Below are 57671 nucleotides of genomic sequence, written 5' to 3'. Positions count from 1 at the left end.
TTTCCCCCGTTACTGCAACGGGGAGTGTATTGAGTCGGTAGGAGGTCTTTAAATGGCGCGTATGGCTGCATTTATCGTTCTTGTCATTCCAGCTCTTTTAATGGCAGCTGGGATTAAATTTATGCGTGATACACTATTTGGCATATTAATTTCGCCGTTTCCATGGATTTGGTTACAGTTCGTTGTAGGAGCGCTTTTCTTTGCTTTTGCGTTTTTATTTTTTGCGGGATTTTTACTGCATCGGGATCGCAAGCGCGGCAAAGTTTCAGAGCGCTGGCAAAAATGATTTTCGTAAATGAAAAAGGGCTACTAGAAAATTTTCTAGTAACCCTTTTCATCTATTTCGAGCTTTACGCACTTTATGCGGAAAATCGGTAATCCAGCCGATGACAGCTGAATGCGGATTTTCCAAAAACGACTCATTTCCTTGGATCCCGTAAAAACGAATGCCGATATTGGCCGTTTCACAATATTTTAAATACCGGCTTTTATAGTATCTTTTATGTGCATGAATCGCATCATAATACGCATGGATGCCGAGTGATGACCAATCAAATTTCTTTGTAATAATAAATGCTGTTTCAATATTTGGCTGTATTTCTTTTACGGTTTCTAACAAAGTTCCGTGAAACGACGAGAAATGGCTGCCGGGAGGTAATTTCATACTTTTCAGTAAATTCTTAAGGGCATGCACATTCGTTAAAAGTGATTCTTTCAATTCAATGTTCAGTGCTATATTTTCTGAGTTTGCCCAGTTCAATACATCTTGAAAGGACATGATGCGCTCTCTGGAAAACATCCGTTTAAAGCGGGTTCCTAAATTGTAGCGAATAAGCTCCTCATAATCGCACTCAGCGACTAGTTTATTAACCCCGGCAAGCCTTTTTAAATCAATATCGTGAAACACCACTAAAACCCCATCCTTCGAAATTTGAAGGTCGAGTTCGATTCCATCTGCGCCTATTTCTTTTGCTTTTTTAAATGCGGAAAACGTATTTTCCAAATGAAAGCTTGATGCTCCGCGATGGGCAAAAATCGGAATATCATTCATTATACATTCAACTCTCCAAATTCCAATAAGAACCGGCCATTCGTCATAGTCGATAATATAGATGACTTTTTGCCAATTTGAATATATGTACCTGGATGCGCTTCTTTAGTCACATGGATTTCTTCCTTGCCGACACTGCGTAAATCATTCATCAATTGCTTAATTTCCCGATCTAGATTCATAACGGATTCCTTATTTGACGCCAGCTTTTGTTTTGTCTGCTCGAATGCTGCCAATTGCGGTTTTGTTAAATTCTGAGCGACAGGCAATATGCGGTTAATTTGCGACTCCAGCTGCAAAGTATCTTCCTGCATCGACTTTAACAATGCTGCTTTTGTCTGGATGAGCTCAAGACCGTCCGTTTTGTTCACGCTATTGATGATAAGCTCTGTACGCCGCTCTAATCGATTTCCGGTAATCGCGGAAACAATCGTGCTTTTGGCTATTGCTGTTCCGCCGATAATTTTCCCTTTTCGTTCATCAACTAAAATTGAATGTGCTGAAATGTTTGAGCCCAACGCGTAAAAACCGATGTTAATATCCTGGCCTGCAACTAAATGGGCTTCGTTCACATGCTTTACGAAAATATTTCCGCCTGCTTCTACACGTGTTTGACCGAGCCCAAAAATGCCTCCGCGAATGAATATATCGCCGTCAATGGACTTAATGAGTTTTGCGCCAGATACACCTTCAGGACCTTCAATCGAAATGTCGCCTTTGGCAATAACCGAAAAACCGGCCTGAACCGTGCCCCGTATCGAAATCGATCCATTAAAATCAATATTCCCTGTTTCAACGCCTACATCGCCGCTAATCGGCAAATGGTGATTGACGCTTACCATACCTTTATGGTCTTCGAATACACCGCTTATTTTAGAGCGAAGAACCGTCTTGCCGTCCTCTTCCTCTTCATACGCGGATTTGCGGTCATATTTCAGCGGTAAATCCCGTCCCCTTTGAGCAGCAATTGGCTCTCCGTGGACATTCGTTCCTGGAATACCTGACTGTGCATGGACTTTTTCGCCCAACCATGCACCTTCTTCAATTTCGAAAATAAAATTCATGTCATAGTAATCCGCTTTCCCATCTTCGCGGATAACGGGTTTTCGTTCGGGGATTTGCAGATATCTTATTTGTGCATCTTCCCCTTTAACGGGTGGCGTCCCCTGCGCAATCAATATCGCCTTTCCACTAACAATCGATTCCATTTTAATATCTAAAATTCCGTGCTTAATATCATTTTCTTCTAATAGCTTTTTTACATCTTGCTGAAAGGATTGTTGGTTTTCTCGTATAAAATCGACTGTTTCGAATACGAAAAGAGAAGCGGACATTTTATCGCGCGACACTTCCAATGTAACGGATGGCAGCCATGTGCCGATTTCCACCGGATTGTTTGTCACTTCATTTAGAACTTTCTTCAATACTGCAAAATTGGTTAGTTTGATGCGAGGATTTAGGCGCACAATCGTATCAAAATCTTTTAACATAAAGCCTGGCTGTATCGTTTTTATATATACTTTTCCGTTATTTTCTTCTACTTCAAAAAAACGATTTTCAAAAATAACCACGCATATCCTCCTCCTCATACATTACAGTATATACAAATTTCGGATATTTGTTTAGTTAAATATTGCCTATTAATAAGGTTTTTTATCATAGAAATCAAAATAAATCAAAAGTATTAATTCACCAAGGTAATATTACCTATAACCATCTTTTACAGCAAACGTTGATATTGTAATAAATTATAATACATTTCTGATACATCACTTAAATAGCTTTCATCTTTAGTCTCAATTGCTCGTAGAGTATTTTTTATCAACATAATATCTAGTTCAATAGAAGTGTACAAATTCCTATTGTTTATATTATTCGAAATTATGACATTTTTAATATCATTCAACTCATTTAAATATGCTTGAAGCTCAATTTTTCTCGCCTGGAGCTGCGGATTAGTTAATGTACCCAATAATAATATATCATTGTAGCATGCTTCACGTTGCGGGCGTAAATCCTCTGTATAGTTTTTCACAACATCACCCGTAAAATCGGCTGGTTTTGAGGAAGATGCATTTAAGTTGAGGGGAAATTTTATGAGCAGTGTGATGATTAGCAAGCTTAAAATGAGCAGCATTAGTTTCCATCGTTTCATCTTTCATCTCTCCTTTTCACCGTTTCCTATCATTTTACTTTCCCGAAACATTAATAATGTAAAATTAACGTTAAAAAAAGATGACAGTATAGAGAGCAAAAAAAAGAGTGCCCAGTATATGCTGGGCACGAAAGAGAATAATATGGACTTCAAGCATATCATTCTAAAAAGGAGGTAAAAACGAAGACTTTAAATGCCTTACTTAGCTGTCATTACCCCCTTCTTATAAAATTAAACTTAGTTCAATACATATCTATTAACTCGCCACCATCTCAATACGGATCTTGTCCGCAATCATCGCTATAAATTCCGAGTTCGTCGGTTTTGACTTCATATGGTGCACGGTATAGCCGAACAGCTCAGAAATGTTTTCATAGCTGCCGCGGTTCCATGCGACTTCAATGGCATGACGGATTGCTCGTTCCACACGAGAAGGCGTTGTGCCGAATTTTTTTGCGATTTCAGGGTACAGGATTTTCGTTACGGAGCTTAATAGTTCAATATCATTGTACACCATTTGAATCGCCTCACGTAAATAGGCGTATCCTTTAATATGTGCAGGGACCCCGATTTCTTTAATGATCCCTGTAATCGTCGTATCTAGTAGTCTGGAATCAATTTTTGTCGTGCTATTCGTCGCCAAAATAGGAACACGTTTTTCAAGTTCGAATTTCTTTCCGGCACAGTGAAGTATTTTTTGCACAAGCTGCTCAAATTCAAATGGCTTTAGCATAAAATAAGAAGCGCCAAAATTCACGGCTTGCTTCATGACATCTTCCTGTCCAAAAGCAGTCAGCATAATAACTTGTGTATGCATGTGTCGCTCATCATTATACATTTCTTCCAATACAGCCAAACCATCTAAATGCGGCATAATTATATCTAAAAGCAGCACGTCGATTTTATGCTCGTCCAACATTTTAATACACATTTTTCCATTTGATGCAGTTGCGACAACTTCAATTTGCGCATGGTTTGCAAAATACATCTCCATCATTTTCACTAATTCGCGATTATCATCAACAATCGCAATTTTAACCTTTGTCAAACAAAATCCCCCTTTAAATTTGGCCTGCTCCTTCTTTGTAAAATGCAATGGCAAATCGTTATGAACTTCCTAACAATTGTCGCAAAATTGCTTTGTCATATAATTGTAACAAAAATGATCGACAGTTGTCTTTCTATCCCTATTTTTTGCATTGTCATTTAGTGAAGTTTCGACAGGATTGTTAAAAATCCTTTCGAACACACAAAAATGAGTATGTGGTATTATATTTTCTATCCAAATCGACAAGGAAATATATGGTTCTACATTTGTCGAATTATCTATATGTACCATTTTAATTAAAAAAGGAAAAGATGACTACACTTTTGTGAAAAGTATAGTCAAAAAGTTCTTAATTAGGGCTTTTTTTTAGCATTTCGATAACGAGAATCCCAGCACCCTTCGTTGGTTCCTCGATAAACATGTGGGTTACGGCACCGACAAATTGATTGTCCTGAATAATTGGGCTGCCGCTCATCCCCTGGATAATGCCGCCCGTTTTATTTATAAGCCGTTCATCAGTGACATGAAACGTAAACGTATTATCAGTTTGTTTGTCAATTTTTATATCAAACAAATTGACCGCTTCTCCGTCGATTGCCGTTAATATTTGTGCTTTTCCTTTTTTCAATTGATTGGCATGTATAATTTCAAGCGGTTGATGCAAACTGTCATGTAAAGATTGTTCCCAATTTCCAAAAATACCGTAAACATCATTGCTGTTTACCGTACCGAGCGGGGATTGTGATTTATCTACAATTGAAATTTTGTATCCAGGCTGGCCAGGTGTACTTTTTTTCACTTGTGAGATGGACGCTTCATAAATAGCACCATTGCTGAAATTCGGAGGCTGCTTAATCGTTGAGTCTACGATTTGATGACCGAGTGCTCCATATTCCATCGTTTCAGGGTCGATATACGTCAGTGTGCCTACTCCATCTGTTTCACTTTTCAAAAATGGTTTTAAATGCATCAATTGGTGTGTTGATACGCCGATTTCTCGTTGTTGCTTTCCATTTTCAACTGTCAGTATAAACGTTTCGCCCTCACCGGACAACTCGTCTAACTGACTGATCTTTTCACCATTCAATTCAGAAATGCGTTCTCCTTTTTTCAACCACTCACTATTTTCCAGTAACACGTCTTGCGCAACGATGACATAGGGCATTTGCAATTGCACCCCAATTGAATGCCCCATCGGAATTAAAGATTTCCCTAAAACTTGCATTGGTGACATCACAAAAAGCATTACAACGAGTATCCACCATTTTTTAATGATCATTCACCTCCTCTATGCGCTTACTATGTGAAAAAAATTAAGGAGTTATGAACGGAAAAATTTTGTTGATATGAGGAAAAATTAGAATGTATTAATCAGTTTTACGCATCACTGTACTGTTACTGCTTATTTTTGCATTTTATGAATATAAAAATACCGTCCAAAATTTTAAATTTTTTGGACGGCTTTTATTTGTCAACTCATCGTTTCTTTGCGCTCATTAGCCATTTGAATAAGCTCTGATGCGTGCTGCAGCGTAAGTTCTGTAATCTCTGCCCCGCTCATCATTCTACTGATTTCCTCAATGCGCTCTTTCTCTTCCATTTCCGAAATCGTCGTAAAGGTGCGGTCATGCTCCACTTGCTTTTTAATATAATAATGGTGATCTGCCATTGCAGCAACTTGCGGCAGATGCGAAATGCATAACACTTGTGAATTAACTGAAATCGCCGCTATTTTTTCCGCGATAGCCTGGGCAACACGCCCGCTTACACCTGTGTCCACCTCATCGAAAATAATCGACGTAATGCCATTGGACGTGGAAAAAATCGTCTTTAAAGCAAGCATCATCCTAGAAAGTTCTCCGCCTGAAGCAACTTTCGGCAATGACTTTGGAGGCTCCCCGACATTTGTCGAAATATAAAATGCGACCCCATCTTTGCCATGTGCATCAAGCTGGTTTAATGACTCGAAACGAACGATAAACTGCGCTTTTTCCATATGCAGCATGCGCAATTCATTCATAATTGCTTCACTGAGCTTCAACGCATTTTCTTTTCGGATTTCCGTCAATTCATCGGCAATCCGGTGTAAATTCGATTCCATCTCCGCCAATAATTGCTCATTTCTTTGCATTGTTTCATCACGGTTCATCAGCTGGCTTAGCTCTTCTTCGATTTTTTCGTAATATACCAAAATTTCTTCCACCGTCGTGCCGTATTTACGCTTCATATTTTGATATAATGCTAGACGTTGTTCGACTTCATTTAAACGCTCGGCATCATATTCCAAGTCATCAAGCACATGTTTAATTTGGTATGCTGCATCCTGAAGTGCATAAAAGCTTGATGTGACCGCTTCCGAAGGCTCTTTAAAATGAGCATCAAGCATCACAATATCTTCAAGCGCATTCATCGCATTGCCGATAAAATCAAGCCCATTCGCATCCCCGGAAATTGCTTCATATGCCATATTCGCCCGCTCAAAAATTTTATGGAAGTTCATGAGGCGAAGACGCTCTTCATTTAACGCCTCCTCTTCATCGATCCGCAGCGCAGCTTGTTCCAGCTCCTGGATTTGGAATTGATATAAATCAATGCGCTGCGCCATCCGCTGCTCGTCCATGCTTAACTCGGCCACTTCTTTTTTTAATTGGCGATATGCTTCATATGCCACATCATATTCATCTTTAACAGCCTGTAACGCAATATGTGCATAATGATCCAATAAGTGAATATGGAATTTTTCATCCATGAGCTCCTGGTTTTCGTGCTGGCCATGAATATCAATCAAACTGCCGCCTATTTCCCGTAAAACAGACAGCGGAACGAGTTTGCCGTTTACCCGGCAAATACTTTTCCCGGAATCGTTTAAATCCCGACGCAAAATAATCGTTCCCTCTTCCGCCTCAATGCCATGTTCTTCTAATTTAGAAAATATCGGATGATAGTTATTGTTCACTTGGAATAATCCGCCCAATTCGGCCTTTTTTTCGCCGTGACGAATAAATTCAGTCGAGCCGCGCCCACCTGCCAAAATATTGACCGCATCAATAATGATGGATTTTCCGGCACCCGTCTCTCCCGTCAATACAGTCAAACCGCCAAAAAAACTAACGGTCAAATCATCAATAATAGCAAAATTTCGAATGCTTAATTCTCTTAACAAACCATTCCACCTCGGTTTACAGCATATCTAATAAGCGATTTTTTATTTCTTCACGATCATCTTCCGTACGGCACATAATTAAAATCGTGTCATCCCCGCAAATAGTCCCCAAAATTTCCGGCCAGTCCAAATGATCCAATAACGAACCGATCGCATTTGCGTTACCCGGCAATGTTTTCATTACTAAAAAATGTGAGGCGCCATCAATCGACACGAATGCATCTGCCAACGAGCGATGCAGCTTTTGAATCGGATTAAAGCGTTGATCGGCTGGTAAACTATATTTATAGCGTCCATCCTGCAACGGAACCTTTACTAAATGCAATTCTTTAATATCACGTGATACCGTTGCCTGTGTGACATTGTATCCTGCGTTTTTTAATTGATCTACTAAATCATCCTGTGTTTCAATTTCATTATTTGTAATAATATCTCGAATACGAATATGGCGTTGTCCCTTATTCACAAAAGTCACCTCATTAAAATAGATAGGAATATATGTATATTTACACTACCATTTGCATAAAAGAAAAACAAGAAAAAACCGTACATACGTTCAAAAATCCCTTTTTATCAACCACTTTCCACTTTTCGAATCAAAAAAAGGGACCGCTTTTCGTATAAATTGTGTGACCAACTATACGAAGCCGTTCCCTTTCAAACCTTTATTTCTTTTTCTTTTTTCGCCACACATAAATAATCATTGCGATGACGATGAAAAATAAGATGAAAAATAAATAGAAACTGTTGCTATCGAGCATATTCGACGTGAATGCCTGGGAAAAGTTTTTTTCCGTTACTTCTGCTTCATTCGTAAAAACTTTTCCTGCATTGCCGTTGACCGCAATTTTCGCATTTTCTCCTAATAGTTTTAAGCTCGTCATAAATTCTTTCGGAGCATATTGATCAGCGTCCCCGATCGCATCCAAAACGACTAAAGCGAAATCTTCATTCCAAGGATTATTTTGGATAAAAGCAAATTGTGATACATTGAAAAATCCATGCTCTGTCAAATCAGGTATATTGTCGTTATAATGGACGACCAACACCTCATCCTGTAATTGTTTATGCTGTTTTTTACCACCTATAAATAGCACATGACCATTTTTCAAATCAGCCTCTGTCACTTTCCCGGACTGTACGAGCGTAATAGTAGGCAATTTATTATTGATTGTAAGTGCTTCATAAACAGCTAAAAGATCGGACCAGCGATATTGCTCCGGCACTACAACCATCACAGATTCATCGCTGTTCGGAAAAGGAAAGAAGCGAAAATTAAATTCTGCCACTGTTTGCTTGTCAACATTGAAATTTATGGCACTTGCTTCATCAATATACACCCATTTTGCCTGATCGGATTGTATACATTGCGTTTTTTCATGCAGACCATTTGCGGCAAGCTGAATGCGCATTAAAGTAGATTGTGTGAAAACCGAACTGCTTAGCGGAACTTCGACAAAAATATCGCCATTTTTATCACGTTTCACTTCACGCAAATCAATGCTGTGCGGCACCTCATTTACGAGGAGCACTAATTCCTCCGATGGATTGTTTTTTTCTGATTGACTCGATTGAATCGTTTCAGAAATTTTCAAATGCAATTGAATACTGGCTTTCATATCGCTGAATGGGTAGTACGGCATATAATAATAATATGTATCCGAACTTGTTTTCCCATAGCCTAATGTCATGCTCGGAATACCCATCGTTTTAAACGCTATTTTATTTCTATCCGTGTTTTCTTGCGATACTGGCATGTTTGTAACCGTTAATCGGCTGCCTTGCAATTGCTTAACAAAGGAATCTTCCGTTAATACACCAATTTTTTCGAATTCCGCATCGTCTTTTCCTGTAATGACAAGCACATTTTTCGAAGCCGATTGCTTTACAGTGATTGGCTGTATAGAAAGAGACAACCCGTCGTCCGCTTTTCCTTTATCGATGAGCTCGTTCAGCCATGCATTTTTGAACTGATTTTCCTGTCCGATTATAACCGTTGCATGGGTAATCATTTTTACTTGCGATTCTTTTAATAGTTTGACTTTGTTGTATGCCGAGCTGCTGGACAAGTAATTTGTCAACTGCAATGCTGCATTAAGCGTTTTTAATGTCGGCTCGTCCGGGACGATAATTTGCGTATTTCTCGTATCAGTCCCGACAAAATAAGCTGGGTATTGGTTTAAGTCCCGCAGCTGTCCATGCACCGTCGCATGAATATCTATAAAGGAGGCGATTTCCAATGTGAGCCAATTCCCGCTTGTATTTTGCTCAACGCAAATCCCCTCTTTCAAAATGCCTGCATATTTAATTGAAATCGTATGGGAACCTTCCTTCAATGCATTGCTTGGCAAAATGACGGCTAATTCCGTTTGCTTTCGGTCAAGTCCTATTGATTGGACCGCCACCCCATCAATTGCTACAGTCAATGAAGAAGGAGCGATCAATAATTGTGAATGATTGAAATACAGTTGCAATTTTTGTCCTTCTGCTTGCTGCGTTTCCAACAGTTCATAGACAAACTCAACTTCCCCTGACTCACCTTCCAATGTCACTTCTTCCGTGAATAAAGGACTTCTTGTCGTTTCGCTTACACCTTCAATCGGCAATTTAACTTCCACTGCCAAGACAGTCGTTTGAAATACAAGAAAAGCGATGAAGCCAAACAACACGCTTAATAAATGCTTCATATTACTTATCCCCCTTTACCGAAAACCGCTCTGTTTTATACCATTTGTGGTCTTCCTTTTTTATGACGCGCTTTATTTCCAAAAACAGTGAGTGCACAACTAAAACAATCCACATTTGCGAATATGTAAAATACATTGCTAATACATACAAAATATTGCGCCACGTAAGCTGGTTACGTTCGATGCTCAATGTAATCATCACTTCAGTCAAAAACAGCAAAAACGCAATAATCCAAAGTACGATCGCTATATTGCCGACCGATAAATTTAAATCAATAAACATATTGACGACAAATATTAAGTTTGACATGATCACACCGAAGAAAAATAAAAAGTATGTGAAGAAAAAATAGAAAATATCAAACATAATGCGCTTTTGCCGCAAGCTAAAAATTTTACGGATAAATTTCAGCACAACATATTGGTTGCCACGAGCCCACCGTGTTCGCTGCTTCCACCAAACACGAAACACTTCCGGCTCCTGCTCCCATGTTATAGCTGCCGGGAAAAATCGTATATGGTAGCCTAAATCATATACCCGAATCGTCAATTCCGTATCCTCTGCCATCGCATTTGCATCCCAGCCGCCTAATTGCTCGATTACACTCCGTCTTATAGCGAAGTTTGTGCCTGGAATTGTCGCAACACCAAACCAAAACCACCGTCCTGCTTGCGCCATCCATTGAAAGCAGATTGTCTCAATGTTAATGAAGTGTGTGAGCCATGTTTTTTTTGCATTTATGACACGGAACTTCCCGACCATTGCTGCCGCTTTATCATCATTGACAAGCCCCATCACTAAATACCATAACGCATCCTTTTCCGGTGTATTGTCCGCATCATATACAACGACAATATCCCCTGAAGAATTTTGCAGCGCATAGTTTAAGGCAGTCGCCTTCCCGCGGCCTTTTAAAGGGTCCTCTGTTTCGATTACACGCAAAAACGGAAAATCTTTTACAAACGATTCGCCTATTTCCTTCGTCCGGTCGCTGCAATTATCGCAAATCAGTATAATTTCCAGCCGGTCTTTCGGATAATTAAGACGGACCATCGCCTTTAATGTTTGCGCAATAACCATTTCTTCGTTATGTGCGGGAATAAAAACAGAAACTTTCGGCACTTGCGGCAGCGCGCGCAGTTTTTTATCCCATGTCGGTATTTCCTGCCGGTATCGTTTGTAGTGCAGATAGCCGCCTTGTGCAAGAAACATATGATAGAGCAACATAATCCAAATTAGAAATAGCGACGTATAAAATAGGATATTTGCCATTATGTTCTCTCCTCAAATAAATTTTTTCGATAGCGCAATCTTAAAAAGAAAATATTGCCTGTAAACAAGATGACAAAGGCGATTGGCAAAAAGACAAGCACCCATAAAATAATTTCCAGTGGACGGTCACGGAATCTCCATTTCAGTTCGTCAATTGTTGTCCAGCTTGATTGCACTTTATAAATACCTTCTTCATTTTCGATTTGAAATTTATCGGTTTGTATATGGAAGGGTTCTTGCTGAAAATCATACCACTGCATATTGGGGACATTTTCAAAAGTCGAAAGAATCGCCGATAAAGTGGACAGTTCGTCATACATTGAAAACGTAGTGCTTAAAACGGCATTGTCCACTTGCATAATACGGCCGATTTCATTTTTCATCGCCAACAATGGATCATCATAATTATACTGCGGAGCGCTTAATGTAATAGGAAATAACTTTTGACGATTCAGTAAGATTGGCTCGCTAATGAAAAAGGGACCCTGTTTTTCAATCGAGGCGTCGTCGGATAATGAAAGCTTCCCGAAAAATGTAGACGTATAATCGGCCATTTCCAAATAATCCGCTTGCAATAAGCGATCATTTTGACTGTAAAAAGCAGCCGGAAATAAATCTTTCTGCACCAATATTTGAATCGCGGTCGAAAAATTGCTTTTTCCTATTGAACTGGCATGCTGCCCATTTGATTGTGACACCGTTAGCCCTGAAACGTGGTCAAAATCAGCAAAAGCTTGCTCCGTATCGACCGCTATTCCTTCATCATTATTCGCATTTATACCATAATCGATATAATCATTGACGACAATGATAGCCCCTTGCCGCTGGAGTTCAGCCAATAACCGCACAAGCGGCTCCGAATCGGACAATGCGGCACTCTTATTCGATTCATCATTCATATAAATCGATGAAACACTTAAAACGAGTGGAATATTTCTATCGATGAATTCATTCGCTACTTCTGTTAGTTTTTCAGTATCGGTCAATGGATTTATATGTTCAACTACAATATATGAAGGATGCGAGAGGTCCTCATACTTTTCACTATATAAATTGAATAAACCATTCATTAAAATTTGGGCTTCCAGCTCAGTGTAATGCTCCAAAAAAAGTGCCCGGTGCTCATTATGCTGCACGATTAACGGCACTTCTTCATTGTAGCCTTTCGCATATTGCAATACTTGTGAACTTGAATCGATTTGCACATGACGCAGCATGTACAGCTTATGTAAAGTCATATTTGCGATTGTATGAACTGGAATATAGCTTTTGCTCTCCCAATCCGGAAATTGTGGCGCAACTTTAAAAAACTGCCCTAGCGCAATCACTGGCCCATTATAGTTCGCCAAATTTTGCTGTAAAACAGCATGTTCTGAAGTGGCCGCATTTCGGGTATAGCCAACAACTACATCTGATTGAATCGGACCCTCTTCCGCCTCTTCAAATGATTGCATGATGACTTCATCAAAAAGCCCGCTTAAATTCGCTTCAATCAATCGAACGGTTGCGTATTCCTGCTCGGTGTTCGCTTCATATATAAAAGTGACGGCTCCCGTTTCATGTGAGCCTTTTGCATCTATGCTATGCGGGAATATACTGATGAACATGCAAAGTGACAATATAGTAATAACGGCTTTACATCGCATAAAAAACAATCTCGCTTTCCAAGTCGGCCATTAATGTATCGTAATCGATATTTTCCATATCGCTATTGCATTCTTCAAAGCTCATATGGAAAGTGAGCGTCACTTTTTTGCCGTTCAATAGTTCATGTTCTTGTAAACCGTTTGATAGATTATCAATAATGATTTCGATTGATGTTTTTTTCGTCTCGATTAGTAAAAGCGCAAAACGATTATTATCAAGCCTAAACTTTCTGTCGGTCGTTCTTACAAGACTGTTCACTCTATTTCCGATGCATTTTAAAAGATGCTGTACTTCCTTGTGACCATACACTTGCTGAAATTCCTCAAAATAATCGATTTGAAACAGCAATATTGTGAATCTGCCGCCATGGCGATTAATCCTGCTCAATTCCCTTTTCACTTCAACTTCCATCCTTTGCGCCGAATCGAACGATGTATCCACATCAATCGAAACAAATTGCTGCAGATCATTTTGCAATTTGGCATTTTGCTTCATTAATCCTGTTATTTTTTCCTGAATGGAGCCTGTCAGCAATATGGAGACAATCAAGATGACTCCGAACTGAAGAAATTGATCGACCGTAATCGTTTGCCAGCTGCCGATTAAAGCTGTTCCCGATTGCAGGAGCAAAATCGTTCCCGCGCAAAAAATGATGAACAAACTAAAAATCAGTCCGCCAAGTGTACCTGTAAAGAGTGTGACAGCAATAACAATTATTAATAATACGACGAGTAATAATTGCTCTATTTTATCCGTATCAATAATATATAAAAATATCGACTGAATACAAACTAAACAGAGCATCTGGATTAATAAAATGGTTTTATTATTATTTTTCATTGCCAGTACCTGCCTCTGCCAGTAATGGGAGTATATTATCAAAAAAATGCGTTTGTCGGGTTGACATATCTATATAGCCTCCGAAATATTCGCTTTTACTATCATTTACTTTCAATTGCTCCATATTCAAAAGCAGCTGCTGTGCAAGTTTTTGTTCACCTGCACGTTCCATCGCCATATAGGCTAATGCGTAAACAGCAGGTGATTCATAGTCGACTGTGAATTGTTTGCTTTCGGCATCGATGCGGCCATATAGCTTGCCATGCTCTGTCAGCATTTGCTTCGTAAAGCTGATTATTTCCTCTATCGGTATACCGGCAAGAATGCGGTGGTACGCTATGTAATATTGATCGATGAGATTGACTTCCCGATCATATTCAAACCGGTGCTCCAACGGATAAAAACGCTGTGCATATAACCCGCTTTGCATCGGTATTTCCTTCAGCAAATTCAAATTTACAGTTGCTTGCTCAGCGGTCAATAACTTTTCCTGCTGCAAAAACAAAATGGCTCCCGGATCTAAATACGATAATGTAAGAACATCATTTGAGGATGTCCCATCATAAAAATCAATAAAAGTTCCATCCTTTAATTGAAAAGCGACGATGCTTTTCCCAATCGCTTTCGCCAGATTTTTGTATTTTTTCTTATCCCACATTTCGCCCGCTTTATTCAATGCTGCCATTATGCGAAAATCATCAATTAACGCATTCGTTCGCGACGCTTGGCCATCGGAATAACGCCAGGAAATTAAGGAATCGTCTGTAATAAAGTGATTCGTTAATATTTTTACTTGCTCTTCAAAACGTTGCTGATCGCCAATCTTAAGTAAATACTGCATCCAAAGACCAATCGATTCTGATAAATAAACATTTTTATTTTCGCTTAAATCTGTTTGAAGCCATCCTTGTTCAATCAAATATGTATCGATAAATCGAGCGTTTGATGGTAATGGTTGGAAATTAGGCTCTTCCTTTTGGCAGGAAGCGAGGAATAGTATGAGCAGGAGAAATAGAGATAATTCGGAAAGTTTATATATCACACTTAAGTCATCCTCTAAGTTTCATATTGTCTATAAATTATACTATATAATTAATTAGAATAGTTCAATGGAAATTATATTTATTTCAGGAATATAAAAAAAGAACCGTTTTTAGTATTTTATACCCAAAAACTCAATAACTAGTTTCATATAGCTTTTGCGAAAATAATCATGACAAAAAAGCTATGTTAAAAGTTGCTTTGGCTTTTAACACAGCTTTTCCATCATTTTAAATTTCGATGTGCTTCTTCGACAATTCGGCCAAAATCCGTAAAGGCATCCACTTGCTCTCCGTCATGCGGATTGTACAGATGGAATAAAAATTCAATATTGCCTTCTCCGCCTGTTATTGGGGAATAGGACGCATCTTTTACAATAAAACCAAGCTCTGTCGCCATTTTTGCGGTTTCTTCCAAAACAGCCAGATGAACTTTCGGCTCACGGACAATACCTTTTTTCCCTACGTTTTCCCGACCTGCCTCAAATTGCGGCTTTACAAGGGCCATTACATCTCCGCCCTGCAGCAAAACCGTTTTCAAAACCGGCAGAATAAGAGATAAGGAAATAAACGAAACATCTATTGTCGCGAAATTCGGCAAGCCCTCCACTAAATCTTCTGGCTTTGTATAGCGGAAATTCGTTTTTTCCATAACGGTTACACGCTCATCCGAACGAATTTTCCATGCAAGCTGATTGGAGCCGACATCTAATGCATAGCAATGCAGCGCCCCATTTTGCAGCGCACAATCCGTAAAGCCGCCTGTTGATGAACCAATATTCCAGCATAAGCTTGCCTTCCACGGCCATATCAAAAATTTCAAGCGCCTTTTCGAGCTTTAGTCCGCCGCGTGATACATATTTTAATTGCGAGCCTTTTACCTGGAGCGGGGCATCAATCGAAATTTTCTCGCCTGCTTTGTCAATGCGGACCTCATTTGAAAAAACTAAACCCGCCATGATGGACCGTTTAGCCTTTTCGCGTGTTTCGCATAAACTGCGCTCAACAAGCAATACATCCACTCGTTCTTTTTTTTGCTTAGTCATTCTCCATTAAACCCTATCCGACTGTTTTTTCGGTACGAGCTGTGTAATGCGTCTCACCGCTTCTTCAGCCGTCACGTTTATTTCTTCCAATAATAAATCTACTTCCCCATGCTCTATAAACTCATCAGGAATACCAATTCGATCGATTTGTATATTGCGGTATTGCTTATCAAACGCAAATTCTAATACCGAACTGCCGAAACCGCCTTGCAGCATTGTTTCTTCAATCGTTAAAATCGGTAAATTCGCCTGCATAATTTCATGCAGCATCTCCTCATCCATTGGCTTGATGAAGCGCGCATTCACAACACGAACGGAAATGCCTTGTGCAGCCAATTGCTCAGCAGCATGCAATGCCATTGGGATCGTCGTGCCGAATGTTAAAATCACCGCATCTGTTCCTTCACGCAATACTTCCCATGATCCGATTGGAAGAGCTTTCATTTCCGCATCCATCTCTATCCCTAAACCGTTGCCGCGCGGGTAGCGAAGTGCGATCGGACCATCATTGTACTCAAGCGCTGTTTTTACCATATGCTGTCCTTCATTTTCATCTTTTGGCATCATTAATACGATGTTTGGTATGTGACGCAAAAATGAAATATCAAATACCCCTTGATGTGTTTCTCCATCCGCTCCAACCAATCCTGCACGGTCAATGCCGATAAATACATTCAGATTCGGGCGTGCGATATCATGCAGCACTTGGTCATAAGCGCGCTGTAAAAATGTTGAATAAATCGATAAAAACGGTTTCATATGCTGTGTTGCAAGACCTGCTGCCATCGTTGTCGCATGCTGTTCTGCAATCCCGACATCAAAGAAACGATTCGGGAAGTCCTTCTGAATCCCTTCAAGCTTCGATCCTACTGGCATTGCCGGGGTGATCGTTACAATGCGATTATCTTCCTTCATGCATTTACGCACAGATTCCGCTATTAAGCTGCTCCATGCAGGACCTTTTGTGGAAGATTTCACGAAGGCACCCGTTTCCATTTTATATGGACCTGTGCCATGCCAAGTACCGATTGTATCGTCTTCCGCAGGTTTGTAGCCTTTACCTTTTTTCGTAATGACATGAACTAAAACAGGACCTTGCACTTTTTTCGCATAGTCCAATGTTTTCTCCAATGACTCAAAATCGTGGCCGTCAATCGGACCTAAATATTTGAATCCTAATTCCTCAAAGAACACACCTGAAACAACTAAATACTTCAAGCTGTCTTTCACACGTTCTGCAGTAGCAGCCAGCTTATCGCCAACCATCGGAATTTTGTGTATTAATGATTCCAAATCTTCCTTCGCACGCGAATATTCCTTAGCCGTACGCAGTCGTCCTAAAACATCATGCAATGCCCCAACGTTCGGTGCAATCGACATTTCGTTATCGTTTAAGATGACGATCATATTCGTTTTTTCATGGCCGATATGATTGAGTGCTTCAAGTGCCATCCCGCCAGTCAGTGCACCATCACCGATTATCGGAACAACAAAGTTTTTGTCCCCTTTAATATCTCTCGCTGCAGCCATACCCATCGCTGCAGATAAAGATGTGGAACTATGCCCTGTTTCCCACATATCATGCTCGCTTTCAACAAGCTTCGGGAAACCGCATAGCCCCTTGAACTGGCGTAATGTATCAAATTGACTTGCACGGCCTGTTAAAATTTTGTGGACATATGCTTGGTGTCCGACATCCCATAAAAATTTATCCTTTGGACTGTTAAAAGCTTTATGCAATGCAATCGTCAGCTCAACAACACCTAAGTTCGGGCCGATATGACCACCTGTTATCGAGCATTTTTCGATCAGAAAAGCGCGAATATCTCCGGCTAGCGCTTCAAGTTGCTTTTTATTCAAGTCTTTCAAAAAGGATGGACTAGAAATTTTCGTTAAATCCATCTCATCCACACACCTTTTCATCAGTTTATTCACCATTGTGATTTTTCTATTATATCAATGTACAACCCAAGACAAAAGTTTAACACATTTTAGTTACTACGTCTCACAATATACTGTGCAAATTGTTGAAGTAATGACGTATCCGTGTCAATTTTCCGCAATGCTTCAATCGCCAAATGATAATGTTCATCCAGCTTACGTTTTGCACCATCCAATGTAAGTAATGCAGGGTATGTACTTTTTTCGCTTGCAACATCTTTTCCAGCTGTTTTCCCTAGCTGTTCCGAAGTTCCTTCAATATCTAAAATGTCATCCTGGATTTGAAATGCTAAACCGATATGATGCGCATACTCTACTAACGCTTTGCGATCCGCCCCGCTTGCGCCTGCCAAAACGGCGCCCGATTCGATGCTAAAACGCAGTAATGCCCCTGTTTTATTTACATGAACCGTTTCAAGCTCCTGTAAATTCAATAAACGTTTTTCCCCGTCCATATCCAGAATTTGCCCGCCGACCATTCCTTCAGCACCCGCGGCAATGCTTAATAAGTTCACAAGTTCAATTCGCTTTTCTGCAGAAATCGTATCCATTCTTGCGATGACCCCGAATGCGATTGTATTTAATGCGTCTCCTGCCAATGTCGCCAATGCTTCACCGTATACGACATGGTTTGTAGGCTTTCCTCGGCGTAATTCATCATCATCCATGCAAGGTAAGTCGTCATGGATCAACGAATATGTATGAATCATTTCAACAGCCGAGCCAACCGTGTAGCTTGCTTCAAGAGATTGTTTATACATTTCGCAAACCGCTGAGACAAATAACGGGCGAATTCGCTTTCCTCCCGCTTTCAAAGAATAGAGCATTGATTCTTTCAAATGGTCAGGTGCCTGAATTTTTTCAACAAGTCCGTACATTGTTGCTTCCACTTGCGGAATATTACGGGCAATAAATTGCTTTAATGCGTTTTCCATTAGTTAGTCTTCCCCATTTCCTTGTTGGAAAGCTTTCTTTTCACCATCTTCTCCAACGATTGAAATTAATTGCTGTTCTGCATTTTGCAGTGTATCATGACAAAGCTTTGAAAGTTCCATGCCTTTTTTATAAAGATCGATCGCTTCTTCCAACGGGACATCTCCTTGTTCAAGCTTTCGCACAACTTCTTCTAATTCCGTCATTGCAGTCGCAAATGTTGGTTTTGTCATTTCGGTTCTCCTTCCTTTTGCTCCTGTTTTTTCGTAACTTCCGCCTCAACGAATCCATCATGGAATGTTACATGAATAACGTCTCCCTTATTCAGCTCACGGATTGATTTTACTACTTTTTCTTCTTTATATGCCACGCTAAAGCCTTTGCTCATCAGACTAAGAGGGTTGAGGGCTTCCAACATGCGCAGTTGATTCGTGAACATTACTTTACTTTTCGCGAGCTCCTGCTGCATCACATTCGTTAATTGTTCTGTGCGATGCGCCAATTGCTGTTTCGCCGCTGTCAATTGGTGCAGAGGCGAATATAATTTCATTTTGCTATCGATTGTTTGCAGCTTTGATTTTTCGTTCATCATATAAAGCTTTGCTGCATTTTGCAGCGCGGAATCCATCTGCACAAGCCTTTCAATAAAAGGACGATATAATCGCTCAGGTGTTGCAAGCGGATACGAATTTCGCAATTTCGTTAAGCGGTTGCGCTCAAAATTCAGACGTGACGTCATCATTTGATGCATTATTGACTGGTGGTGCAAAATTTGCTGATAAAGCTGCTGCTGGTTTGGTACTGCCAATTCCGCCGCCGCTGTTGGCGTAGGCGCGCGCAAATCCGCGACAAAATCGGCAATCGTCGTATCTGTTTCATGACCGACTGCACTAATAATCGGAATGCGGCTCTCAAAAATGGCGCGTGCAACAATCTCTTCATTGAACGCCCATAAATCCTCGATCGACCCGCCGCCGCGTCCGACGATCAGCACATCGCATAGAGCATGCCGATTCGCCAAATAAATATTTTCTGTTATGTTTGGAGCCGCGCCAGCACCTTGCACAAGTGTCGGATAAATTAATATTTCCGCCTGTGGATAGCGACGTTTAATCGTCGTGCATATGTCCCGGATTGCAGCACCGGTTGTAGCTGTTAATATACCAATCGTTTCCGGGAATTGCGGAATGGGCTGCTTAAAATCGTCGTTGAATAAACCTTCCTTCTGCAAACGTTCCTTTAGTTGATTAAAGGCGACGAACAGCCCGCCAATACCATCCGGCTCCATCGTTTGAGCATATAATTGATACACGCCACTCGCTTCATATACATTAACATCCCCGCGAATAAATACTTTCATCCCTTCTTCAGGCTTAAATGAAAGTTTCGAAGCCTGTGTACGAAACATTGTTGCGGTAATACGTGCACTGTCGTCTTTCAATGTAAAGTAAATATGTCCCGAGCTATGCAGTTTCACGTTCGAAAGCTCCCCCGTTACATATACATCACGTAAATGCGGATCGGCATCGAATTTTCGCTTAATATATTTTGTTAATGCTTTCACGGATAAATAGGAAGTCGATGTCATAAACGTATTTGCTCCTTCACGGTGGTTTTTATGTTTTACTGCTGTTTAGGAAAAACAGCTTTTGCGCCAAATAGTGTAAATATATATTTTTTCTTATGTATGGTTCGTTGAAATCCTATACTTTCTTATCCATCAAGCTAAAAATCACGATTTTGATCTACATCAAAATCGTGATTTTTGAAGTTAGATTATTTCGCTTGACGTTCTAACTCTTTTTCAGCTGCCTGTACGGTATTTTCAAGCAGCATCGTAATCGTCATTGGACCGACGCCGCCTGGTACTGGGGTGATATGTGAAGCGATCCCTTGCACATCATCAAAATTCACGTCACCACATAAACGATTGTTCTCATCTCGGTTTATTCCTACATCGATGACAACAGCGCCTTCTTTAATATGTTCACTCGTAATGAAGTTTGCTCGTCCAACAGCAGCAATTAAAATATCCGCCTGCTTTGTATATGACGGCAAATCAGGTGTCTTGGAATGTGTATATGTAACGGTTGCATCTTTTTGCAATAATAATTGCCCCATTGGTTTACCGACAATATGGCTGCGGCCAACAATGACTGCGTGTTTTCCTGCAACATCAATTCCTGAATGTTCCAGCAGTTTCATCACTCCATAAGGCGTACATGGCAAGTATGTATCTTGTCCCAACATCATTTTCCCGACACTTACCGGTGAAAAGCCATCTACATCTTTCGCCGGGGAAATGGTCTGAATCACTTTATGTTCATCGATATGCTGCGGTAATGGGAGTTGAACAAGAATACCGTGAATATCTGGACGATCATTCAATTCACGAATTTGTTGTAGTAAAGCTTGTTCTGAAATATCTTCCGGAAGTTTAACAAGTTCTGAAAACATTCCAATTTGCTCGCAAGACTTTTGCTTGTTTGCAACATAAGTTTTAGAAGCTGGATTGTCCCCTACTAATATGACCGCCAAACCAGGTGTTACCCCTTTTGCTTTAAGTGTTTGCACACGGGCAGCGACTCCTGTTCGAATTTCTTGACCGATTTCTTTACCATTAATAATTGCACTTGACATGTTGTTGCTCCTTCCAGTGATTACGACAATTTGGAAGGTTGCCATATATGCTGCAAATCCACGATAATCAACGCATCAAATTGCGGCAACCTGCCAATTTAAATCTTCATATATTAATCTTCATAGACTTGAATACATTTATTGATTTGATTGCTCAGTAAATTTCGAAAGTACGCCATTGACGAATTTGCTTGATTTTTCATCACCAAATGTTTTGGAAAGCTCGATTGCTTCGTTCATTACCACTTTGTTTGGTGTTTCCGTATCATACAGCAATTCGTATACGGCTAAACGTAATATAGTTCTCTCAATTTTTGGTAGACGATTTAAAGTCCATTTTTCTAGTTTTTGCTCTAGCGCTGCGTCAATTGCTTCCAAGTTATCAGTTGTCCCGTGAACTAATTGCTCTAAAAAGGCATTCGATTTTTGTTCTTCTTCAAGAACGTGACCAATCGCCTCTTCTGCCGATAGTTCTGTGCTGTCTAACTGAAACAAAGCTTGTAACGCTTTTTGGCGCGCCTCAGTTCGTTTCATAAATTAAAGCTCTCCTTCATAAGTAGCATTACTTGTTATCATAGCATATTTTCGTTGTCATAGCACAGTTTGAATGAAAATTTTCGGTCGTTAAAAGAGAATTGCATATTCTGCGGAAAAATGGTGGAATTTGCAATAAAAAGCGACATGTTCGAGTTTTGCAACATGTCGTTCTTCTAATTAACCGCATAAAAGTTTCGGCTACGGCTTAATTGTTTTGAAGCGGAATCATGAGAGTCCCTGTTTCCCGCTTGCTATTTTCCGTTCCGGGGAATTCGAATAAATACGTTATTTGTTCTGACGATTCTTTTAATACGAAAAATTGGAAATGCTCCATGTTTTGCAGAAAATATTTAATGTCCTGCATCGCCATGAGCTCGCCTACCGCTTCATAATGACCTAGTGCTTGCTTGAAATAGGCGGTAATTAATGTTAAATCTTCTTCATTTGCTAAGCGAATATAATCTTTACTCATATATTAAAAAACTCCTCAACTAGACTGTGTAATATTATAGCATATTTTCATATATGTGAGGAAAATACCCAATACTAGAGGAAATCGCCTATTTGAATGCTTGTGCGGCTTTTACCGCTTTATGCCACCCCGCAAATAATGTTTCCCGTTTTTGCTCTTCCATTTTCGGCTCAAACTGATTATCCAGCTGCCAATGCTGCTGCACTTCGTCAAGGTTTTCCCAAAATCCGACTGCAAGACCAGCTAAATATGCCGCTCCGAGTGCTGTCGTCTCATTTACGGATGGGCGCTCTACAGGCACATTTAAAATATCGGCTTGGAACTGCATTAAAAAATCGTTCATTACCGCTCCGCCATCGACACGCAATTTTTTTAAATCAATCCCTGAATCGGATTCCATCGCTGAAAGCACATCTCTCGTTTGATAAGCCAGCGATTCTAATGTCGCGCGGATAAAATGCTCCTTCGATGACCCACGCGTTAATCCGAATACAGCCCCACGCACTTCACTGTCCCAATACGGTGTACCTAGACCAACGAAAGCGGGAACGACATATACACCATCCGTATCTTTTACTCTAGCTGCATATGCTTCACTTTCAGCAGATTTTCTGAACATCCGGAGCCCATCACGCAGCCATTGTATCGCCGAGCCTGCGACAAAAATACTTCCTTCCAGCGCATAAGTTACTTTCCCGTCATAGCCCCATGCAATCGTCGTAAGCAGTCCATGCTCTGATTTCACCGCTTCTTCTCCTGTATTCATGAGCATGAAGCAACCCGTACCGTACGTATTTTTCACCATTCCCTTTTCATAGCAAGCTTGACCGAATAAAGCTGCCTGCTGATCTCCGGCAATGCCCGCAATCGGCACTCGATGCCCGAAGAAATGATTTCCCGCAATTTCCCCGTAAATCTCGGAGGATGGCTTCACTTCCGGGAGCATCGATTGAGGGACCCCTAAAATCTCCAATAGCTGTTCGTCCCATTTCAATTCATAAATATTATACATCAATGTACGGGATGCATTTGAGTAATCAGTTACATGCACAGCCCCTTCTGTTAACTTCCAAATAATCCATGTGTCAATGGTGCCGAATAGAAGATTTCCCGCTTCCGCCTTTTCGCGTGCACCTTTCACATTGTCCAATATCCACTTTACTTTCGTACCCGAAAAATAGGCATCAATGAGCAAGCCGGTTTTTTTGCGAAATAATTCATCATAGCCCTCTTCTTTTAAATTATCGCAAATTTCGGCTGTTTGGCGTGATTGCCAAACGATTGCATTATAAACGGGTTCACCTGTGTTTTTATCCCATACAACGGTCGTCTCCCTTTGATTTGTAATGCCTATCCCTTCAATTTGCGTCGCTTTGATATTTCTTTCGGATAACACTTTTGCGATGACCGATAAAATGGAACTCCATATTTCCTTCGCATTATGCTCGACCCAGCCCGAATTAGGGAAATATTGCTTAAACTCTTGCTGGGCAGTATAGACAATATCCCCTTTTTTATTGAATAAAATGGCACGCGAGCTTGTCGTACCTTGATCTAACGCCATTATATATTTTTCCATTATGTGATCTCCTTTGCAACGGATTTTGGGTTTGCAACAAACGCTGCTATACAAATTATGATGAATAGTGCAGCAAAAATCCAAAACATCATTGTACTTTCCCCTAAAAAGAATTGTTTATAAAATAACGCGCCTGTTGTCCCTCCGATAATCGGTCCAATGACAGGCACAAACGCATACGACCAGTCAGAATCCCGCTTATTCGGAATCGGCAATAAAAAATGGGCGATGCGCGGGCCTAAATCACGCGCTGGATTAATCGCATAGCCAGTCGGGCCACCTAAACTCATGCCGATTGCGATGACAAGTATGCCGACAAGCAATGGATTGATGCCGTCTGCTAACGTATTGCCGCCTAAAGCTAGTATCCCAAGCAGTAATATGAATGTTCCTATCATCTCAGTGACAATATTCGATAATGGATGGCGAATCGCTGGAATCGTCGCAAAAACGGCTAATTTCGCATCCGCATCTTCTGTTTTTGGCCAGTGCGGCAAATATGCAAAATACACGACTATAGCTCCGACTACTGCCCCGATCATTTGGGCAAGAATATACATCGGAACATCGGCCCATGCAAATTGCCCGATTGTGGCAAACGCAATCGTTAAAGCCGGGTTTAAATGGGCGCCGCTTATTCCCCCCACTGTATAAGCGGCGATTGCAACGGCGAAGCCCCAGGCAATCGTAATGACGACCCAGCCTCCATTTTCGCCTTTGGAAAATTTCAGCAAAGAGCTTGCGACAACACCACCGCCCAAAATAATTAAAATCATCGTTCCTACTAGTTCCGCCAAAAAAGTCGACATTCATTTCGCCTCTTTTCTCTAGGATATTGTTACGTCTTTTAGTGCATGTTCCAATTGCTGCATATGCTGCTGTTTTTGTTGTTCGTCCCATTTTAAATATTTAGCCATTTCTTCCAATACGAGGACTTTATACTGTCTTACATAATGAATATTAAATAGCAGCGCACCTGTACGGCGGATAAAAAAATCAGCCGGTGTACATGCACATTCGTCATTCATCGCATAGTAGAGCTGGCCATAAACAATCGGAGGCAAATCTCCTTTAGCATGTGAAATATAATCAAACACTTTATCTACATTTGTGCCGTAGAATTTCGCTAAATATCGGCTCTCCTCCTCCGTTAAGCCGAGCTGCTGCCCAGTAATCGTCCGTTTAGCGACAAAGCGATCGAAAAATTTAGAGCCGCTCATTTCCCCTCCGGAAATCGGGAGGTGCTTTGTGATCGATTTGCCGTATGTTTGCTGAAATTGGTCGTTCAATTGTTTCACGACAAGATCCACTATTTTTTCCGCCATTTTCCGGTAGCCTGTCAGTTTTCCGCCTGCAATCGTAATAAGTCCGCTTTCCGATTGCCAAATTTCGTCTTTCCTTGAAATTTCAGAGGGGCCTTTTCCTTCTTCATGGATAAGCGGCCTTACCCCTGCCCATACCGATTCAATTTTTTCTTCCGTAAGCTGCAACTGCGGGAACATATAATGGATTGCATCTAAAATATATTGGCGATCCTCCTGTGTCACCTTTAACTCTTTTGGATCCCCCTCATAAAAAGTATCTGTCGTCCCTACATATGCTTTTCCGTCACGGGGAATCGCAAAAATCATCCGGCCATCTTTTTCTGTATCGAAATAAATGGCCTGCTGCAACGGAAAATCATCCTCATCAAAAACGAGATGCACGCCTTTTGATAAAATAAGATGCTTATTATCCAGCTCCCCGTCCAGTTTTCGAACTTCATCCACCCATGGCCCTGCTGCATTGACTACTCTCTTTGCGCGAACAGCATATTGTTCCCCTGTCAGCTGATCTTCCACCGTCACTTTTGAAAACGCTAAATTATCCGCTTCAAACCCGACTACCTTCAAATAATTCATCGCAACCGCCCCATTGGCAACAGCTGCTTTCATGACTTCAATTGTAAGTCGCGCATCATCTGTACGGTATTCAACATAAACACCGCCGCCGAGCAAACCGTCCTTTTTAATAAGCGGCTCACGGGCAATCGTTTCGTCAGCGGACAGCATAAAGCGTCTTTCGCCTTTTTTTACATTTGCTAAAATATCGTATACTTTCAATCCGAGCGCTGTCGTAAACGAACCAAATGTCCCCCCTTTATGAAAAGGAAGCAGCATCCATACAGGTGTTGTCACATGCGGTCCATTTTCATAAACTATAGCCCTTTCACGACCCAGCTCTGCCACCTCTTTTATTTCGAACTGCTTCAAATAACGCAAGCCGCCATGCACAAGCTTTGTCGAACGACTGCTCGTTCCTTCGGCAAAGTCCTGCATTTCCGCCAAACCTACCTTTAAACCGCGTGTTGCTGCATCAAGCGCAATACCAGCACCTGTAATCCCGCCACCAATAACAAAAAGATCAAACGTTTCTTCCTGTAATATTTTTTTCACACGATCTCGTCCAGCTGCAGAAAAATTTCCCACACCGTTCCCTCCTTACCTAATAGCACTGTTAGTCTATACCCTATTTTCCCCATGTTCGTAAACGTAAATTCATAAAAGTTTGGAAAATTAAGAAGATATTCGTTTTTTAACGATATAATGTGTAATCAAATGCTTTACTTCGTCAAAACACTTATTCATGCCTAAAAATAAAAATAAAAAAACCGAGCTTTATCGGAAAATAAGCTCGGTTGCATATTCATATTATTCTGCGTCTTTTGCCGTTTCGAACTGAATACCTGTAATGTGGATGTTCACTTCACTCGTTTCGATTGCTGTCATATTCAAAATCGCTTGTCGAATCGTCGTTTGCACTTCTTTTGCCACTTTCGGGATCGCAAAGCCATATTTTACTGTGCAAAAAACATCAATGACAATATTGCCCTCTTCGGACATTGCCGATTTGATGCCTTTTGAATGCACTTTCTTACCGAAACGCTCTGCTACTCCAGATGCAAAATTCCCGCGAGTCGCGGCAATTCCTTCCACCTCTGTCGCCGCAATACCTGCGATCACTTCAATTACTTCCGGCGCAACTTCAATTTTCCCCAACTCTTCTTTGCCAACGGGTGTTGGTTGTACGAATGCTACTTGTTGTTTCTCAGCCATTTGCGATACATCCTCTCTTATGTAAACTCATGGATTTCTAACACTTGTTACTTTAAATCCTTATGTTCAGTATACTACAATTATGCGCTTCATGTAGGATGGAAGCGCCTTTTTTTACTATTTAAGCCGTTCCCTTTAATCGCTCCAACCAAATTGCCCTAAGTTTGGATCGACCAATTTTATATCATATTCTTCGCAATAATGCTTTGCAACAAACAAAATATCTTGTCGCACTTGCAGCATGAGTTCTGTGTCATTTGTATCAACAAAATAACGGATGAGGATGCGGCAACTATTTGGTCTTAATTCATCCATCGCAACATGAATGACTTTTTTCATAGTTTTCGGATGAAGTGCGATTTGTTCCCGCAAAGTTTCCACGAATTTTACGATCATTTCCTCGCTGTTTTCATTGGACACATACAGGAAATGCTCAACTTTCCGCTGTGTGCGCTTTGATAAATTGTAAATTGGGCGATTTACTAAATAAGAGTTCGGCACATATACCGTCCCTTGATCAGATGTTTGGATAAGCGTGCTTCGTAAATTTATATCCTCTATCGTGCCATCGATTTTCTCATCGCCGGTCATAACCCAATCACCAATTTGAAACGGCTTATCAAGTGCAACACTCATCCCGCCGAAAATATGGGCGAGCGTATCGCGAATCCCGAAAGCCAATGCCACCCCTGTCAATCCTATAGCCGTTAAAAAGCCGTTTAAATTAAAATTCCACAATGACGCAATCGTAAACATTGCGATAATCATCACTGCCACTTTACTGATCCGCAGGAAAAACGGCGTTAAAATGTCCTGGTCTTTCCCTGTTTCAAACCGATTGGGATTTTTCAAATAGAAGCCGAGCACATCATAAAGCGCTTTAAATGCAAAAAACACATACACTGAATCAATGTATACAGCTAGCTTTGCATTATCGAATAGCCAAACCTCCACCAATAACGATGCCGCCACGACAATCAAACTGAAAATAAGCGCGTTGCGAACGGAGGGATAAACATTCTTCGTTATATCGCTCATGACCGGATGATTTTTCTTATCCAATAAATCCGCTAACTTAAATATCAATGGTCGGACAACGAATCGAATGATAAGCAAGCCGACGACTATGATTCCAATGGCGGTAAATCCATCTGCCAATGTCGGTACAGTAACGGATGGGATGAGCCATTTAATCGATTCCCACATAACTTCACCTTCTTTACTACTTTGCGAAAAAAATCATACCATGTGTTTATATAAATTGACTATATCCCTCATGCTTTTTGTATTTTATACTTTTCGCATTGCGTAATAAGACGATGAAGATGCTCTGCGGTTTCAAGTCAATAATATTACAGAAGAATGTATAAAAAATCGTTTATTTACCACGAGAAATTTTGAAGCGTTCCTGCTTGCGGACAATATTGTCCAAACAAAATTTGTTACAACTCTTATTACGCATGGCAAACAGCAAAACCGAAGCTCATTATTGCGCAATGAAAAAGGGGCATGGCGTATGTTTTTCCATCAAGGAATATAAAAAACTAAAAGCTGCCCCGATTAAGAGCAGCACTTGATCAGCCATTTCCGATTTGCTGGCTGCCGACGCATCACCTTTCCAATGATTCCATGTAATGTTGTGAAGTAGTGATTGCGATTGTCAGCTTATTATCTTTAAAAATTGATTTGATTAAAAATGGTGCCCCGCTCGTGTTTTGGAATTTAAAATCGAGCGAGCCGTATGCAACGGTTGCATCCCTGCCTGTAGGTACATAGCCGATATTCAAGGAATGATGATGCCTTTCCGTTATGCGGATACGCAGTTGATCAACCGCATTGAACAACGTAGAAGATGTTTGGCAAATTCCCCCGCCAATCCCCATCACCAGCTCCTTATTAATAATTTCCGGTGCAGGTTGATAGCCTTTCTCCACCGTTCTTTCCCCGACCATTATATTAAAGGAAAAATAATCGCCATCGCCAACCAATGTATTATGAAGGGCATTTGCGGAAAGCCTGATGTTTTCGCTTCTTCCACTTTCCGATGAATTGAAATAAGTCGTGAATGAAGCGACAGTTACTTCATTTAACGAAGAAACTTCCTCTGCTTGATAATTGCTTTCCAATAAATATAACGGCAAAAAAACATGATCCCCTTTTTGCGAAGCCGCCAATATTTTTTCGACCAATTCACTTTCCTTTAAAAGGCTGCCTGAATTGCCGTTAATAATCTCCCCGTCTTCCCCTATTTTATCGAGCACCATTGATTGGTCATAGCCTGCTCTTGCCTGGGTCCCTCTTGCTAATTCCTTCGCGATTTTTCTAATATTGGCTTCATACAAATCACTGTCCGTCCCATACCCTAATAGCTGTGGTGAGATGGATTTTACGATCTCTAATGTTCGGGGATCAATCAATGTTACGACTACAGGATATACGGATGGTTCGTTTTGTATCCTTTCTTCATTGTCCGGTAACTTATTGCCCGTAGAAACTTCCACTGCTTCTTCGTTTTCCAAAGCCCCTTCGCTCGCATTTGATGTGTAAAAAGATTTTCCTTGGCATCCTGATAAAATGCAAAAACTTATCATAACAAAATAAATTATCCATGTTTTCAATTCTTTTTCCCCTATCTATAAAAGCAATGTTCAAAATATGTTATTCAGAAAAGTTTAATTAGTACCGTCACTTTTATAGACAAGGGAAAGGATTGGTGATTTATGCATACCGCGATCTAACTGCGGAAAACAGAAATGATGACGGGGTCGTTTCCCCATTATCCACCATTCTTTTTCTTTGCGTTTTCCGCTTCTTTTTCCCATTTAGAAAGAACTGGATAAGGGTCGAATGCCCATTCTGTACGTCCATTAAATTTGTATATTCCATAATGGAGATGCGGCGGAAATTTTCCGGCTGTCCCTTCTTTTCCATAACCGGTGCTACCAACATAGCCGATAATCTGCCCTGCTTTAACAACATCGCCTTCCTGCAATCCTTTTTCAAAATAAGCTAGGTGCGCATAATAATGATACGAATTATGGTTATCACGAATACCGATGCGCCAACCGCCAAATTGATTCCAGCCCATCACTTCAATTACACCATAGGAAGTAGAAAAAACAGGCGTATTGTAAGGGGCGAATATATCTGTCCCTTCATGAATCCTTCTTCCGCCCCAGCCCCGGTTTGCGCCCCATGTCCCACTGTAGCTGTAATCTGCTCGAAGCGGCAAAGGAAATGTATGCTCGTCTATATCGATTGTTCCAAACTTTTCATATAATTTTGCAATGACAACAATTTGATTGACCGTTAGCTCATTTTTGTAATAATCCCATAACGCCAATTTAAAATTATCCTCGCCATAACCGTACCTTCTCAAATAGCTTGCCATCGAATGCAGCACATCTTCATCATCCGATATATCCGCGGCGCCGTCCCCATTTCCGTCCATGCCATTTCCGTTAAAATAGGCGATCGAAATCGGGGATGTGTCGTATTCCATCGGATTTAATGCACCTGACCAAAATTCATCCGAAAACTGAATTGCAATCACACTGTCGCGTTTCGGGATATCCTTTCGCACATCTTGAATATTACGTTCAAATTGATCAATGGCCGCTAAATAATGCCACGGCAATAATACATTCTCATGCTGCATATAGGAACCCATCCTCTTTTGCAGTAATTGCTCCTCCGTAAGAGTTTTTTCGCCTTCTGTTGAAGCATCAGCAGCTGGCGCAAAACCCCAAATGAATAAAGCCGTCATAATGGCTGCATAGCGGGGCATCATCCATTTCCCTCCTCTACGACATGATTTTTCCCGTCATTTTGCAGATGAATCATTTGAGAAACCGTAATAAACTGATACCCTTGCTTTTTAAGCTCAGGCAAGATTTTGGCTAATGCATGTACAGTTTGCTCCCGGTTTCCCCCGCCATCATGAAACAGCACGACATTCCCATTATTCAGACCATCAAGTACAGTATTGGCAATTTTACTTACACCCGGATCTTTCCAGTCTTCTGTATCTTGATGCCATGACCACATAACGATTTTGTAGTCATTTTTGACGACTTCATTAACAATTTCATCTGTATAGTATCCTTCGACAGGCCGAAATAAATTCGGTTTGACCCCTGTTATGCTATAAATCATATCCGACGTTTGATTAATTTCCTCGATAATGCGGGAAACTGATTTTGTATGGGGATGTGTGAACGTATGATTGGCAATTTCATGGCCGTTCTCATGCATACGCAAAACGACTTCAGGGCTTTTTTCAGCCAGCTGCCCGACGATGAAAAACGTTCCCTTTGCGTCATATTGTGCAAGCAAATCCAAAACTTGCTGTGTATATTTCGGATGTGGTCCATCATCAAAGGTAAGTGCAACAACCTTTTCATCTGTTTGAATATCCCAAATAATATGGCCTGTATCCTCATAATATTGGCGCCCTTTTTCCGCTTTAATGCTAGTGAAAACGTAAAAAGCCGAAAACAGAAATAAAAGGATAACAAATAAAATAAAAGCGATTCTTTTCACTCTTTTTCTTGTCATATGATCACTTCCTTAATTAATTTACTCTACCTTAGTATTCAGTAAATCGTTTAAAAAATGTACTCGATTTATAGTGAAATAAATCCAATGAATTTATGGAATAACGTGGTATTTTTCAAAATAAAAAAGTGTTGCTTCAATTAAGAAACAACACTTTTCACTAATGCGGCAAGTAAACTAATTGTAAGATGAATAAAACTGCGAAAATATAGACAAGCGGATGCACTTCGCGTCCTCGCCCTTTTACTAGCATAATAAGAGGATAGCTTATAAAGCCTAGCGCAATCCCCGTTGAAATGCTTGATGTAAGCGGCATTGACAATATTACTAAAAATGCTGGGAACGCAACTTCAATTTCATCCCAATTTATATTTTTTACAACACCGATCATTAAGCTACCGACAATAATTAATGCTGGCGATGTAATTGCTTTCACATCTGATAATGAGCTGACAAGCGGTCCGAAAAACGAAGCAATGATGAACAAAATTGCGACCGTCAGCGCCGTTAAGCCTGTGCGTCCTCCGACTGCCACGCCAGAGCCCGACTCTAAATAGGCTGTTGATGGACTTGTGCCAAACATCGAGCCGACAGTTGTTGCTAGCGAATCCGAAATGAGCGCTTTACGTGCACGCGGCAATTTCCCGTCCTTTAATAAACCCGCTTGCTTTGATACACCGATCAATGTGCCTGTCGTATCAAACAATGTAACTAAAATGAATGAAAAAATTACCCCATATAAGCCATATTCAATAACTTCCGAAATTGCTGTAACCGGATTGAATACAATCATGCCTTCAGGTAGATGCGGAAGTGCCACTACTTTTTCGATTGAAAGCTGACCTGTGAACATCGCAATCACTGCAGTGAAAATCATACCGATAAAAATCGCCCCGTTCACTTTACGTGCCATTAATGCGACTGTAATGAACAGCCCGATAAACGTCAATAACGGTGCCGGCTCTGCTATATCACCAAACTTAACTAAATTGGATTCATCAGCTACGACAATACCGGACATACGCAGCCCGATGAACGCGATAAATAATCCAATCCCAGCAGTGATCGCCAATTTAAGGTTTTCCGGAATGGCTGTAATCAGCTTTTCACGGAATGGCGTTAAACTAATAATTATAAATAAAATACCTGCAACAAATACTGCTGAAAATGCAGTAGTATACGTAATCTCTCCATTTGAAGCCAATACAACAGTATAAGTAAAATATGCGTTTAATCCCATACCCGGGGCAACGGCAATCGGATAATTCGCACAAAGCGCCATCCACCCTGTCCCGATTACCGCTGCGATAATCGTCGCCATAAACACTTGATCAACCGGAACTCCAGCACCTGACAAAATAATCGGGTTAACAATGATGACATATGCCATCGTTAAAAACGTCGTCAATCCCGCAAATAATTCCCGCTTTACTGTAGTACCGTTTTCTTTTAATTGAAACATCTGCATACCTCTTTCCAAAACACGAACATTATTTAACAACTTATATATAATATTCGCTTATAAAGCAAAATGCAATGATTTTTTATTATTGATTCTCTTAAAAATCACTTTACCTCTTTAGCAGAGCTTTGAATCATGTTTTTATAAAATAAAAAGTATGTTGGCAAGGGGTTGATTCGCTGCATCTGCACCGCTGAAAAATTGTCCAACAATATAGCAATTCCGCTTAGACAAGCTTGCTTTCTAAGTTCCGCCAAATCGAGCGAACGATCGCAAAATAATAATACTTGATGCAATAAGTTTGCGCATCATACGGCAAATCATGCCCTCGGCGATAATTTTAGAAATATGATGCACTTTGTGAATCTTCCCATCAAGACATCGGAAGTTATGAAAAAGGCCGCCATTCTTTATATGGCAGCCAAAACTTTATATTTTCTTCCATCCTATCAATTCGCTTTTTTACATGCAGAAATTTCAATTAGCTTGTTAAACAATCCGCATTTATTCTCTTGAAAAATTTATGAAAAGGCTCTCGCTTTTTCCCCTTTTGCGAATAGACATCAATAATCTTTTCAACTGTTTCATACAATTCTTCCGGTGTCAAATCCTCCTTTAGCAAAGAACCGACCTCTGCGTCCTTCCCCTTTGCTTTTCCCCCAACATATAAGCTGTAGTGGTTTCTGATTTTCATAACACCTATATCGCTTAGCATAGGCTCCCCGCAGCCAACCGGACAGCCCGTATACGCAACCTTTAGCGTAAATGGCACTGCTTTTCCGGCTATACGACGATTCAGCTCTTTTGCGATCGGCATTCCTTCCTCTTCCTCTCCTTTGCAGAAATTGCAGGTCCTTAAACTTTTCACGAAGTTTCCGACCGGATAGCATGCTAATCCGACACTTTGAAATTCCTCGATAATCGCTTCTTTTTCATTTTCGGGGATTTCTATATAAAGCTGTTGAAATGCAGTTAATTCCAGCTCTTCATCTTCATCCATATATTTTGTTATTGCCAAAAGCTGTTTTGAATTAAGTTTTGCTCCAAAACCGATTCCGCCATTGATGGCAATCTTCACCTTTTTGCCACTGTCTTCCATGCTATGATTCCCCCTGATCCAACCAGTTACTATACTGCGGTAAAACAAAAACTTTCAAAGAAATACCTGCCACTTATTTAATGACATGTATCTTTAGCCATTCTATTTGTTCAATTTCACTCTCTGCAAACGCAGGGCATTCAATACAACCGACACGGAACTGAATGCCATCGCTGCACCGGCTACCCATGGTGCAAGCAATCCTATTGCGGCAATTGGAATTCCTAACGTATTGTAGGCAAATGCCCAGAATAAGTTTTGTTTAATGTTGCGCATCGTTTTACGGCTCATCAAAATCGCATCGGCTATACTATTTAAATCGCCGCGAATCAGCGTAATATCTGCAGCTTCCATTGCGACATCTGTACCTGTGCCGATCGCCATCCCGATATTAGCTGTCGCCAGTGCGGGTGCGTCATTAATTCCGTCACCGACCATTGCCACTTTTTTGCCCTGCTCCTGCAGTTTCTTCACTTCGGCTGCTTTCCCTTCAGGAAGCACTTCGGCAATTACTTCATCAACGCCTACCTCTTTGCCGATTGCTTCAGCTGTTCGTTCGTTATCGCCTGTCATCATAATGACTTTTATGCCCATATTCTGTAAACGGCTTATAGCTTCTTTGGAAGTTTCCTTAATTGTATCGGCTACGGCAACAATCCCTGCATATTGCCCGTTAATCCCGGCCAGCATCGCTGTTTTGCCATTCTGTTCCAGTTCCTCCATTACCGAAAGCACTGATGTAATATCAATCCCATATTGGTGCATAAGTTTACGGGTACCGATCACAACGCCTTGACCCGAAACCGTTGCTTGCACCCCAAAACCGGGTATTGCTTCGAAATATTGAATATCGCCTAGTTCAATGCCTCGATCTTGAATACCTTGAACGATTGCTTGTGCAAGCGGGTGCTCCGATTGTTTTTCTGCCGCACCGATTAGTGATAAGAATTTCGCTTCGTCTTGGCCAGCTGCCACATGCACATCTGTCAGCACAGGTTTGCCGTGTGTAACAGTCCCAGTTTTATCAACGACTACCGTGTCAATGCCTTGAGTTTGCTCCAAATGCTCGCCGCCTTTGAACAGAATGCCAAACTCCGCTGCGCGTCCTGACCCTGCCATAATCGAAGTCGGTGTCGCTAAACCAAGAGCACATGGACAAGCAATGACAAGTACTGCAATTAATACTTCCAGTGCTTGTGTAAAATTACCTGGGTCAACAAAAACAATCCAAACGAGGAATGTAACAATTGCTATCCCGATTACGATCGGCACAAAAATACTTGATATTGTATCTGCCAAACGCTGGATCGGCGCTTTCGAACCTTGCGCATCTTCCACAACTTTAATGATTTGGGCCAAAGCCGTATCACGACCGACTTTTGTCGCTTTCATTTTAATGAAACCATTTTTGTTAATAGTTGAACCGTATAAAACGTCCCCAGCCTGTTTATCCACTGGCAGGCTTTCCCCTGTCAACATCGATTCATCAACCGCTGTTGTACCTTCTAATACTTCACCATCAACCGGAACTTTCCCGCCCGGTTTAACTGAAACCGTGTCACCGATCATCACTTCTTCAAGCGGCACTTCTTTTTCGATCCCGTCCCGAAGAACAATTGCTGTTTTTGCCTGGAGACCCATTAATTTTTTAATCGCTTCAGATGAACGTCCTTTAGCTTTTGCTTCGAATAATTTCCCTAAAAGAATGAGTGTAATGAGTACCGCACTTGTTTCAAAATACAGGTGTGGCATATGATGTGTTCCGTTCGTAACGATTGCTTGATAAACACTGTAAAAATACGCAGCTGAAGTACCCATGACAACAAGCACATCCATATTGGCACTGCCATTGCGGAGTGATTTGTAGGCACCTGTATAAAACTGTTTCCCGATAACAAATTGTACTGGTGTCGCCAAAATCATCTGTATCCACGGATTCATTAAGAAATCCGGTACATATAGAAACGATGTAAATGAAAAATGTCCTACCATCGTCCACAATAAAGGCAAGGAAAGAATTGCCGAGATAATGAATTTCCATTGCTGATCCTTAATATGCTTTTCACGGTGATCTATTTGTTCTTTATCATTTATTTTTTGATGTGCCCCATATCCAAGTTTTTCGACTTTAGCCAGAATATCTGCAATCGTTACTTCTGAAGGGTTGAATTCGATAGTTGCCCTTTCAAGTGCTAAATTGACATTAGCCTCTGTAACACCTTCCATTTTATTCAAACCTTTTTCGATACGTGTAGAACATGCAGCACAAGTCATTCCGGTAATTTCAAATTCCGCTTTTTGCTTCACAACACCGTAGCCAAGCGCTTCGATTTTCTTCTCAAAATCTGTTTCACTCAGTATTGACGCATCATATTTTATCGATGATTTTTCAAGTGCCAAGTTAACGGATGCCTGCTCGACACCTTCCATTTTATTTAATCCTTTTTCAATACGTGTCGCACATGCAGCACATGTCATTCCGGTAATACCAATACTAGCTTCTTTTAGCTTGCGAGCTTCAGTACTCATTAGCTTCTCCACCTCTCCGTTATATACCTATACGGGGTATATTTTACTGAAAATGAGAGAGTGCCGCAACAGCACTCTTACTCTACATCATATCCTTGTTCTTCGATTGTTTCTTTAATCGCAGCTGGTGTTACTTGTGTTTCATCAAATGATACATTGACCAAAGCCTCGTCTAATTTGACGTTCACCTGGTTAACGCCTTCTAATTCCCCGACGCTGCCTTCTATCGCTTTTACACAATGCCCGCATGACATTCCTTGTACGTTTAATGTTATATTTTGCATATTTTTTCTCTCCTTAAATTGAATTATGTTTTAATTAGTATACACTATAGGGGTATATAGATGCTAAAAAAATTACTTTTTCATCAGCTTTTGAATCGTTATCACTAATTCGTCAAGTACCGCTTCATCACCTTCTGAAAGGCGATCAACGACACACCCTTTTAGGTGGCCCTCTAAAAGAATTTTGGCTACACTGTTTAATGCTGATTGTGTAGCGGATAGCTGTGTGATGATATCATCACAATAAACATCCTTATCTATCATGCCCTTGATGCCGCGTATTTGTCCTTCGACACGGTTTAATCGGGTTGTCAAATCTTTTTTCACACGTTCCGGATGGTGGCTTTTACGGCAAGATGCATCATCTTCTTCATGACAAGCCATATCTTTTACTTGCTCTTCCATGATATTCCTCCCCCTAACTTGTTCATATAGTACCATACCACCGGAGGGTATGTAAAGAGATTAGTTTAATTTCCTTCAAAAACTTTTTGCCGGTAGTTTTAGCTTGTACATCGAAGTAATTTTGCCTGGATTCGGCTTTGTGTTAGTGCAAAGCCGAATCTTATGTTATTTCTTCATTAAATACTATAATACCCTATCTATTTTTAGGAATAACGATTTTGATTTTATCTTCGTATTAATTGTCTTGTAAATTATACATATTATAAATGTGATCCAGCTTTTCCTTTAGTAGTTCAAAGCGTACAAATCGATCCGCCCTCAAATATTCCTTTTGTTCAATCATTAAAATCATAATGGGCGCCGATAATATTAAGAACCTTTCAGCTATCTCTTTAACGTGACTCACATCAATATGAGCAAGATGGATTGATGGGTATCCATTCAATAGTTCCTGTAACTTAGGCAATATAGCGTGGCACGTACTGCATTCAGGCGTGGAAAAATACAAAAAGCCCAGCTCATGATTTTCAAGAAACTCCTCCACCGCTCTCAAACTCGTCAGCTCATTTAATTTTTTCAAATTATCTTCTCCTATAATATATCGATCCATATTTTGATCGCTGTCGCTAAAATTAAAACAGCTAAAACCCTTTGCAAAATTTTCGTATTTATTTTTTTGCTTATTTTTGCACCAATCGGAGCTGCAATCAATCCCGCAATGATCACAACAATCGCTGGCAAATATTCCACTTGCCCTGTTGATAGTTTGCCGATCGACCCTGCAATGGACGAAATAAAAGTAATTGCCAAGCTGGAAGCAATCGTCATTCGTGTAGGTATCCGAAGAATTAATAACATAATGGGAATTAGTAAAAAACCTCCTCCGGCACCTACAATACCGGAGCCAATCCCTACAATGAATGCTAAACAAGCAGCAAGCGGTTTATTGTAAGTGACTTGATCTAAAGGGATATCATCAATCTTCTTTTTTGGAATGAACATCATAATCGCTGCTATTAACGCTAAAATCCCATACACAATATTTACTTGTTGTTCCGTTAAAAATTGCGAATTAAAGCTACCTATAAATGTACCGAGCAACACCGATATACCCATTACGGTAATGAGCGATTTATTTAAATACCCGCCGTTTCGAAATCCGATGACCCCTGCAATCGATACAAATAAGACGTCAAGTGCGCTAATGCCGGAAACTTCATGTGCCGTTAAAGCTTGGAACCCGAATATTGGCGGAATCATTAAAAGCATCGGATATTTGACAATCGCTCCACCAATACCGAGCATCCCGGAAAGAAATGAACCGATAAAACCAATTACAAAAAGGAGGAACATATAATTTATATCCACATTGTTCCCTTCTTTCCATATAATAATTCTGTATACCCGTTAGTTGAAACAGTTTCCCAAAAAATCAAGTCTCATAACAATCCCCTTTCAGCTTAATTCAGCAAACGCTTTTTATACTGAAGGCTAAACGGCTAATACAGAAACCCCCACCTCTATGAAGGGGATTGAATAATAGCACAGCATTAATAATACATCGTAATCCAAAACTCTGCTGAATTAAGTTAAAGCTTTTAAAATGCCATGTATTTTAAGCTTTTTTAATATAAAATGTCAATACATCCTCTTCTTCTTTATGCTCTAAAAGGGTATGACCCGCTGCAGCCGACCAGGCAGTCAAATCGGCCAAGGCCCCTTTATCTGTCGCTTGCACTTCTATAATTTGTCCTGATTCCATTGTATCCATTGCTTTTTTTGTTCGCACAATCGGCATTGGACAAGATAAACCTTTTGCATCCAAAACTTTTGCTGTTTCCATTTAAATCGCCTCCTTTTCTACAGTAATTTTTTCTTATGAAAAAATGGAGCAGCACTGTTTTTTTCGGTTTTTTTTGCATAACAGACATGATTCGCTAAAAATTCTTTTATCGTACCGCACATCGGTTTGGACCGATTTCCATCTCCGTTTGTTCGTCATTGTCCGGCGTTATTTTACCCATATTGACTTGACGAATTTGCTCATACGCATTTGGTTGCGGTGGCAGGTTATCTGATACTGTACGGCGGAATTCTTCTTCACTTCCAATGTTTAAACCATGGTTTTCCGCCAATAAATCGCCTAAACGCTTGGCCACGGTCCCGTTTTCGTTTAACTCACCGATAATCATGAAGTGTGCTGGAAGGACAATTAAATCCTCTGGCAGCTTACGGTAACGATAATATAATGTTTCATGAAGGTCTCCCACCCAGTCTTCTGCAAGACCCGCCAAGTCAGGACGGCCAATGGAATCGATGAATAATATATCTCCTGTCAATAAATAGTTACTATCTATGATGAATGATGTAGAACCAATAGTGTGACCCGGTGTGTAAAGTGCACCTACTTCAATTTGTGTTGCACCGATTTTCACTGTTAAACCATCTTCTAAAGACGAATAATCAAATAGTACTTCTTCTGCATCTTTAGGTGGCAAATAATAGGTAGCCCCTGTTGCTTCTGCGATATGGCGACCACCTGAGATATGATCTGCATGAAGGTGTGTATCGAATACATATTTGATTTGCACGTTTTTCTCTTGAGCAAAGTTTGTAAATACATCCGTGAAACGAACAGCATCAATAATTGCGGCTTCCCCTTCAGAAACGACCATATAAGAAAGACAACCTTTGCCTAGACGGACGAATTGATAGAGTTCGCCACCGCCTGTTAAATCGCCAATTTTTATTGGTTCAAGATACGAACTCCATGATTTCATGCCACCTTCAAGATAATGCACATTACGTCCAGCTTCTGAAATCATTTCAGCAACCATTAATGATGAACCTTCTTTTGCGCACACAACTAAAATATCTTTGTCGGTAGGAAGCTTGGGGATGATTTCATCTACACCATCCAATAAATCGAAATAAGGAATATTTAAATAATCGAAGCAATGCCCTTCAATTCTCCAATCTTCATAAGCATCCGTATTGCGGACATCTAAAATGAACAATGGTTGATTTTCAATTACTTTCCGAGCAATTTCCGCTGCTGTCATTTTAATGATTGTCATACTCAACTACCCCCACAGGTATTATTTTAAACATTTTAAATGGAAGGGAATCCCCTTCCATCATTTTTTGCGTTTCCATTGTTGCTGCAAACTATAAATCTTATCTATAAAGGTGCTAGAACGTCAGTGTTGGTGCTGCATCTTTCGCGAATTCAAGGAATGTTACAGCTCCCCCAACTTCAATGCCATCAATAAAGTCTTCTTTTGTTAAGCCCATAACATCCATCGTCATTTGACAGCCGATAAATTTCACACCCATTTCTTGGGCCATTTCAATTAATTGTGGAATGCTTGGTACATTTGCTTTTGCAAATCCTTCTGTAAAATGCTCACGGCCTTCTGGCATAGGCAATTGTTGCATTGCTTGCTTATGGATTAAATTCAGCCCTTCAAACGTAAAGAAGATGGCTGCCTCTTTCTCTGTTGCGGCTGCAGCCGTTGCAATATTAAATACTTTATAAGCATCAAATAAACCTCCGTTGCTGGCGATAATAGCTACTTTGTTAGACATAATAAAATTCCTCCAATAAATTTAGTTTTTTATATTTTTTTTGATAAATCCCCGTTCCAGGCACTCAGTCCCGGTAAGGTGTTATAAACTTTAGTAAATCCTTTTTCCGAAAGTTTGCGTGCAGCTAGATCACTGCGTATTCCCGTGCGACAAATCACATAAATTTCCTGACCTTGATCCAGCTCATTTAAGCGATCTTCCAACTCCCCTATTGGAATTGATATAGATCCTTCAATATGACCAAATGCATATTCCGCTTCTTCGCGTACATCTAAAATAATACCGCCATTAGCTGCACGATCAATTATTTCTTCATTGGTAACCGTTTGTTCGAATTTCTTTTCTTCACCATTGCAATCTCCGCTTTTACGGATATAGTGCAGCAATACACCATCCTCCTCTAATGTGCCAATATAATGGTGGCCAACATTTTCAGACCATGCTTTTAAGTCAGCAATGGATCCTTTGTCAGTAGCTTGCACTTCTAAAATCTGTCCATCATTTACATCAATCATTGCTTTTCTCGTTTTGACGATCGGCATTGGGCATGCCAGGCCTTTTGCATCCAACTGCACATCTGCTTTTAATGACATTTAACGAACCTCCCTATACCCCAACAGGTATTGTTTTTCACAAAAAAAATTATTCAACTTCCCCTTCCCAGGCAAGCATACCACCTGTCATATTTGCTGCATCATAACCTTGGCTTTCCAAATATTGTGTTGCTTGACCACTTCTCGCACCAGATCGGCAAACGATAATATAAGGTTTATTGTTATCAAGTTCATGTATATGGAACTTAATCAGCCCAAGTGGAATATGGACAATGCCTGAAATATGTCCAGCCTGTACTTCATCCACTTCACGTACATCGATGAGATTCAGCTTCTCGCCATTTTCAATGCGTTGTTGAACTTCTTTTGCACTAATCTCCTTCATTTCTGTTCCTCCCAAATCAGATTTAGCCTTTCCAGGCACTCATGCCGCCACGTACATTTGTGACATTCTCATATCCTAATTTCTTTAATTGTCTGCATGCTTGTGAGCTTCGCATTCCACTTTGACAGATGACAACAATTTCTTTATCCCTCGGGAGCTTTGAAAAATCCGAGCCTAATGGAATATTTTTAAACTGACGAATATTGCGGGATTTATATTCGGCTGGTGTTCTCACATCCACAAATAATTTTTCCTTATCATGAAGCATCCTTTGTAATGCATCTGCGGAAATATTTTTAGTACCTTTAGCCGGCCGCATACGCCATATGATAAAAGCGATCACAGCCACTATAATTAACCAAGTTTCCATTCACAACCTCCAAGTACCCCTATAGGTATAATTTTTCCGAAAAATAAATGCCGATAATCGGCTTTAATTTATTTCGTTTACTTACACAAATATAATATACCCCTACAGGTATGTTGTCAACAAATAAAATCAACTAACTAGTAATGTTGCATACTGGTTTATTTGCAATGCACGTATATATTTTAGATTTGAATATAAAGCGATGTACCAAATATCGTTTTTTACAAATAGATTCACCGCTTGTAAGTCTGTTACACATAATCCCGTAATATTTGACAACAATGATGGATATAAAGGAAATACAAAGGATGAAAGAAATGTTATCCATCTGCATTAAGAACAAGGAAAATAGATACATACACATCTATTGCGAATCCCCCTCGTCCCGCCTCAGCACATTATTTAAAAAATCGTATATGGCCTCTAACTATCCGATCATTCCTTAATATACGATATTATTTTATAACTTGATAAACGTATGTACCCATGTGACATTATAAGATTTTTATACCTTTCAATGTTACATATTATGAGTTGACCTATTCCCGCAACAAAAAACCTCTTAACAATTGCTTACAGTTAAGAGGTTAAAACTTTAATTGATTATATACTGCTATTCACTCATGTTAGCCAAAGCCGCTTACGACTTCACATTCACGCCTAAAATATCATTCTCTTCCAGGAACTTCGTGTTGAATTTCGCAGATTTGAATACGTCGTTGTTCATTAAAGCTTGGTGGAATGGAATTGTAGTGTTAATTCCCGGTCCTGCTACTTCGAACTCAGACAATGCGCGATTCATTTTCGCGATCGCTTCTTCACGTGTGTCCGCATGAACGATTAGTTTCGCCACCATGGAATCATAATATGGCGGGATTGTATAGCCTGCATATACAGCAGAGTCGATACGTACACCGTAACCGCCCGGAACGACATAAGTATCTACCGTGCCAGCTGAAGGCATGAAGTTTTTGTATGCATTTTCCGCGTTGATGCGGCACTCGATTGCCCAGCCATTGATTTTAATATCTTCTTGCTTGAATGGAAGCTTCTCGCCGGAAGCGATTTTTAATTGCTGTTGCACTAGGTCAACACCCGTAATCATTTCTGTTACAGGGTGTTCCACTTGGATACGTGTATTCATTTCCATGAAGTAGAATTTATCTTCCTGGTAATCATAGATGAATTCGATTGTACCTGCACCTTCATAATTACAAGCAACCGCTGCTTTTACAGCGGCTTCACCCATTTGGGCACGTCGCTCTTCAGATAGTGCCGGAGATGGCGCTTCTTCCACTAGTTTTTGCATGCGGCGCTGTACTGTACAGTCACGTTCGCCAAGGTGGACAACATTGCCATGGCTATCAGCTAATATTTGAATCTCGCAATGACGGAAATACTCGATGAATTTCTCCAAGTAAACACCTGGATTGCCGAATGCTGCTGCTGCTTCTTTTTGAGTAATTTCGATCCCTTTTACAAGATCTTCTTCTGTGCGTGCAACACGGATTCCTTTACCGCCACCGCCAGCAGTAGCTTTGATGATGACAGGGTAACCGATTTTTGCCGCCCATTCTTTCCCTGTTTCGATATCCGGCACAATGCCAGTACCAGGAACTAGAGGAACGTTTGCAGCTTCCATTGTATCACGTGCAACGTCCTTAATCCCCATAATTTTAATGGCATCCGAAGAAGGACCGATAAATTTAATGCCCGCGTTTTCACAAGCTTCTGCAAATGCTGCGTTTTCCGCTAAAAACCCGTAACCTGGATGGATACCGTCAGCACCTGTTTTTTGTGCTACCCCTAAAACAGCCGGGAAACTTAAATACGAATCTTTAGATAGTTTTGGACCGATGCAATATGCCTCATCAGCTAATCTTACATGCAACGCTTCAGCGTCCGCTTCAGAATATACTGCCACCGTTTGAATACCTAGCTCTTTACATGCACGAATAATACGCACTGCAATTTCGCCTCGGTTTGCGATTAATACTTTTTTCATTTGTATATACGCTCCTTATTCAGCTTTTACTAAGAATAATGGTTGACCGTACTCTACTAATTGGCCATCTTGCACTAAAATTTCTACAATTTCACCTTTAATTTCAGCTTCGATTTCGTTGAATAACTTCATCGCTTCTACGATACATACGATTGTTTCATCGCCCACTTTATCGCCTACTTTTACATAAGGAGCAGATTCTGGGTTAGGAGCTTGATAGAATGTACCAACCATTGGAGACGTAATTTTATGTAAATCTGCTGTATTTTCTGCTGGTGCTGCTGGTGCTTCTACTTTAGGAGCTGGAGTTGGTGCTGGTGCCGCTGCTACAGGTGCAGGTGCAGCAGCTGGTGCTGTTTCCACAACTTTTTTAGGAGCTACTACTTCCGTTACACCATTCTTTTTCTTTAGTTTAACTTTTGCGCCATCAGCTTCATAAACGAACTCGTCGATAGATGATGCATCTACTAGTTTAATAATTTCCCGGATTTCTTGAACTTTGAACATTCTTAACTCTCCCTTTAAAAAAGTGATATCATTACAAACCCTATTTTATAATTTTTCCGATTATTTTGAAATACTTAATTTAAATTTACATAAAAATAGGCATAAAGCAGAACAATTGTATATTAAAACAAAGAATCGATTTAACCTCTGCTATATAACACATTTACACACTTTACATATATATAACGTTCTTTTAATTAAAAGGTTCGAATTTTACGCTAACATTTACATAATCATCTAATTCAGAACGAACAATGTACGTGATTTCATTTGCTTGCTGTTTCGAAACTTCATCTGACATGACCGTCACAGATACTTTTTCATCTTCAATTCGAACGAGCGCGTCAGAATAGCCGATAGACTTGATAAGCATTTCCAGCATTGCTTCCGAAGATTCCAATTTGATTAATTCATCCATTTCATTGAATGCGGCATTCTTTTCTTCCGCAGTAGTTTGATCAGACCCGATTTTTTGTGTTAGCTGCTCCCGAAGCTGGCTCCGTTTATTGCTTTGCTCAAGGCGCACTTCCTGGAAGAGATCGCTTTCCGAATTGACAGGCTGTGTCATATTTTGATTAACGCCTAAAATATCTGTTTCCTCAATTGTATCATCCGAGAAAATCGTTAAAATATTCGGTGTATTATTGCCTTCAAAAATATAAAATACAGAAATTACCGCTACTAAGCTTACTAATGTTAACAACCATACTGTACGCTTTTTCACTTTCACTTATTTTCCTCCTTAATTTGCATTGGAACGACTTGAATTCGATGCGACGGGATTTGAAGAACATGCCCTACTGTTTCCTTTAGCATGATTTTCACGTCGGCATTTTTCGCCCCCTGTGCCACGATAATGACACCCGAAAGCTTTTCTTGTTGTGTCACAGCTAAAAACTGCTTTTCGCTTTGTTGATCATAGTGAAAATAAACTTGAACTTGTCCTACCCCATGAATCTCGCTTAATAAATTTGCAAGCTGTTCCTCATTTGAGCTATAGCTTTCCCCTTCCTCTACTTGTGTTAAAAAGATAAATAAACAAATAATGAATACAACGGCAATGAATATTAAAACAATAGGACGATTCGCTTGATTCTTTTCCACATTATTAAGCGTATGCGCCCCCTTCTCTACGTATAATTCAACATAATGTATGAACAAAAGAACCTGGTTATGCAAACAATGAAAGAATTGTGCTCGTCACGATAAGATACAAAGCGAGCTTCACATATACTTGCCATTGTCTTTCATCCGCAAATACAAGCAAACTGCTCCCTAACAAAATAAACAGAAATAGTTGAATCACGTTTTTCCTCCCGTTGACATTTGCATGAAAAAGATAAATAACAGCACGATAAACATAATGGCAAATCCAAGCAAAAAGGCGACCGCACATAATACGAACAGGCTCTTCCCGACATCATCAAATAAACTGCTCATGCGCATATTCGTAAAAGGCTCGATGATCGCGCCGATTGTTTTAAATAGCAATGCATGCAGCATTAAAATAATTGCCGGGTAAAAGGCAGCCCCCCAAATAATCGTCAAAAATGAAAGCCCGACAAATGTAGAGACGGTCGATTGGGTTTTTTGAAAAAATGATAGCCCTTCGACAATCAAATTTCCGATAAGAGGGATATTTTGTTCAATCAATTTTTTAATAGGAGACTTCAATGCATCATTCAGCTGAATAAAGGCGATTCCGGATAACGTCAAAATTGATGTAAGTGCGACGACCGAAGCGATCATTATGCTTAATATAGAAGAGCGTATAAGTTCTGCGGCTTTCGTAAAGGAAATAGCAGGATATATCTTCGTGCAAATATCGAATAGTAAGGCGAGGACTAGACCAGGTATTAATGCTTTCGTGCTGACAAACAAAATAATTTGTATGAATAAAATGATAATCGGATTCCATGCAATCGCTGTGAAAACGGTTTGAATCGTCAACAACATAAATGTCATAATCGGTAAAATCGCTAAGAAGAAATTTTGCAATAGCGCTATAAGCTCGTACAGCACTACAAAAGCATCGACTACATTTTGCGCAAACACAACGATAAACAAAATGATAAACAACTGTTCAATAATCGCTGTTTCACTCGGCACTAAAGCGAGCAGCAGCAAATACAGCAAAACATATACCGCAACGAGTACTATCGAAAACAGCAATGATTGAAATGGTTCTGTAAATATCGAAAAAAACGTCTCCATCATTGTAGCCTTTCTAATAATTGAATTAGTACTTGAAATTTCGGCTGCAAGAGATTGATCCAATATAACAGCAAAGTCATGCGGATTGATACTGTAACTAATGTAGCGAATGCTTCATACTCCATTTGTTCCAATAAGCGACAAATGGTTTCGCTAAGCAAAAATAGGAATGCCGTAAAGAGAAGCCCTTTACTGTATGGAACGCTGTTAAAAATAACCGCAAGACGCTGCCAAAGCGGAATAAGTTGCTCATAAACGATAAATTGAAAAAAAATAAAAAAAGCGATGACGACAATAATATTGTGCAGCTTGTCCATTGTCTGCCTTAAAAATAAAAACAACACTAAATAAATGATACTTGCGAATAAGGCAATCATTTAGCTAGACGGCTGTCAACCATTGAAAAAAAACGACAATCTCTTGAAAGAACAAGCGCAAAAATCGGATTAATTCAATCGTCATATATAAATACGCAATGAAAAACAAGAAAAATGAAAACTCTTTTTTTCCTAGATGCTCAAAAAATAAATGAAGAAGTGCAATTATTAACCCGATCCCTGCAACGCGAAGCACATCTTGTAATTCCAATAAAGCCCTCCTTCCTTACCGAAACTATATGCAGTACATGCTTGAATAAGCACTAAAAAAGCTGACGAGAAAGTTTTTGCTTTTTCCCGTCAGCTTCTAGATCTTTATTTATATAGATGATCGATAATATCTTTTACCGATGCCTCTCTTGCTAAATAACTATTTTCCCCCATCCATAAGGACATATATTCGGGTTTGTTCTGATTTGCGCTTTCTTTTCGAATATGTAATGTTAAATAATGTTGTATCGGATATGGTGCGACTTCGGCTTCTTTTAATTGCTCGGTAAATTTGTTTTTTAGTCCACGCGCATACTTGCCTGTAAATGCTTTTGTTATTGTCGTTGCTTCTTGCTCGGAATTTAAAATCGCGTTTTTATGCGTTTTTGTCGCTTCGCATTCGTAAGCAGTTAATAAGACTGTTCCGATTTGTACATACGCTGCGCCTGATTCGAGCATTTCCGTTACATGTTCCGCTGTCATAATACCGCCCGCAGCAATGATAGGAATCGATACTTTTCCGTGAACCGCTTTCACAAGATCGGCTGTAGAGACAAGTTCGACCGGCTCGGTAAATGACCCGCGATGCCCGCCAGCCTCTCCTCCTTGCACTACGACTGCATCAAGTCCCGCCTTTTCAACAGCAGCCACTTCTTCCACTGTTGTTGCAGTTCCGATTAAATACACATTATGCTGCTTCAATTTTGCAATCGTTTCGTTATCGGGTATTCCAAATGTAAAAGAGGCAATTTTCACCCCTTCATCAATAATCGCCTGCACTTGTCCATCGAAAACTTCTGTCGAGATAACCCGCTGTGTATTCGGTATGCCTAATTCTTCGTAAAATGGCTGTAATGCTACACGGGCATTTTGCAATACATTAATATCGATTCTTGGTTCTTCCTGTATAAACAAATTCACACTAAAAGGTTTTTTCGTTAATGATTTCACCTCTTGGATAAATTCCTTCGTTTCCGCACCATTTAAATAGCCTGCTCCAATCGATCCTAAAGCGCCTGCCTCACAACATGCCGCAACAAATGCCGGTGTTGTAATTCCTGCCATTGGTGCTTGAATGATTGGTTTTTCAATCGCAAATTTTGACCTCATAAACGATTCACTCCTTTCTTTAATTATACCGTCAACATCCTTATTTGGCTATAATTTGTAATAGTTTTCATTTACTGCTATTACATATGAACGCATTTTGAGTTTTTCCCCACAAAAAAGACAGGAATATTGTATTTCCGCAATATCCCTGTCTTTATTTTATGAAGGGGCGTTTTCCCTTGCCGCTTATTTATTATGCGCGAGAAACGTAAGTGCCTTCATCTGTATTAATGATCAATTTATCGCCTTGGTTGACGAAGAATGGCACGTTTACCATTAAGCCAGTTTGCATTTTAGCAGGCTTTGAACCACCTGAAGCTGTATCCCCTTTAATGCCTGGCTCTGTTTCAGCCACTTCCAAAATTACCGTGTTTGGTAATTCGATCCCTAACATTTCGCCTTGATATGTTTGGATATGAACTTCCATGTTTTCTAATAAGTAGTACAGCTCGTCTTCGATTTGAGCAGCTGTTAAAGTTGTTTGGTCATATGACTCCATGTCCATGAATACATGCTCATCGCCTTGTGCATACAAATATTGCATTTTGCGGTTTTCGATCATCGCTTTTTCTACTTTTTCACCAGCGCGGAATGTTTTTTCCGTCACGTTGCCATTACGCAAATTACGTAATTTCGAACGCACGAATGCAGCACCCTTACCTGGTTTTACGTGTTGGAATTCTAGTACGCGGAATAAGTTGCCATCAACGATGATTGTTAAACCTGTACGGAAATCGTTTACTGAAATCATGAATTATTTCCTCCAAATTATAAAATGATTAATTCTTTTGTCGAATGTGTTAGTACTTCATTACCCGTTTTTGTGATTAAAATATCGTCCTCAATTCGAACGCCGCCAATTCCAGGAATGTAGACGCCCGGTTCAATTGTTACAACCATATTTGGCTCCAGCACAGTTTCAGAACGGAATGATAATCCAGGTCCTTCATGCACTTCCAAACCGATACCATGACCTGTAGAGTGACCAAATGCATCGCCTAAGCCTTTAGATTTCAAATAATCGCGTGCTACTGCATCTGCTTCGATCCCTGTCATGCCTGGACCAACTTTTTCAAGCGCTAGAAGCTGAGATTCAAGCACAGCATTGTACATTTCCACTAACTTCCCTGAAGGTTGTCCTACAGCGATTGTACGTGTTATGTCCGAAATGTATCCATTATAGTAAGCACCAAAATCAAGTGTTACAAAATCGCCCTTTTCAATGATTTTGCTTGTCGCAACACCGTGCGGCAATGCCGAACGCAAACCACTTGCGACAATAATATCAAAAGAAGAGCTTGCAGCACCTTGTTTACGCATGAAAAATTCTAATTCATTCGATACATCAAGCTCTGTTACACCTGGCTTGATGAAATTTAAAATATGTGTAAATGCATTGTCTGCAATTTCACATGCAACCTTAATAATATTAATCTCTTCTTCAGTCTTAATCAAGCGAATTTTTTCGATTAAGCCTGAAACCGGGACGAAATCAACGTTCACTGTTGATTTGTATACTTCATATGTACCAAAATGCATTGCATCCTTTTCGAAACCTAATGTTTTCACGCCCATTAATGCAACTTGCTTCGCCACTTCTTCAAAAATTGTTCCGGTATGCTGGGCAATGCGGAAATCTTTCACTTGTTCCGAAGCTTGCTCTGTGTAACGAAAATCAGTGATGAATACCGCATCATTCTGCGATACGATTGCAACACCGGCCGTGCCTGTAAAACCTGTCATGTAACGACGGTTATATTCGTTTGTAATTAATAACGCTTCCACTTTGTTGTCGATTAATGCTTGACGTAATTTTGTCAGTTTCATACTCATAATCCCCTTTTTATTGTTGTAAAAATTTGCGGATGGCAAGCTCATAGCCAAATGTGCCAAGTCCGCAAATTTGCCCTACACATTGCGCCGCCAGCTTTGATTCATGACGGAATGCTTCACGTGCATGAATATTCGAAATATGTACTTCTATTACAGGTGTATGCACAGAAGCAATCGCATCTCGCAATGCAATGCTCGTATGTGTATATGCACCTGGATTAAAGACAATGCCATCAATATCCGTATCGGCCGCCTCATGTATCCAATCAATGAGGACTCCTTCATGATTCGATTGGCGGAAATCGATAGCCGCATTGAAAGAAGCAGCAAGCCTTTCACAGTTCGATTTTACATCATCCAATGTTTCTGCCCCATATATTTCGGGTTCACGCTTACCTAAACGATTTAAGTTCGGACCATTTAATACAAGTATTTTCATCGGGAGCGCTCCTTTTTCTATACTGTCCCTATTTTATCACAGACTTTTCAGACATCAACTGTTTCGGCTAACGAAACGTTTGCATTCTCATATATCGGGCAGTTTCGACGATAAAGCGCATAACCGTCACAATGAGGATGATAAAAGGAATCGACAGCTTTTTCAGCGACGCCCATTCCAGAGGCAAATCAAGAATTCGCCACTCAATAAGCATTGCGATCGCCAAACCTAAAATAAGCGAAAATGAAAATGGAGGCAGTCTAAACAGCGCCTGTGCGATTAACATTAAAAGTAATGTAAAAACCGCTATGATTAAAAACAATATGACCCATCGTTCAAATGCGCTCCAGTCGAACGATTCAAATTTTTTCAAAAATGATACAGGATGCCAGTTGATGAAATTAAAAAAATGCAAGCCTTTTAAGCTAACCGTTGCAAAAAGCGCCGCGGCCAAAGCCCCAATAAAAATATACACAGCAAAAACTCCTTTTTTGTCCCAGTATTGCCGATTGTAAAAAAACTATTCGAATAGATAGTGCTTTTCTTCAAAATTTAGTACAATATGAAAGTAAAATCTTTGAATGTAGATTAACGAACTCCATTTATCTACAAAATGTGAAGAGACAGAAATATAATAAGAGAGTGGTGTACGTAAAAGTGAGTAATAATGCGCCAGTTTATGGTGGGCAAGCGCTTTTGGAAGGTGTCATGTTCACTGGTCAGGATCATATGGTAACAGCCATTCGCCGCAATGATAATTCCATTGATTATTTCCACGTAAAAAAAGAGAAAAAGCCAATTTATCAAAAGCTGAAAAAAATCCCATTCGTCCGCGGTGTTGTTGCATTAATGGAATCCGCCAGCTTTGGATCTCGCCATTTACAATTCGCTTCTGATCGCTATGACGTTCCACCAGGTGAAGAAGAGGAAAATGGTGGTGAAGAACCATCAAAGCTAATGATGATTTTAGGTGTGGCCGTTATCGGTATACTATCCTTCTTATTCGGTAAATTCGTCTTTACATTAGTACCGATGTTTTTAGCCGAGTTTTTAAAGCCTTGGTTCCCGGGAAAAACAGTTCAAATTTTCATCGAAACAGGCTTTAAATTAATTTTATTATTAACCTATCTGCAAATTATAACGATGACTCCGCTTATTAAACGGGTGTTCCAATATCATGGGGCAGAGCATAAAGTAATCAACTGTTATGAAGCAGGACTCGACTTAACGGTTGAAAATGTTCAAAAACAATCGCGCCTGCATTACCGCTGCGGATCAAGCTTTATTTTATTCACAGTTATTGTAGGGATGTTTACATACTTCTTTGTTCCCGTTGATCCGCTTTGGGTCCGTTTAGTAAGCAGAATTTTATTGATTCCGGTCGTAATCGGCATTTCATTTGAAGTTTTGCAAGCGACAAATGCAGTACGGGAAATTCCTGTTTTGCGTTACTTAGGCTATCCTGGGTTATGGCTGCAGCTATTAACAACGAAAGAGCCGAAAGATGACATGGTGGAAGTTGCGATTGCGTCTTTCAACAAGCTTCATGAAGTCGAAAAAGACCCGGCAATCGCCAAAACTTTAGCACATGATTAGTTGAATAGTGTAGGGAGTGATGCAAAAAGTATTTTGACTTAGTAGCATCACTCCCTTTTTTGATGGAATTAATATTTAGACTCTCGAAATATTATCGTTGAGTTCCTTATGGTAAAGTGTCATAATATATATAAAATTTCGTGAATTCAACATGAGGAGTTATCAAATGAAAACAATTTTTCAATTTATGAGGCGCTATAAATGGCCGGCCGCGATTGCTTTTTTCCTGATGCTTTTAGAGCTTGCCAGCGATTTAATCCAGCCACTTTTTATGGCGAATATGATTAATGAAGGTTTGCTTGAAGAAAATTTACATAATGTTGCCTTTTGGGGTGGCTGTTTATTTGTTTTAGCACTGTTTTCCTTTTTAAGTGGTGTATTCAACTCCTTTTTCTCCGCACATGTTGCCCATAGCTTCGGCTTCGACTTACGAAAGGCGCTTTATAGTAAAATTCAGTCATTAACGATGGCTACCTACTTAACATTTCCGGCATCCGGGCTTATTACACGCCTGACGAGCGATGTGACGCAAACAATGAATATCGTCTTTATGATGCTGCGAATTGCGATGAAGGCACCATTAATGGCAATCGGTTCCCTCATAATGGCTTTTATCGTCAATGCAAAGCTCGCTCTTATTTTATGTGTGGGCTTTCCGTTTTTACTCGTCTTTCTTGTTTGGATGGTATCGATCGGCATAAAGCTGTTTGCACGTGTTCAACATCGGCTTGACAATGTAAACCGTCAGCTTCAGGAAGGACTGCAAGCCGTTCGTTTGATAAAAGCGTATATGCGGGGGCAATATGAAGAAAGTCGCTTTCACACTATAGCCGAAAACTTAAAGCTCGATACGATTAAAGCAACACGCGTTATGGAAATCGCACTCCCCATCCTGCAATTTGTCATGAATATTAGCTTGCTCGTTGTCATTTGGGTCGGTGCGGATGCGATTCGCGAAAACGAAATTCTTGCCGGTGATTTGGCTGCAATTATTAATTATGCATTCCGAATGACCGCTTCGTTCTCCATGTTCTCATTTATCATTATCGCATATGCACGGGCAAAAGCTTCTGCTGAACGGATTGAAGAGATTTTAGGCGTCAAGGAAGGCACAGAAGAAGTGCGGGAAAGCAATACTGCTCCCCTTCCACAATTCTCGATTCGTTTTGACGATGTATCATTTACCTATCCAAATGCCGCGCAAAAGACGATCCAGAACTTATCGTTCGCTATTTCAAGCGGTGAAAAAATCGCTATTATGGGTGCCACAGGTTCAGGTAAAACAACTATTTTGCAGTTAATCGAGAAATTTTACGAGTCGGATAGCGGCTCGATTTATATTAATGAGCAGAATATAAAGGACATCCCTCTGCAGCAATTGCGTCACTCCATTTCCTATGTGCCGCAGCAATCGCTATTATTTTCCGGAACGATTGTAGACAACTTACGCTGGGGGCAAAAGGATGCGACGCTTGAACAAATTATCGAGGCAACGGAAAAAGCGCAAATCCACCATTCGATTGAAAGTTTTGAAAAGCAATACGATACGATGATTGGACAGCGCGGAATTAATTTATCAGGCGGTCAAAAGCAACGGCTTGCCATTGCACGTGCACTTTTAAAGCCGTCATCGCTGCTCATTCTGGATGATAGTACTTCCGCTTTGGACGTAGCTACCGAGAAAAAATTATGGCAGGGGCTCGATTCAGAGCTATTAACGATGCTTGTTGTTACGCAAAAAATCCAAACGGCACAAACCGCGGACCGCATTTTGCTTATTGATGAAGGTCAGCTCCATGGCTTCGGCACACATGAGGAACTATTGAAAACGAACGATTTGTATGCGAAAATTGTCGCTTCACAGCAGGAGGTGCTTGCGGAATGAAGTTTTTCAACTATGAACCAATCATCACGAAAGAACAAATAAAAAATGCAAGCGGAAAAAAGAAAAAAGGCGAACGTGCCCAAAACTGGACATACACGTTAAAGCGGATACTGGACTTCGTTGCCGAGCAAAAATTGCTTCTTTTTGTTGTTTTGCTGCTTGTTGTCGCAAGCTCCGCCCTTGCTTTGATCGGACCGTTCATTATCGGACGTCTAATTGACCGGTTTATCGATGGCAGCTCACTAACTCAGCTCGACTTGTGGCTGTACGGGCTAGCCGCCGTTTATTTGCTTTACAGTTTGGCAAACTATTTCCAGAACTATTGGATGGTCGGCATTGCTCAGCAAACCGTATTTCGTATTCGGACACAGCTGTACGCCCATTTTTTCAAACTTCCTCTCCGCTTTTTCGACAAGCGGAAGCACGGGGAACTAATGAGCCGCGCGACAAATGATATTGAAACAATAAGCGCCACATTAAACAGTGCCTTCATCCAAGTTGTTTCAAGTATTTTAACTTTGACAGGCACAGTAGCGGTCATGCTTTGGCTGAGTCCTGCGCTGACGCTTATTACGATGATTATCGTGCCGTTAATGTTTTATAGTATGCGCTGGATTACAAAACGGACAAGCTTGTTATTTAAACAACAGCAAGCCGCCATCGGTGAAATGAACGGTTTGATTGAAGAATCAATTACAGGACAGCATGTCGTAAAAGCATTTTCACAGGAAACAGAAATGCTCCGCCAATTTGATGAAAAAAATGAACGCATTCGCACAGTCGGCTTTTGGGCATTGACGTATTCTGGTTTCATCCCAAAAGTCATGAACACATTAAACAGCTTAAGTTTTGCGATTGTCGCATTTGCAGGCGGCCTATTTGCTTACTATGGATACATTTCGGTCGGAACCATTGTTATTTTCACCGAATATGCACGCCAGTTCACCCGGCCTTTAAACGATTTGGCAAATCAGTTCAATACAGTTCTTTCGGCATTGGCTGGTGCCGAACGCGTATTTTTAATTATGGATGAAAAAGAAGACAGCACTGCAGGTGAGCAAGTTGAATTATTCGGAAATGTCCGTTTCCAAAATGTATCTTTCCAATACGATTCAGATGCAAAATCCCCCACTTTATCCGATGTTTCATTTGAAATCAAATCCGGGCAATCGGTAGCATTAATCGGGCAAACAGGTGCTGGTAAAACAACGATTATGCAGCTTTTAACAGGGCTTTATGAAAAAACAGGGGGCAAAATCGTATTTGACGATATGGAAATTGAGGAAATTTCCAAAGCGAGTCTGCGTAGTCAAATGGCGTTCGTGCTGCAAGATCCGTTTCTATTTGAAATGTCGATTAAAGACAATATTAGGTATGGAAAGCTTGATGCGACAGATGAGGAAATTTATGAGGCGGCAAAAAAAGCGAATGCCCATATGTTTATCGAAAAGCTGCCAGACAAGTATGATACGGTTTTAAGCTCTGACGGCAGTCAAATTTCGCAAGGCCAAAAGCAGCTTATTTCGATTGCCAGGGCATTTGTTGCGAATCCTAAAATTTTATTATTGGATGAAGCGACAAGCAGTATCGATACTGTGACGGAGCTTCATATTCAAGAGGCGCTGGAAAACCTGATGGAAAACCGCACAAGCTTTATTATCGCACACCGTTTGAACACAATCCGCAAAGTCGATTATGTCATTGTTTTAAACAAGGGAAAAATTATCGAACAGGGAAAACGAGAACAATTAATTGAAAAACAAGGTATCTTTGGACAAATGCTGAATGTATAGGAAAAAAAGCTGAAGCGCTGTAACACCAAATTAAGCGCTCCACCAATTTTCGAGGAGCTGCACGGACGCCTTGACAAGTTTAAGGCATTATGTATTGCTTTTCTTTAAAATTAAAAATCGCTCATTTTGCTGAATAGGCAAAATGGGCGATTTTTCGTTGCTGCAAATATATACACTATTCTCCGAGTAGTGCTTCGATTTCCGGTTGCTCATCCACTTTCAGAGGCGGATTTTTTAATTGGCGGAAATGTTTGTAGTATTTAACAAGCAAAAATACAAGAACGAAAGAAATTGCCAAAAAGATGGCACCGCTAATATACAATTCCCGGCGCACCGCTTCTGTTGTCGGCAAATCGAGCTCGACTGTTTGATTGGCATAGCAAAATTGGAGAAACGCCAGGAAATTGCTGAAACTATGTAAAAGCATCGGCACGACTATATTTTTTGTTTTTAAGTACGCATAGCCAAGCACACAGCCTAATGCAAATGCAAACACAATATTAATCGGGTTGAGATGAATAATACCGAATATTACCGAAGAAACGACAATACTTTTTTGCGGACTCCATTTCAATGTAAAACGCCGCAGTAAAATCCCTCTAAACAGCAGCTCTTCCCAAATCGGAGCGAGAATACAAATGTTGATGAAAAACAAAATATAAACGATAAGCGGTGTATTAACCGTTTCCATCGTCATGAACTGGAAAAGCTCAATAAATGAACGAATTTGCTCTTCAAATACAAGGTAAAGAATGATCAATAAAATGGATGTCAGCACAACAGTGATCAACTGGAAACAAGCGGTAATGGACAAATACTTTGCCCAACGAGCTTTAGACATAGTTTTATTCATGAACTGTTCGCTGTACGTAAAATTCCATTTTTTCGTTTGCTGTAAAATATACCCCAAGAAGCAAACTGATATAACAAACGTAAGCCATTCTTCGCCTGCCGGTATATTGACAAACAAAAACAAAATAGTACTTGCAATAAATATGAAAATCGCAAATATAACAAAATAACGTAATTTAAAGTTTCTAAGCTGTGAATATTCCATTATTTTGCACCTCCTATTGTAAGAATATCATAATTTTACAAATTTACCCTAAGAAATAAGCATTGAAATTATTGACCTCATTTACTTTATGATTGAAGTAGCTCGTTTCAAAACTTGTCCTAAAATATATTTTCTTCGGTTCATCACTATAACATAGTGTTGATTTCCATTGCGGGTCGGACGCTTTCCTTACCTCCAGTCAAGTGTTTTTAATTAAATTTATGCGAAGAAATTAATTTGTTTTAGCTGGGAGGGGTACCCCTCC

Annotated in this window: 58 protein-coding genes and 1 pseudogene; 4 read left to right on the top strand and 55 right to left on the bottom strand. The window is 40.2% G+C overall.

The window, feature by feature from the left end:
* Positions 1–52: 52 nt before the first annotated feature.
* Positions 53–286 (top strand): DUF2627 domain-containing protein, encoded by a 234-nt coding sequence (locus ACTHOQ_RS11155; RefSeq protein WP_440496221.1) that lies wholly within the window; start codon positions 53–55, stop codon positions 284–286.
* Between the two features lie 48 nt (positions 287–334).
* On the opposite strand, the gene ACTHOQ_RS11150 is transcribed toward ACTHOQ_RS11155, so the two are convergent.
* The 54 genes and pseudogenes from ACTHOQ_RS11150 to ACTHOQ_RS10885 all read right to left on the bottom strand — a co-directional run bounded on the left by ACTHOQ_RS11150 (position 335) and on the right by ACTHOQ_RS10885 (position 51550).
* Complete coding sequence (locus ACTHOQ_RS11150; RefSeq protein WP_440496220.1) at positions 335–1051, bottom strand: glycerophosphodiester phosphodiesterase; 717 nt, start codon at positions 1049–1051, stop codon at positions 335–337.
* A complete protein-coding gene (locus ACTHOQ_RS11145) occupies positions 1051–2622 on the bottom strand; it encodes a flagellar assembly protein A (RefSeq protein ID WP_440496219.1) in 1572 nt (523 codons plus the stop codon). The genes ACTHOQ_RS11150 and ACTHOQ_RS11145 overlap by 1 nt, the downstream gene beginning before the upstream one ends.
* Before the next feature lie 149 nt (positions 2623–2771).
* Positions 2772–3206, bottom strand: a complete 435-nt coding sequence (locus ACTHOQ_RS11140; protein ID WP_440496218.1) for a hypothetical protein — start codon at positions 3204–3206, stop codon at positions 2772–2774.
* Positions 3207–3462: 256 nt separating this feature from the next.
* Entirely contained in the window at positions 3463–4254 is a 792-nt protein-coding gene (spo0A, locus tag ACTHOQ_RS11135; RefSeq protein ID WP_440496217.1) for a sporulation transcription factor Spo0A, read from the bottom strand.
* A 349-nt stretch (positions 4255–4603) separates the two neighbouring features.
* Complete coding sequence (locus ACTHOQ_RS11130; RefSeq protein ID WP_440496216.1) at positions 4604–5533, bottom strand: SpoIVB peptidase S55 domain-containing protein; 930 nt, start codon at positions 5531–5533, stop codon at positions 4604–4606.
* 192 nt (positions 5534–5725) lie between these two features.
* Positions 5726–7417, bottom strand: a complete 1692-nt coding sequence (gene recN, locus ACTHOQ_RS11125; RefSeq protein WP_440496215.1) for a DNA repair protein RecN — start codon at positions 7415–7417, stop codon at positions 5726–5728.
* A gap of 16 nt (positions 7418–7433) precedes the next feature.
* Entirely contained in the window at positions 7434–7883 is a 450-nt protein-coding gene (ahrC, locus tag ACTHOQ_RS11120) for a transcriptional regulator AhrC/ArgR (protein ID WP_440496214.1), read from the bottom strand.
* Between the two features lie 199 nt (positions 7884–8082).
* Positions 8083–10104, bottom strand: coding sequence for a cellulose biosynthesis cyclic di-GMP-binding regulatory protein BcsB (locus ACTHOQ_RS11115; RefSeq protein ID WP_440496213.1), 2022 nt, complete (start codon positions 10102–10104; stop codon positions 8083–8085).
* 1 nt (position 10105) lies between these two features.
* Positions 10106–11377, bottom strand: a complete 1272-nt coding sequence (locus ACTHOQ_RS11110; RefSeq protein ID WP_440496212.1) for a glycosyltransferase family 2 protein — start codon at positions 11375–11377, stop codon at positions 10106–10108.
* Entirely contained in the window at positions 11377–13023 is a 1647-nt protein-coding gene (locus ACTHOQ_RS11105) for a hypothetical protein (RefSeq protein ID WP_440496211.1), read from the bottom strand. Before ACTHOQ_RS11105 ends, ACTHOQ_RS11110 begins: the two co-directional genes overlap by 1 nt.
* Entirely contained in the window at positions 13013–13864 is an 852-nt protein-coding gene (locus ACTHOQ_RS11100; protein ID WP_440496210.1) for a GGDEF domain-containing protein, read from the bottom strand. The genes ACTHOQ_RS11105 and ACTHOQ_RS11100 overlap by 11 nt, the downstream gene beginning before the upstream one ends.
* The gene (locus ACTHOQ_RS11095) at positions 13854–14906 is read right to left on the bottom strand and encodes a glycosyl hydrolase family 8 (RefSeq protein ID WP_440496209.1); all 1053 of its coding nucleotides are present in this window, start codon (positions 14904–14906) and stop codon (positions 13854–13856) included. Before ACTHOQ_RS11095 ends, ACTHOQ_RS11100 begins: the two co-directional genes overlap by 11 nt.
* Before the next feature lie 224 nt (positions 14907–15130).
* Positions 15131–15950 (bottom strand): annotated as a pseudogene (locus ACTHOQ_RS11090) (TlyA family RNA methyltransferase).
* A gap of 6 nt (positions 15951–15956) precedes the next feature.
* A complete protein-coding gene (gene dxs / locus ACTHOQ_RS11085; protein WP_440496208.1) occupies positions 15957–17852 on the bottom strand; it encodes a 1-deoxy-D-xylulose-5-phosphate synthase in 1896 nt (631 codons plus the stop codon).
* 89 nt (positions 17853–17941) lie between these two features.
* Positions 17942–18826 carry a polyprenyl synthetase family protein gene (locus tag ACTHOQ_RS11080; protein WP_440496207.1) on the bottom strand — a complete coding sequence of 295 codons (885 nt, stop codon included), beginning with the start codon at positions 18824–18826 and terminating at the stop codon, positions 17942–17944.
* A 3-nt stretch (positions 18827–18829) separates the two neighbouring features.
* A complete protein-coding gene (gene xseB / locus ACTHOQ_RS11075; protein WP_008404237.1) occupies positions 18830–19057 on the bottom strand; it encodes an exodeoxyribonuclease VII small subunit in 228 nt (75 codons plus the stop codon).
* Positions 19054–20412, bottom strand: a complete 1359-nt coding sequence (xseA, locus tag ACTHOQ_RS11070) for an exodeoxyribonuclease VII large subunit (protein WP_440496206.1) — start codon at positions 20410–20412, stop codon at positions 19054–19056. Before xseA ends, xseB begins: the two co-directional genes overlap by 4 nt.
* Before the next feature lie 188 nt (positions 20413–20600).
* Positions 20601–21464, bottom strand: coding sequence for a bifunctional methylenetetrahydrofolate dehydrogenase/methenyltetrahydrofolate cyclohydrolase FolD (folD, locus tag ACTHOQ_RS11065; RefSeq protein ID WP_440496205.1), 864 nt, complete (start codon positions 21462–21464; stop codon positions 20601–20603).
* Positions 21465–21602: 138 nt separating this feature from the next.
* Positions 21603–21998 carry a transcription antitermination factor NusB gene (nusB, locus tag ACTHOQ_RS11060; protein WP_440496204.1) on the bottom strand — a complete coding sequence of 132 codons (396 nt, stop codon included), beginning with the start codon at positions 21996–21998 and terminating at the stop codon, positions 21603–21605.
* Between the two features lie 208 nt (positions 21999–22206).
* Positions 22207–22473, bottom strand: a complete 267-nt coding sequence (locus tag ACTHOQ_RS11055; protein ID WP_440496203.1) for an aminopeptidase — start codon at positions 22471–22473, stop codon at positions 22207–22209.
* 88 nt (positions 22474–22561) lie between these two features.
* Entirely contained in the window at positions 22562–24052 is a 1491-nt protein-coding gene (glpK, locus tag ACTHOQ_RS11050) for a glycerol kinase GlpK (RefSeq protein WP_440496202.1), read from the bottom strand.
* Positions 24052–24861 (bottom strand): MIP/aquaporin family protein, encoded by an 810-nt coding sequence (locus ACTHOQ_RS11045; protein WP_440496201.1) that lies wholly within the window; start codon positions 24859–24861, stop codon positions 24052–24054. Before ACTHOQ_RS11045 ends, glpK begins: the two co-directional genes overlap by 1 nt.
* 18 nt (positions 24862–24879) lie before the next feature.
* Entirely contained in the window at positions 24880–26520 is a 1641-nt protein-coding gene (locus tag ACTHOQ_RS11040) for a glycerol-3-phosphate dehydrogenase/oxidase (protein ID WP_440496200.1), read from the bottom strand.
* A gap of 222 nt (positions 26521–26742) precedes the next feature.
* Entirely contained in the window at positions 26743–27147 is a 405-nt protein-coding gene (locus tag ACTHOQ_RS11035) for an Asp23/Gls24 family envelope stress response protein (protein ID WP_440496199.1), read from the bottom strand.
* Positions 27148–27282: 135 nt separating this feature from the next.
* Positions 27283–28353, bottom strand: coding sequence for a mechanosensitive ion channel family protein (locus tag ACTHOQ_RS11030; RefSeq protein WP_440496198.1), 1071 nt, complete (start codon positions 28351–28353; stop codon positions 27283–27285).
* A 404-nt stretch (positions 28354–28757) separates the two neighbouring features.
* Entirely contained in the window at positions 28758–29765 is a 1008-nt protein-coding gene (locus ACTHOQ_RS11025) for a VanW family protein (protein ID WP_440496197.1), read from the bottom strand.
* A gap of 158 nt (positions 29766–29923) precedes the next feature.
* Positions 29924–30934: a M23 family metallopeptidase gene (locus ACTHOQ_RS11020; protein ID WP_440496234.1), complete on the bottom strand. Its 1011-nt coding sequence runs from the start codon at positions 30932–30934 to the stop codon at positions 29924–29926.
* Positions 30934–31704, bottom strand: coding sequence for a polysaccharide deacetylase family protein (locus ACTHOQ_RS11015; RefSeq protein WP_440496196.1), 771 nt, complete (start codon positions 31702–31704; stop codon positions 30934–30936). The genes ACTHOQ_RS11020 and ACTHOQ_RS11015 overlap by 1 nt, the downstream gene beginning before the upstream one ends.
* Positions 31705–31864: 160 nt before the next feature.
* Positions 31865–33166, bottom strand: coding sequence for an NCS2 family permease (locus ACTHOQ_RS11010; RefSeq protein WP_440496195.1), 1302 nt, complete (start codon positions 33164–33166; stop codon positions 31865–31867).
* Positions 33167–33647: 481 nt separating this feature from the next.
* Positions 33648–34265 (bottom strand): nitrite reductase, encoded by a 618-nt coding sequence (locus ACTHOQ_RS11005; protein ID WP_440496194.1) that lies wholly within the window; start codon positions 34263–34265, stop codon positions 33648–33650.
* A gap of 102 nt (positions 34266–34367) precedes the next feature.
* Positions 34368–36794: a heavy metal translocating P-type ATPase gene (locus tag ACTHOQ_RS11000; RefSeq protein WP_440496193.1), complete on the bottom strand. Its 2427-nt coding sequence runs from the start codon at positions 36792–36794 to the stop codon at positions 34368–34370.
* Between the two features lie 77 nt (positions 36795–36871).
* Positions 36872–37078: a copper chaperone CopZ gene (copZ, locus tag ACTHOQ_RS10995; RefSeq protein ID WP_440496192.1), complete on the bottom strand. Its 207-nt coding sequence runs from the start codon at positions 37076–37078 to the stop codon at positions 36872–36874.
* 72 nt (positions 37079–37150) lie between these two features.
* A complete protein-coding gene (locus tag ACTHOQ_RS10990; protein ID WP_440496191.1) occupies positions 37151–37483 on the bottom strand; it encodes a metal-sensitive transcriptional regulator in 333 nt (110 codons plus the stop codon).
* A 235-nt stretch (positions 37484–37718) separates the two neighbouring features.
* Positions 37719–38063, bottom strand: a complete 345-nt coding sequence (locus ACTHOQ_RS10985) for a thioredoxin family protein (protein WP_440496190.1) — start codon at positions 38061–38063, stop codon at positions 37719–37721.
* An 11-nt stretch (positions 38064–38074) separates the two neighbouring features.
* A complete protein-coding gene (locus tag ACTHOQ_RS10980) occupies positions 38075–38836 on the bottom strand; it encodes a sulfite exporter TauE/SafE family protein (RefSeq protein ID WP_440496233.1) in 762 nt (253 codons plus the stop codon).
* 262 nt (positions 38837–39098) lie between these two features.
* Positions 39099–39326, bottom strand: a complete 228-nt coding sequence (locus ACTHOQ_RS10975; RefSeq protein WP_440496189.1) for a sulfurtransferase TusA family protein — start codon at positions 39324–39326, stop codon at positions 39099–39101.
* Positions 39327–39432: 106 nt separating this feature from the next.
* Complete coding sequence (locus tag ACTHOQ_RS10970) at positions 39433–40560, bottom strand: MBL fold metallo-hydrolase (protein ID WP_440496187.1); 1128 nt, start codon at positions 40558–40560, stop codon at positions 39433–39435.
* Between the two features lie 115 nt (positions 40561–40675).
* Positions 40676–41071, bottom strand: coding sequence for a DsrE/DsrF/DrsH-like family protein (locus ACTHOQ_RS10965; RefSeq protein ID WP_440496185.1), 396 nt, complete (start codon positions 41069–41071; stop codon positions 40676–40678).
* A 29-nt stretch (positions 41072–41100) separates the two neighbouring features.
* The gene (locus ACTHOQ_RS10960; protein ID WP_440496183.1) at positions 41101–41664 is read right to left on the bottom strand and encodes a sulfurtransferase TusA family protein; all 564 of its coding nucleotides are present in this window, start codon (positions 41662–41664) and stop codon (positions 41101–41103) included.
* 49 nt (positions 41665–41713) lie between these two features.
* Positions 41714–42010 (bottom strand): rhodanese-like domain-containing protein, encoded by a 297-nt coding sequence (locus tag ACTHOQ_RS10955; RefSeq protein ID WP_440496182.1) that lies wholly within the window; start codon positions 42008–42010, stop codon positions 41714–41716.
* A gap of 22 nt (positions 42011–42032) precedes the next feature.
* Positions 42033–42380: a rhodanese-like domain-containing protein gene (locus ACTHOQ_RS10950; protein WP_440496180.1), complete on the bottom strand. Its 348-nt coding sequence runs from the start codon at positions 42378–42380 to the stop codon at positions 42033–42035.
* A 640-nt stretch (positions 42381–43020) separates the two neighbouring features.
* Positions 43021–44385, bottom strand: a complete 1365-nt coding sequence (gene accC / locus ACTHOQ_RS10945) for an acetyl-CoA carboxylase biotin carboxylase subunit (RefSeq protein ID WP_440496178.1) — start codon at positions 44383–44385, stop codon at positions 43021–43023.
* Between the two features lie 15 nt (positions 44386–44400).
* Complete coding sequence (gene accB / locus ACTHOQ_RS10940; protein WP_440496176.1) at positions 44401–44892, bottom strand: acetyl-CoA carboxylase biotin carboxyl carrier protein; 492 nt, start codon at positions 44890–44892, stop codon at positions 44401–44403.
* 193 nt (positions 44893–45085) lie between these two features.
* Positions 45086–45622 carry a SpoIIIAH-like family protein gene (locus ACTHOQ_RS10935; protein WP_440496174.1) on the bottom strand — a complete coding sequence of 179 codons (537 nt, stop codon included), beginning with the start codon at positions 45620–45622 and terminating at the stop codon, positions 45086–45088.
* On the bottom strand, positions 45619–46053 hold the full coding sequence (locus tag ACTHOQ_RS10930) for a SpoIIIAG-related protein (RefSeq protein ID WP_440496173.1): 435 nt from the start codon (positions 46051–46053) through the stop codon (positions 45619–45621). The genes ACTHOQ_RS10935 and ACTHOQ_RS10930 overlap by 4 nt, the downstream gene beginning before the upstream one ends.
* A gap of 10 nt (positions 46054–46063) precedes the next feature.
* Positions 46064–46198, bottom strand: a complete 135-nt coding sequence (locus ACTHOQ_RS10925; protein WP_440496171.1) for a hypothetical protein — start codon at positions 46196–46198, stop codon at positions 46064–46066.
* Positions 46195–47106: a stage III sporulation protein AE gene (locus tag ACTHOQ_RS10920; protein ID WP_440496169.1), complete on the bottom strand. Its 912-nt coding sequence runs from the start codon at positions 47104–47106 to the stop codon at positions 46195–46197. The genes ACTHOQ_RS10925 and ACTHOQ_RS10920 overlap by 4 nt, the downstream gene beginning before the upstream one ends.
* Positions 47106–47483, bottom strand: coding sequence for a pyruvate formate-lyase (locus ACTHOQ_RS10915; RefSeq protein ID WP_440496168.1), 378 nt, complete (start codon positions 47481–47483; stop codon positions 47106–47108). The genes ACTHOQ_RS10920 and ACTHOQ_RS10915 overlap by 1 nt, the downstream gene beginning before the upstream one ends.
* A 4-nt stretch (positions 47484–47487) precedes the next feature.
* Positions 47488–47694 (bottom strand): hypothetical protein, encoded by a 207-nt coding sequence (locus ACTHOQ_RS10910; protein WP_008404269.1) that lies wholly within the window; start codon positions 47692–47694, stop codon positions 47488–47490.
* A 104-nt stretch (positions 47695–47798) separates the two neighbouring features.
* Positions 47799–48803 (bottom strand): NAD(P)H-dependent flavin oxidoreductase, encoded by a 1005-nt coding sequence (locus ACTHOQ_RS10905; protein WP_440496165.1) that lies wholly within the window; start codon positions 48801–48803, stop codon positions 47799–47801.
* A 193-nt stretch (positions 48804–48996) separates the two neighbouring features.
* Positions 48997–49554: an elongation factor P gene (gene efp, locus ACTHOQ_RS10900; protein ID WP_440496163.1), complete on the bottom strand. Its 558-nt coding sequence runs from the start codon at positions 49552–49554 to the stop codon at positions 48997–48999.
* Positions 49555–49571: 17 nt separating this feature from the next.
* On the bottom strand, positions 49572–50630 hold the full coding sequence (locus tag ACTHOQ_RS10895; protein WP_440496161.1) for a M24 family metallopeptidase: 1059 nt from the start codon (positions 50628–50630) through the stop codon (positions 49572–49574).
* A gap of 16 nt (positions 50631–50646) precedes the next feature.
* Entirely contained in the window at positions 50647–51075 is a 429-nt protein-coding gene (gene aroQ, locus ACTHOQ_RS10890; RefSeq protein ID WP_440496160.1) for a type II 3-dehydroquinate dehydratase, read from the bottom strand.
* A gap of 67 nt (positions 51076–51142) precedes the next feature.
* A complete protein-coding gene (locus tag ACTHOQ_RS10885; RefSeq protein ID WP_440496158.1) occupies positions 51143–51550 on the bottom strand; it encodes a DNA helicase in 408 nt (135 codons plus the stop codon).
* A gap of 233 nt (positions 51551–51783) precedes the next feature.
* Between ACTHOQ_RS10885 and ACTHOQ_RS10880 the strand changes: the two genes are divergently transcribed.
* The 3 genes from ACTHOQ_RS10880 to ACTHOQ_RS10870 all read left to right on the top strand — a co-directional run bounded on the left by ACTHOQ_RS10880 (position 51784) and on the right by ACTHOQ_RS10870 (position 56349).
* Positions 51784–52671 carry a DUF1385 domain-containing protein gene (locus ACTHOQ_RS10880; protein WP_440496232.1) on the top strand — a complete coding sequence of 296 codons (888 nt, stop codon included), beginning with the start codon at positions 51784–51786 and terminating at the stop codon, positions 52669–52671.
* A 166-nt stretch (positions 52672–52837) separates the two neighbouring features.
* Positions 52838–54556: an ABC transporter ATP-binding protein gene (locus ACTHOQ_RS10875; RefSeq protein ID WP_440496156.1), complete on the top strand. Its 1719-nt coding sequence runs from the start codon at positions 52838–52840 to the stop codon at positions 54554–54556.
* Entirely contained in the window at positions 54553–56349 is a 1797-nt protein-coding gene (locus ACTHOQ_RS10870) for an ABC transporter ATP-binding protein (protein WP_440496154.1), read from the top strand. Before ACTHOQ_RS10875 ends, ACTHOQ_RS10870 begins: the two co-directional genes overlap by 4 nt.
* 175 nt (positions 56350–56524) lie before the next feature.
* Here the strand turns inward: ACTHOQ_RS10870 and ACTHOQ_RS10865 are convergent, their stop codons facing one another.
* Positions 56525–57406 (bottom strand): CPBP family intramembrane glutamic endopeptidase, encoded by an 882-nt coding sequence (locus ACTHOQ_RS10865; protein WP_440496152.1) that lies wholly within the window; start codon positions 57404–57406, stop codon positions 56525–56527.
* Positions 57407–57671: the final 265 nt, after the last annotated feature.

The organism is Solibacillus silvestris (assembly GCF_051967575.1).
Taxonomy (GTDB): domain Bacteria; phylum Bacillota; class Bacilli; order Bacillales_A; family Planococcaceae; genus Solibacillus; species Solibacillus silvestris_B.
This window is presented reverse-complemented; position numbering and strand designations above follow the sequence as displayed.

Bases quoted from the DNA above. Each gene is read 5' to 3' on its own strand.
- ACTHOQ_RS11155 (WP_440496221.1), top strand. From the start codon at position 53: ATGGCGCGTATGGCTGCATTTATCGTTCTTGTCATTCCAGCTCTTTTA.
- ACTHOQ_RS11150 (WP_440496220.1), bottom strand. From the start codon at position 1,051: ATGAATGATATTCCGATTTTTGCCCATCGCGGAGCATCAAGCTTTCAT.
- ACTHOQ_RS11140 (WP_440496218.1), bottom strand. From the start codon at position 3,206: ATGAAACGATGGAAACTAATGCTGCTCATTTTAAGCTTGCTAATCATC.
- ACTHOQ_RS11130 (WP_440496216.1), bottom strand. From the start codon at position 5,533: ATGATCATTAAAAAATGGTGGATACTCGTTGTAATGCTTTTTGTGATG.
- ACTHOQ_RS11115 (WP_440496213.1), bottom strand. From the start codon at position 10,104: ATGAAGCATTTATTAAGCGTGTTGTTTGGCTTCATCGCTTTTCTTGTA.
- ACTHOQ_RS11110 (WP_440496212.1), bottom strand. From the start codon at position 11,377: ATGGCAAATATCCTATTTTATACGTCGCTATTTCTAATTTGGATTATG.
- ACTHOQ_RS11105 (WP_440496211.1), bottom strand. From the start codon at position 13,023: ATGCGATGTAAAGCCGTTATTACTATATTGTCACTTTGCATGTTCATC.
- ACTHOQ_RS11100 (WP_440496210.1), bottom strand. From the start codon at position 13,864: ATGAAAAATAATAATAAAACCATTTTATTAATCCAGATGCTCTGTTTA.
- dxs (WP_440496208.1), bottom strand. From the start codon at position 17,852: ATGGATTTAACGAAAATTTCTAGTCCATCCTTTTTGAAAGACTTGAAT.
- ACTHOQ_RS11080 (WP_440496207.1), bottom strand. From the start codon at position 18,826: ATGGAAAACGCATTAAAGCAATTTATTGCCCGTAATATTCCGCAAGTG.
- xseB (WP_008404237.1), bottom strand. From the start codon at position 19,057: ATGACAAAACCAACATTTGCGACTGCAATGACGGAATTAGAAGAAGTT.
- xseA (WP_440496206.1), bottom strand. From the start codon at position 20,412: ATGACATCGACTTCCTATTTATCCGTGAAAGCATTAACAAAATATATT.
- folD (WP_440496205.1), bottom strand. From the start codon at position 21,464: ATGTCAAGTGCAATTATTAATGGTAAAGAAATCGGTCAAGAAATTCGA.
- nusB (WP_440496204.1), bottom strand. From the start codon at position 21,998: ATGAAACGAACTGAGGCGCGCCAAAAAGCGTTACAAGCTTTGTTTCAG.
- ACTHOQ_RS11055 (WP_440496203.1), bottom strand. From the start codon at position 22,473: ATGAGTAAAGATTATATTCGCTTAGCAAATGAAGAAGATTTAACATTA.
- glpK (WP_440496202.1), bottom strand. From the start codon at position 24,052: ATGGAAAAATATATAATGGCGTTAGATCAAGGTACGACAAGCTCGCGT.
- ACTHOQ_RS11045 (WP_440496201.1), bottom strand. From the start codon at position 24,861: ATGTCGACTTTTTTGGCGGAACTAGTAGGAACGATGATTTTAATTATT.
- ACTHOQ_RS11035 (WP_440496199.1), bottom strand. From the start codon at position 27,147: ATGGCTGAGAAACAACAAGTAGCATTCGTACAACCAACACCCGTTGGC.
- ACTHOQ_RS11030 (WP_440496198.1), bottom strand. From the start codon at position 28,353: ATGTGGGAATCGATTAAATGGCTCATCCCATCCGTTACTGTACCGACA.
- ACTHOQ_RS11020 (WP_440496234.1), bottom strand. From the start codon at position 30,934: ATGCCCCGCTATGCAGCCATTATGACGGCTTTATTCATTTGGGGTTTT.
- ACTHOQ_RS11015 (WP_440496196.1), bottom strand. From the start codon at position 31,704: ATGACAAGAAAAAGAGTGAAAAGAATCGCTTTTATTTTATTTGTTATC.
- ACTHOQ_RS11010 (WP_440496195.1), bottom strand. From the start codon at position 33,166: ATGTTTCAATTAAAAGAAAACGGTACTACAGTAAAGCGGGAATTATTT.
- ACTHOQ_RS11005 (WP_440496194.1), bottom strand. From the start codon at position 34,265: ATGGAAGACAGTGGCAAAAAGGTGAAGATTGCCATCAATGGCGGAATC.
- ACTHOQ_RS11000 (WP_440496193.1), bottom strand. From the start codon at position 36,794: ATGAGTACTGAAGCTCGCAAGCTAAAAGAAGCTAGTATTGGTATTACC.
- copZ (WP_440496192.1), bottom strand. From the start codon at position 37,078: ATGCAAAATATAACATTAAACGTACAAGGAATGTCATGCGGGCATTGT.
- ACTHOQ_RS10990 (WP_440496191.1), bottom strand. From the start codon at position 37,483: ATGGAAGAGCAAGTAAAAGATATGGCTTGTCATGAAGAAGATGATGCA.
- ACTHOQ_RS10980 (WP_440496233.1), bottom strand. From the start codon at position 38,836: ATGTTCCTCCTTTTTGTAATTGGTTTTATCGGTTCATTTCTTTCCGGG.
- ACTHOQ_RS10975 (WP_440496189.1), bottom strand. From the start codon at position 39,326: ATGGAAACAGCAAAAGTTTTGGATGCAAAAGGTTTATCTTGTCCAATG.
- ACTHOQ_RS10970 (WP_440496187.1), bottom strand. From the start codon at position 40,560: ATGACAATCATTAAAATGACAGCAGCGGAAATTGCTCGGAAAGTAATT.
- ACTHOQ_RS10965 (WP_440496185.1), bottom strand. From the start codon at position 41,071: ATGTCTAACAAAGTAGCTATTATCGCCAGCAACGGAGGTTTATTTGAT.
- ACTHOQ_RS10960 (WP_440496183.1), bottom strand. From the start codon at position 41,664: ATGTCATTAAAAGCAGATGTGCAGTTGGATGCAAAAGGCCTGGCATGC.
- ACTHOQ_RS10955 (WP_440496182.1), bottom strand. From the start codon at position 42,010: ATGAAGGAGATTAGTGCAAAAGAAGTTCAACAACGCATTGAAAATGGC.
- ACTHOQ_RS10950 (WP_440496180.1), bottom strand. From the start codon at position 42,380: ATGGAAACTTGGTTAATTATAGTGGCTGTGATCGCTTTTATCATATGG.
- accC (WP_440496178.1), bottom strand. From the start codon at position 44,385: ATGAAAAAAGTATTAATCGCAAACCGAGGCGAAATTGCAGTGCGTATT.
- accB (WP_440496176.1), bottom strand. From the start codon at position 44,892: ATGTTCAAAGTTCAAGAAATCCGGGAAATTATTAAACTAGTAGATGCA.
- ACTHOQ_RS10920 (WP_440496169.1), bottom strand. From the start codon at position 47,106: ATGGAGACGTTTTTTTCGATATTTACAGAACCATTTCAATCATTGCTG.
- ACTHOQ_RS10915 (WP_440496168.1), bottom strand. From the start codon at position 47,483: ATGATTGCCTTATTCGCAAGTATCATTTATTTAGTGTTGTTTTTATTT.
- ACTHOQ_RS10905 (WP_440496165.1), bottom strand. From the start codon at position 48,803: ATGAGGTCAAAATTTGCGATTGAAAAACCAATCATTCAAGCACCAATG.
- efp (WP_440496163.1), bottom strand. From the start codon at position 49,554: ATGATTTCAGTAAACGATTTCCGTACAGGTTTAACAATCATCGTTGAT.
- ACTHOQ_RS10895 (WP_440496161.1), bottom strand. From the start codon at position 50,630: ATGAAACTGACAAAATTACGTCAAGCATTAATCGACAACAAAGTGGAA.
- aroQ (WP_440496160.1), bottom strand. From the start codon at position 51,075: ATGAAAATACTTGTATTAAATGGTCCGAACTTAAATCGTTTAGGTAAG.
- ACTHOQ_RS10880 (WP_440496232.1), top strand. From the start codon at position 51,784: ATGTTCACTGGTCAGGATCATATGGTAACAGCCATTCGCCGCAATGAT.
- ACTHOQ_RS10875 (WP_440496156.1), top strand. From the start codon at position 52,838: ATGAAAACAATTTTTCAATTTATGAGGCGCTATAAATGGCCGGCCGCG.
- ACTHOQ_RS10870 (WP_440496154.1), top strand. From the start codon at position 54,553: ATGAAGTTTTTCAACTATGAACCAATCATCACGAAAGAACAAATAAAA.
- ACTHOQ_RS10865 (WP_440496152.1), bottom strand. From the start codon at position 57,406: ATGGAATATTCACAGCTTAGAAACTTTAAATTACGTTATTTTGTTATA.